This window comes from Nocardia sp. JMUB6875, assembly GCF_041154655.1.
In the GTDB taxonomy this organism is placed as follows: domain Bacteria; phylum Actinomycetota; class Actinomycetes; order Mycobacteriales; family Mycobacteriaceae; genus Nocardia.
Genome location: NZ_BAAFGR010000044.1, coordinates 1 through 48985 on the forward strand (window position 1 = coordinate 1; position 48985 = coordinate 48985).

Consider the following 48985-nt stretch of genomic DNA (forward strand, 5'->3'; position numbering starts at 1 on the left):
GGGGAAGGGCAGTGGGCGGGACGGCCCGAGCGGTCATTCTGGAAGTGCACCCGGTGCCGCATCGAGATGTGCCCTTCGCCGATAGCGGTTGCCTGGATCCGGCGCGGTCCGCCCTTGCCGCGCCGGGCTCGCGGTCCGGTGACCGCCGCGGGACCGGGTGCGCCCGCACCGCCTGGAGGTAGGTATGTACGTACCCCAACCTGATAACACCCGGTTGAGGCGGGCGAGTGGTCGTGCTGGAACGTCGAGAACCGAGATATCGAAAGCCGAATCTCCGAAAGACGCGAGTTTCGAAGTCAATCGCCCGCTGCTACCCGACTGGCACGAACTGCTGGCCGCCTTCTGCGGTCACATCGGCGATCAGTCCGACGACCATCCCGTCACCCGCTGGGCCCGGGCGCTGGCCGAACTGCACCTGCAGCGCCGGGAGCAGCCCGGCGACACCGGCGGCATCGATGAGCTACGGACCCAACTGGTCACCTTCATCGACGAGTGGGTGGCGAGCCGGGCGCTGCCGAGGGGTGCAGCGCGGGCCGAATCCCTCGGGGTCGTGGTGGATGCCATGGCCGCGGCGCATGTGCGCGCCGTACATCTGCTGAGAACGGCCGAGAAGGTCTCGGACGAACAAGTACACGCCGCCTGGTTCCTGTTGGCGCAGATGGCGGACGGCTGGACCGATCGGGCCGCAGGGGTTGTCGGCCCTAGGATCCGCCGATCCGCCTGAAGTCACTGCGCGACAGTCGAATCAGGAGGCAGCAGGCCCGTGGCGGGCGTGCGGGTTGCGCCGCGCACGCCCCGCGGGCGGCGTCGACGGGCCCGGGTGTGGATCGGTGCAGGGGGCCGACCACCACCCGGGCCGTCGTCGGTGTCGGGTGGCTGTCGGTTTCGGGCGGTCACGGTCACCAGGCCGGGTGGGCCTCGATCACACTGTCGGGAGCGGCGGTCGGCGTCACCTTGGTGAGGGTGAAACCGCTGCGGGAGAGCAGGTTTCCGAATTCGGTCTGGGTGCGTTCCCGGCCGCCGTCGGTATTGATCAGCATCTCCAGATCGAGCAGCTTGCCCATGTGCGGTCTCCGGTGCTCCGGCAGCACGATATCGATGATGAGCAGGCGCGCTTCGGTTTCCATGGACGCGCGGACCGTGCGCAGGATCCGTTCGGCGGCCTCGTCGGACCAGTCGTGGATGATGTGTTTGAGCAGGTAGGCGTCCCCGCCCTTGGGTACCGCTTCGAAGAAGTCGCCGGACTCGACGGTGAGCCGCCCGGTCAGCCCGGGCGCGGACAGTTCCTCGGCCAGACCCTCGGCGATGCGTGGCATCTCGAAGATGGTGCCCCGCATGGACGGATGCCGCCGCAGGATGTCGACGAGCAGGCTGCCGCGGCCGCCGCCGATATCCACGATCGACCCGTACCGCCCGAAATCGTAGGCCGCCTGCAGCGGTTCCACCGCGAGGGTGCTGACGCTGGTCATGGCGGCGTCGAAGACCTGTCCGACCTCCGGATGCGCCTCGGCGTATTCGAAGAACGGCATGCCCTCGACCTCGGGCCAGCGCCAGTGTCCGGTGCGCACGCAGTCGGCCAGGCCCGACCAGTGTTTGCGGTGCAGGTCGGAGCCCAAGAGCAGGAACAGGTCTCGCAGTGAGACCTCGGCGTCGCCGCGCAGGCTCTCCGACACCCGGGTCAGCCGGTAGCCGCCGTCGCCCCGCTGCCCGAAGACGTCGAAGCTGATCAGGAACCGCATGAGCCGCCGCAACGCGGCCTCGTCGACATTCAGCGCCCGCGCGAGTTCGGGCGGCTGTTTGGGTCCGTCGGCGAGGGCGTCGGCGATGCCGAGTTCCGCGGCGGCCGCGACCGCCTGGGTGAGGTAGCCGATGGTGGAGATATCGAGCAGTGCGATGTGCCCCGGCACCAGGCGGCGCTGGAAGGCGGACAGCCCGTCGCGAATCCGGGAGATGGTGCGCAGGATCGGGAGCGGCGGAGCCTTGGGTGATGCCGACGATTTGCGAGCTGCGGACGCCATGGTGACCTCCCCGGGACCTTCGGCGAGTGCGGAATCCGTTCGAGCCTACGCGCCGCGCCGCTGGTGGACAGTGGTTTCCGCGACGGCCGGGCAACCCGCCCCGGCGGGTCCGAAAATGCTGCGGGACGGGTCTCAGGCGGCGGTGAAGGCGGCGGCGTTCTCGCGGGCCCACTGCTCGAAGGTGCGGGCGGGAACGCCGAGCAACGTCTCGGTGGTGTCGGCGGGGGTCTCGGGGCGCTCGGAGGTGATGGCCCAGATGGTGAGCAGCGCGTCGACGATGTACGGCGGCATCGTGCGGGAGAGCTGCGCCTCGGCCTGGTCTCGGGAGATCTGGACGATGGGGATCTCCCGGCCGATGGCCTCGGACAGGTGGCCGATCTGCGCGCGGAAGCTGATGGCCTCCGGACCGGTGAGACTGACCGTGCGCCCGCGCAATTCGGTGCCGGTCAGGGCGGCGACCGCGATATCGGCGATGTCCAGCGGGTGGATCATGGCCAGGCTGGCCTCGGGGTAGGCGTGCTCGATGGGCTCTCCGGCGGCCACGGCCTTGATCCAGCCGAAGGCATTGCTGTCGAAACCGCCCGGCCGCAGCACAGTGGTGGTGAGAGATGAAGCGGCGAGGGACTTCTCGACCGCCAGATGCATTGCGCCGATGGGATTGGACGTTGCCGCGGGATCGTTGACCGCCGAAGACGACAGCAGCACAACGTGTTCCACCCCGGCCTGCTGGGCGGCCGTGACGAAGGCGTCGGCGAGGTCGGCCTTGGCGTAGAGGAAGACCTGTTTCACGTCTTCCAGTGCGGTGGAAAGGGTTTCGGGATCATCGCCGAGTTCGACGGCGCGCACTCCGGCGGGCAGGTCGAGGTCGGCGGGTTTGGCGCTGGCGGCGCGAACCGGCAGACCCTGGGCATGCAGGCTGGAGATGACCGCGCGGCCGATCTGGCCGCGGGCGCCGGTGACGAGGATGGTCATGGGGAACTCCGATCGAGTGCGAATCCATGCTCATGGACAAATGCATGCTGTCATGCACACATTTGACAGTCAACACATATGTTCGTAGAAGCATGAAGATACGATGACCCCATGACCGAGGACGCCCGCACCACCGACGAGCTACTCGATGCCATCGGACCGGCATTCGGCAAGCTGCGGCGCGGGGTCCTGCAGGAGGTCGAGAACCCCATCTCGGCCAAGGACTCCACCCGGGCGTTGGTGTTGGGCTTCGTCCTGGGCTGCGACCGCGACAAGGGTGAGGAGATGTCGGTCGGCGGCATCGCGGCGGCCATGTGCGTCGATCCGTCCGTGGCCAGTCGCATGGTCACCGACAACATCAAGGCGGGTTATCTGGTGCGTGTCCCGTCGCAGCTGGATGGTCGTCGCGCGGTGCTCGAACTCAGCTCGCAGGGCCGCGAATTCATGCGGGACTTCCGTCGTCGGCAGCGCGCGGCGTTCGAATACATCACCGCCGAGTGGCCGGAGCAGGATCGCCTCGACTTCGCCCGGCTCATGCTGCGCTATGTCGACGCGATCGACAATCTCAAGAACCGGGCCTCCGGCGACGGTGCGTGAGCCTGTTTCAGGGCATGCCGCCGGTTCCGTACAGGTAGATATCGCGGTCCGGATCGTGGCCGGAACCGAAATCGATCGACGAGGGCTCGCGGTCCTTCATCTCGATCCACTCCGTCGGCTCCGGCGGAAGCGTGCGCCAACGCGCCCTGGGGTCGGGCGATTCGGGCGCTTCGTTGCCGGTTTCGGGCGCTTCGCTGCCGATTTCAGGCTCAGTCATGGTGTTTCCCTCCCTGATTCGACGATACGCCGGTGATCAGGACGGCGTGGCGAGAGCGAAGGGGAGGACGGCATCGGCTCCGGCGGCACGCAGGGTGCGCGCGGCCATGGTGAAGGTCCAGCCGGTGTCCGTGAGGGCGTCGACCAGCAGGATCGGGCCCTCGACGCCGCTGAGATCCGGTGTCTCCCAGGCATTGTGGAGGGCGGCCACGCGGTGCGCCGAGTTGGCGGCGGATACGGGCGGGAGATCGGGGCGAAGGTGCAGGACGCCGAGATCTTCGAGGCGGCCGACCTGAGCCAGGCGCGCGGCGAGGGAGCGGGTCAGGGTCGGGCGATTGCCGGATTCCAGGGCCATGACGGCGGTGGGACGCCGGGCCCAATCCCATTCGCGCAGAACCGTTGTGCAGAAACGGAAGACCTCGTCCGGGATGGGAGCGTCGGGGCCGTCGAGGAGGGGGCGCAGGCGCTGCCCCCAGCCCAGATCGCTGAGGCGGCCCAGTACGCGGCCGGTCTCGGGACCGTCGGTGATCTTGCCGGACAGTGAGATTCCGAGCTTCGCCAGGCCGGTGGGCCATTGTTTGCGGGGCGCCAGGTCGATGCCTGGGCGATCCAGGCGGGTGCGGATCTCGGCGAGGGCGGTGGCCTCGACGGTGGTGTCCTGGCGGGTGCCGGTGCAGTTGTCGCAGCGGCCGCAGTGGGTGCCCAGCGCCAGGCCCGGATCGTCGAGCTGGCTGCGCAGGAACGTCATTCGGCAGCCGGTGGTCGACTCGTAGTCGATCATGGCCTGCTGCTCCGCCTCGCGGGCGATGCTCAAACGCTCGTAGCGTTCGGTGTCGTAAACCCAGGGCTGTCCGGTACCGAGCCAGCCGCCGCGCACCCGGCGCACCGCGCCGTCCACGTCGAGGACCTTGAGCACCATTTCGAGGCGGGAACGGTTGAGCTCCACCAGGGGTTCGAGGGCGGCGGTGGAGAGCGGGCGGTCGGTGTCGAGGGCGGCCAGCACCGAGCGGACGATGTGCTCGCGTGGGAAGGCCACCGAGGCGAAGTAGCTCCAGATCTGGCGATCCTCGCGGCCGGGCAGCAGGATCACCTCGGCGCGTTCGGTGCCGCGGCCCGCGCGGCCCACCTGCTGGTAGTAGGAGATGGGGGAGGAGGGCGCGCCCAGGTGCACGACGAACCCGAGATCGGGCTTGTCGAAACCCATTCCGAGTGCGGAGGTGGCGATGAGCGCCTTCACCTCGTTGTTCAGCAGTGCGGCCTCGAGGTGCTCACGCTCGGTGGGATCGGTCTGCCCCGTGTAGGCCGCAACCGTGTGCCCGTGCGAATTCAGCACATCGGCGAGATCATGCGCGGCGGCCACCGTCAGCGTGTAGACGATGCCCGACCCGGGCAGCTCGTGCAGCCGCTTGCTCAGCCAGGCTGTCCGCTCGACCGCGTCGGCGATCCGCACCACCGACAGATGCAGCGACTCCCGGTCCAGGCTGCCCCGCAAAACCAGTGTGTCCGTACCGATCTGGGTCGCCACATCGGTCACCACCCGGTCATTGGCTGTCGCCGTGGTGGCGAGGACCGGCACCTCCGACCCGAGATCAGCGATGAGCGTACGAATCCGCCGATAATCCGGCCGGAAGTCATGCCCCCAATCCGACACACAATGCGCCTCATCGATCACCACCAGCCCGGCATCCGCAGCCAGCTTCGGCAACACCGAATCCCGGAAGTCCGGATTGTTCAACCGCTCCGGACTCACCAGCAGCACATCGACCTCCCCCGACGCCACCCGCGCATGAATATCATCCCACTCGGTGACATTCCCCGAATTGATCGTCGCCGCAACAACTCCCGCCCGCTCGGCCGACGCCACCTGGTTCCGCATCAACGCCAACAACGGCGACACGATCACCGTCGGTCCCCGCCCCTGAGCCCGCAACAACTTCGCCGAAATGAAGTACACGGCCGACTTGCCCCACCCGGTCCGCTGCACCACGAGCGCCCGCCGCCGCTGCACCACCAACGCCTCGATCGCGACCCACTGATCCTCCCGCAACCGTGCCTGCGGCCCGGCCAACTCCCGCAGCAGCGCTTCGGCATCCTCGCGCAGGTCACCTGTGCTGGACGGGGGCGCGGCATTGACGAGGTCGGAGGCGTTCGAGTCGGCTGAGGTCACGCCGACCATGGTGCCTCACTCCACCGACACTGCACCGCCGCCGTCCGGATCTTCGTGCGACTTCGCACCCCTTGCGGTGGCGAGATGTGCGTGGATAAGGGTGTCGACCAGGTGATCGAGGGGGAGCCAGGGGAAGCTCGGGCGGTCCTGGCGGAGAGTTATCAGGCCGTGCATGCCTGCCCAGAGGCATTGGGCGGTCGCGGTGGGGTCGGGGGCGCCCGCGGCGGAGGCGGTGTCGACCATGAGTTGCATGGTGGGGAGGCCGGGGAGTTGGCCCTCGGTGGGCTCCCAGCCGGGGGTGCCCGCCGTGCCGAACAGGACACGGTAGTGGCCGGGGTTGGTGATGCCGTAGGTGACGAAGGCGTGGCAGAGGGCCGAAAGGCGTTCGGCGGGCGCGGTTTCGGGGATCGGGGTGAGAGCGGCCAGCAAGGCGTCGCGGAGTTCGGCGAAGCGGAGGCTGTAGACGGCGGTCAGGAGTTCGCGTTTGTCGGCGAATTGCAGGTAGACGCTTTGGGGGGCGACGCCGGCGGCGCGGGCTACGGCGCGGAGGGAGAGGGCTTCCTGGGCGTCGAGGTCTTCGAGGAGGCGGCTGGCGGCGGTGATGAGTTCGTCGCGTAGGAGGGCGCCTTGGCCGCGGCGGTTGCGGCTGCGGGCGGGAGTGGGCTGGTCGGGCACGTTGACAGGATAACAAGACAGGCGTCTACTTACTTTGGACTTTAAGTAGACGACTGTCTTGTTAGGAAAACGCCATGCTCACCGTGACCCGCGTCGTCCATGCCAGCGCCCTCATCGATTTCGGGGGTGCAAGGATCCTCACCGACCCGTGGCTGTCGGAGACCCGTTTCTATCGGCAGGGTGAGCCGCGCGCGTTCGCCACCGCGGCCGATCTGCCCGAGCTCTCCGGCATCGTGATCAGCCACGGCCACTACGACCATTGCGATCTCGACGCCCTGGTCCTGTATCCCGACAAGTCGGTACCGTTCGCGGTGGTTCCCGGCCTGGCCAAGAAGGTTCGCGCCGCAGGCTTCACCGATGTGGTCGAGTTGGCGCCGTGGCAGAGCACGCGTCTCGGCCCGGTCGAGGTGACGGCCGCGCCTGCCAGTCACGGCGTCCCCGAGGTGACCTTCGTGCTGCGCGCCGACGGCCACACCGTCTTCTTCGGCGCGGACACCCTGCGCATCGCCGAACTCGACGAAATCGCCCGGCGTTTCCCGGATCTGGACCTGGCCCTGCTCCCCGTCAACGGCCTGCGCATCCGCCCGGCGCTGAACAAGCAGGTGGTCATGGATGCCGTCGAGGCCGCCGACCTGACCCGCGCGCTACGCCCCCGGGTGGCCGTCCCCATCCACTACGCCTTCTCCAGCGGACCCCTCGGCGACCGGATCATGACCAAGGGCGATCGCGCCGGGGCCGACCATTTCCGTGCCGCCGCAGCCGATCTCGCCCCCGACACAACCGTGCAAATACTCCCAACCGGACACGCATTCGCGCTGTAAAACACCGCTGAACAGCGCCTTGATTGCGGACCGGTCAAGATCGCGCGGAATCCCGTGCCCGGGCGGACAATAGGTTTCCGGGCACGAAGGGCGTCCGGGGGTGCAGGGAGACGCAGATGCCGGAGAAGTTTCCGTCGCCCGCGGGGTGGACTCCGCCCGGGGCGCAGTTTCGCAGTAGCGGCGGAGTTTCGCGCACGGTGACCGGCACGCTGGTGGGGTTGATCATCACCCCCGTCGGCATCGCCTTCGCCGCCCGCGGGGCCGCCGGCACCAGGCAGTGGACGATCCTCGGGGACTTCGCCGACCGGGTGGGATCGACCTTCGAGATCATCATCGCCGCGGCCTTGTTCCTGATCGTGGCGGCGCTGGCCGCTTATGCCCCGGCGGGCACGATCATCGCCGGACTGGTCTGGGGTGTGCTGCCCGGGATCATCCATTTCATCTTCCCGGACGACACCTTCCGCCTGATCGGCGATCTACCCCTGTCCGACGATATGCACGTCGCGCTGTTCCAGTGGCTGCAAACGGGATTCCCGCTCATCGTGGGCATCCTGCTGGTGGGCGCGGGTGCAGCGGCGACCTTCCGCCGCCGCTGACCTCTAACCCTTCACGCACAGCACCTGTCGCAGCGTGGCGACAATGTCGACCAGGTCGCCCTGCGCCGCGATGACCTGATCGATGTCCTTGTAGGCCGCCGGAATCTCATCGATCACCCCGGCGTCCTTGCGGGACTCCACACCCTCGGTCTGCGCGACCAGATCCGCGACGGTGAACTGCCGCTTGGCCGCATTACGGCTCATCCGCCGCCCCGCACCGTGCGACGCGGACTGGAACGAGGCCGGATTCCCCTTGCCCCGAACCACATACGACCGCGTACCCATCGACCCGGGAATCAGCGCGAGATCCCCCGCCCCCGCCCGCACCGCACCCTTGCGGGTGACCAGCATCGGCATCCCGTCGATGATCTCCTCCGCCACATAGTTGTGGTGGCATGAGATCGGATCATCGAAATGCACTGCCAGCCCGGCGAATTCATCGCGCACCGCCTTGCAGACCAGGGCCAGCATGACGGCGCGATTACGCGCTGCGTACTCCTGCGCCCAGGTCAGGTCGCGACGGTAGGCATCCATTTCCGGTGTCCCGGAAAGGAATACCGCCAGATCGCGATCCGGCAGATCGGCATTGTGCGGCAGCTGCCGCGCGACGGCCATGTGCCGCTCGGCGAGTTCCTTGCCGATATTGCGGCTTCCGGAGTGCAGCAGGATCCAGACACGCTGTTCGTTATCCAAGGTAACTTCCACGAAATGGTTGCCGCCGCCAAGCGTTCCCATCTGCTTGTGTGCCTTGGACTCGCGCGCGTGCACCGCCGGATCCAGCGTGTCGAACGACTTCCAGAACCGCTCCCACCCCGCGCGCATCGTGGTGCCCGCCGCGCGCTGCCCGAAAACCTCTGCGTTCAAACGGTTTACGTTAACCGGATCATCATGCGCCGAGAACCCGACCGGCACCGCCGCCTCGATCCGGGACCGCAGCGAGTGCAGGTCGTCCGGCAGATCGGCCGCCGTCAGCGAGGTCAGCACCGCCTCCATCCCGCACCCGATATCGACCCCGACCGCCGCGGGCGCCACCGCGTCCTTCATGGCGATCACGGATCCCACCGTCGCCCCCTTGCCCAGGTGCACGTCCGGCATGACTCGCACGCCGTACACCCACTCCAGTTGCGCGATATTCCGCAACTGCTGCAGCGCGGCCGGTTCGACCTCGTGCTCGTGGGCCCACATGAGCGTCTGCGCTCGAGTACCGCGCAGCTCGACGGGAAACATTGGCCTGTCCTTCCTCTTGACTGCCGTCGAGGGTAGGTGCTCGGCCCATGCGGGCGCACCGCATTATTCGGGCGTTCGAGATCGGTTCAGGGTTCGACGAAGTCGGCGGCGAGGGAGCAGAGTTTCCAGGAGCCGTTGCGGCGGACCATGGTGGCGGTGTAGTCGATGTCTTTGAAGTAGCTGCGGTATTTGTCGGGGACGTTTGTGAATGTTTCGTGGAATGCGAAGGTCGCGGAGTTCGGGTCGGTTTGGGTGACTCCGGTGACGGTGTTGGTGTAGCCCGCGTTCTTTACTTCCGAGCCGAGCGTTTTGTCGTATTGCGGGGTGTATTGGAAAACGATTTCATCAATGGCGTCGGCGGTTTCGGGGCAGACCAGTGAGCGGAAGCCTTCCCAATCCCGGGCATTGGAGGTGGCGGCGACGGCCTTGGCGGCATTCACCAGTTCCGGATCGAGGGTGGTGGGGTCGCCGGGTTCGACCTCTTTGTCGGGCGCGTTGAAGACCACCGGTGCGGGCATCGGCTTGTAGCCGCCGGCCGCGAGATCCGCCTCCATGGCGCGCCGCCAGCTGCCGTCCTCGATCATCAGCCGGATGGCCGAGGTGATGCGGCTCTGCATGTCCAGGTCGCCCTTGCGGACGCCGACCCCGTAGCGCTCTCGGGTGAAGCGGTGCCCGACCAGCCGCAGCACGCCCGGGTGCTCGTGGGCGTAGCCGGCCAGGATGACATCGTCGGTGGTGACGGCGTCGATGGTCCCGGCGATCAGGTCGGATACGCACTGCGCGTAGGTATCCCGGGTCGTGAGCTTCACATTGTGGGCGAAGCTGCGCCGGATCTTCTCGGCGGAGGTGGAGCCCTCGGCGGTGCACACGGTGCGCCCGTCCAGGTCCTCGGGCTGCTCGATGGCACGCTCGCCCTGCCGCACCAGCAGGTCCTGCCCGGCCATCAGATACGGGCCCGCGAAGGAGACCAGCTGCTGGCGGGCGGCGGTGATGGAGTAGGAGGCGACGACGAAATCGACTGCGCCGGAGTTCAACAGATCCTCGCGCTGTTCGGAGCGCGCCTCGCGCCAGGTGATGTGCTCGGGCGTGACGCCCAGCTTCCCGGCGATGTAGACGGCGGTGTCCACATCGAATCCGCGGGGTTTGCCGTCGGGTCCCCGCACCGACAGTCCGGGCTGATCGAATTTGATCCCGATGGTCAGCGCGCGCGGCGGCGGCTCCTGCGGCGCCGCGTCCGGTTTCGGGGTGTTACCGCAAGCTGCCACGGTCAGACCAGCCGTAACGGCGACGGCGCGGAACGCACGCTTCATCGAATCTGATCTCCTGTCCTCACTCATGCGGATGAAACACGAAGAACAGCCCCGGGCCGAGGTGCCTGAGAGGGCAACCGATCAGCACATGGTGCATCAAATCATCCGAGTTGCAAAAACGTGCGGACATTGCGGAACTATGCGGGCGATTCGCCCATGTTTCAGTTATTTCCGCAATATTTCAGCGACTTATAGCTAATGGTTTGCGTGCGGCCTCGAGGGGGTACCGGTCAGCGCGTGCGGAGCCCGTCGGCGATCACCGCGAAGGTGCGTTCGCGCAGACCCGGCGCGGTCCCGGCCTCGTGCACGGCGAGGAAGACGCCCTTGATGATGGTCAGCAGATCGTCGACGCTGATGTCGGGCCGGACCGCCCCGGCCTGCTGGGCCCGCGAAAGCAGCACCGCCAGCGCCTCTTTGAGTTCGTGGGAGACCGTCCGCGGGTATTCCCCGCCCTGGGTCCGCAGCGCGTCGGCGAGGTCGCGCTTCACGCCGCCCTGCAGCACCAGCATCTCCAGGAATTCGAAGAACACCGCCGCCGGGTCCTCGTGCTCGGTCAGCTCCCGCGCGTGCGCGGTGATCCGCTCGACCTGATCCAGGATGGCCGCCTCGAAAAGCGCCTCCTTGGTGGGGAAGTGGCGGTAGACCGTGCCCGCCCCGACCCCGGCCCGGCGCGCGATCTCGTCGAGCGGCACCGAAATGCCCTCGGCGGCAAAGGCTTCCTGGGCCGCGGCCAGCACCCGCTCGCGATTGCGGCGGGCATCGGCGCGCAGGGGTCGATCCGTCACGCCCGAAAGCTTACCGATCCGTTGACAAGCGGGGCGCGCGCCCCGAATACTAAGCGGGTCCAGCGTTCCGCTTTTGGAGGTAGTTGTGTCCACGTCCGTAGAAACCCCTCGTGACCTTGTCGAACGGCTCTTCCAGGGACTGCCTTCGCGCGATGCCGATCGGTTCGCCGCGCTGCTCGATCCGGAGGTGGTGTTCGAGATGCCGTTCCCGATTCCGGGCGAGCCGACCCGCATCGAGGGCCGTGAGCAGGTTCGCGCGTATCTCGCGTCGCGGTGGTCGGCCATGCCCGGAGTCGAGGTGCACGGCATCCGCCCGCAGATCCACGAGACCACCGATCCGGAGTTGCTGGTGGTCGAGAACGATGTCGACGTCACCCGGCCGGGCGGGGAGCGGGGCTGGTTCCGCAGTTCCATCAACGTGGTTCGCGTGCGGAACGGCCTGGTCACGCTCTTCCGCGACTACATGGATACCGGCCGCATCCTGGCGATCCGACAGTCGAAGCAAGGCTGAGTGTGACCGCTATTACCCACGGAATCGTCGACTAACAGTTAGTGCGTTAACTATTGTTGCCCTAACCGAAGGCGAGCGTGGAGGGCAGAGCGGTGGAAGCAGTGTCCGATCAGGGCAAGGCAGTGTCCGAGGTAGACGACCCGCTGCGGCTTGACCGGCAGGTGTGTTTCGCGCTGGCGGTGGCGAATCGGGCGGTGCTGGCGGTGTACCGGCCGCTGCTCGAGCCCATGGGTCTGACGCATCCGCAGTATCTGGTGATGCTGGCGCTGTGGGGTGAGGCGCCGATGTCGGTCAAGGACATCGGCGAGGCCATTCAGCTCGACTCGCCGACGCTCTCGCCGCTGCTCAAGCGGCTGGAGGCGGCCGGGCTCATCACTCGGCGGCGGGACGCCGGCAACGAACGCAATCTGGTCGTGGACCTGACCGAGGCCGGGTGGGCACTGCGCAAGGAGGCCGAGAAGATTCCGCCCGCGGTGGTGGCGCGGCTGGGGGTCAGCCTGGCCGACCTCGAGGAATTGCGCGATGTGCTGAACCGGGTCAACGAGGCGGCGCGGAAATGAAGCGCCCCAATCCGATTCAGTGGCTCGGTTACTCGTGCGGCCGCGTACTGCCCGACGATCTGCGCGAGTGGGTGCGCAACGATCTCACCGGCACGTGGGCGGTGCCGCGGCACCTCGTGCGCCAATTGGTGCCGCTGGTACCGATTTTCGCGCTGGCGTTCCTGCTGCCGGGGGAGCTGTGGCTGCAGCTGGCGGTGATCCTGCTGGGCCTGCTGCTCGCGATGTTCTACATCGTGGCCTATATGCCGATGAACCGGGCGCATCGACTCATGAAGCACGGTTTCCCACAGGATTTGGAGAATCCGACCCGCGCCGCCCGGCGCGCTGCCGAACGCGCGGCCTACGAGGCCCAGTACCCGCACTGAGCCTCGTCCCGAAAGCCGCTGTTACTGCACGTTTTTGGTGCAGGCGCTGGCGACGACGCGCGCCGCGCGGGGCTGGGCGCTGCCCAGGTCCGGGAACGGGGGAGCGCTCTGGCCCAGGCCGGTGACCGCGTTCTGTTCGGCTTCCTCGAGGCTGCCGCCCGCGGCCCAGCCCCAGGTGCCGTCCGCGCCCTGGGCGACCGCGCCGCAGCCGTCGGCGAAGCGCAGCACGATCTCGCAGTCGTAGCTGGCGCAGTCGCGGATCGCGGCGGCGTCGGCGGTGACCTTGTTGGAGTCGGTATTGGCGACGGCGGTGTTCTTCAGGCGCGACACCGCCAGGGTGCCGTAGTACTGGGGCGCGGCATCGGCCGTTCCGGCCAGCGCGGCGGCGAGGGTCAGGGCCGCGAGGGCGGACCCGGACACGGACGTGAGGTGGCGTGCGACCGACAAGAGACTTCCTGACGTTTCAAACGGATGAACGCAGGTGATGCTAACCCGTCGGCTCGTGAACCCACTGAGAATTTCGGATGACGGGGAATTTCAGATGACCGGTGTCCGGGCCAGGGCCCGGCGCAGTGCGGTGAAGGCGGCGGTATTGGCGCGCTGGGTTTCTCGCAGATGGAAGGCCATCGACATGAAGCCGTGGACGGTGCCGTTCCAGCGGTGGATCTCGGTCTCGACCCCCGCCTCGCGCAGCCGCTGCCCGTAGGCCTCGCCCTCGTCGCGCAGCGGATCGAATTCGGCGGTGGCGATGTGGGCGGGCGGGAGGCCGGTGAGGTCGGCGATGGTCGGATTCGCGTAGGGGTCGGTCCGGGCGGCGTCGGAGGACAGGTACTGCTGCCAGTACCAGCGCAGATGGGCCGCCGTCGTGAAGTAGCCCTCGGCATTGGCGGTGTAGGACCCGGTGTCGCAGGCCGGGTCCAGCATCGGGTACATGAGCAGCTGGAACGCGATATCGGGGCCGCCGTTGTCGCGCGCGGCGATGGCGGCGACGGTGGCGAGATTCCCGCCCGCGCTGTCCCCGGCGACGGCGATCCGGTTCGGGTCGCCGCCAAGGGATTCCGCGTGGTCGGCGACCCAGCGCAGCACGGCGTAGGCGTCCTCGGCCGCGGCGGGGAAGCGAGCGTCGGGGGCGAGTCGGTAGTCGACCGAGATCACGATGACCCCGGCCTCATTGGCCATGGTGCGGCAGAAGCGATCGTGAGAGTCCAAGCTGCACAGGACGAATCCGCCGCCGTGATAGAAGACGACCACGCCGGGAACGGGTTCGGCATTCAGCGGCCGATACAGCCGCACCGGCACCTCGGGTGCGTCGTCCGGTCCCGGAACCAGCCATTCCTCCACTCCCGCAACGGGAATCGGCGCTACGACCGGCGCCTTGCGGGCGGCCAGGAAGGCCCGCGCTTCGGCGGCGTCGAGCACCTCGGTGCCCAGCGCCGGGAACGCCGCGGTGGCGGCGTCGACGAAGGTCTGCCATTCGGGGGACAGGGTCATTGCGGGCCTTCCTGGATAGCGCTGTCTTACTGCATGTTTCGCGGAATGAACTTGCCCGCGGCCAGACCGCCGTCGACGGTCACCTCCGCACCGGTGATGTAGGCCGAGGCGTCCGACGCGAGGAAGGCGACCAGTTCGGCGACCTCCTCGGGCAGGCCGGTGCGCTCCAGCGGCAGGGTCGGGAAGCTGCCCGGGCCGGTGGTCAGGTACGGCACCATCGGGGTGGCGATGGGGCCGGGATGCACCGAGTTGACGCGGATCTGGGCCGGGCCCAGCTCCAGCGCGGAGATCTTGGACAGGCCGCGCAGGCCCCACTTGGAGGAGCCGTAGGCGCTGTGGTTCATCAGGCCCTCGAGCCCGGCCTGCGAGGAGATGTTGACAATGGAACCGCCGCCGGCCGCGGTCATGGCGGGCAGCACGGCCTTGATGCCGCGGAACGCGCCGACCAGGTTCACCTGCAAGATCCGTTCCAGCTCTTCGGGAGTGGTCTCGGTGATCGGCTTCATGATGTAGATGGCCGCGTTGTTGACCAGCACGTCGAGCTTGCCGAAGGTGTCGACGGCGACCTTGACGGCGGCGTCCCAGCTGTCGGCGTCGGTGACGTCGTGGCGCACGAAACGCGCTGCCTCGCCGAGGGAGTCGGCGAGCTCCTTGCCCTCGGCCTCGAGCACGTCGGTGATGACCACCTTGGCGCCGCGCTCGACGAACAGGCGCGCCTCCGCGGCGCCCTGGCCGCGGGCGGCACCGGTGATCAGGGCGACTTTGCCTGTCAGATCAGCCATTTCGACTTCTTTCTCTTCTACCTATTTCGGAAGTGGGGAATGACCTTCTCCCCCCACTGACGGATGGTTTGGAGGCACGCTTCCTGCGGCACGGTGCCCATCTGGATCAGGCACAGGATCTCGTCGGCGCCGGCCTCGGCCAGCCGCTCGACATATGCGATGGCGTCGTCGGCATTGCCGTAGGCGTGCTCGGTATTGAAGATCGCGGTGGACCCGGACTTCACCGGAATCCTGGCCTCGTGCAGGTAGGCGACGTGTTCGTCGGCGACCTCGCGCATCTTCGCGACCTCGTCCACGGCCGGGTCCACGGCCTCGTCGGGCACCGGGCCCGCGCCGTAGTAGTACTTGATGGACTGGGCGAAGAACCGCTGCCCGCGCGCGCCGATCTGCTGGGCCCGCTCGCGGTCGTCGAGGACGATGGTCGGGCACAGCGCCGCGAAATGATCGTTGACGACGGTGGAGACGAAGCGTTCCCCGGTGCGTTCGGCGATGGCCGCGTCGTAGATGCCGCGCAGTTCCGCGATCTCCTCGATACCCGCGAAACCCAGTACCAGCGCGCCGATTCCGTACTCGGCGGCCAGCTTCAGGGTGTCCTTCTTGGTGCACGCCATGAACAGCGGCGGATGCGGGCGCTGTACCGGGCGCGGCAGCAGGTGATGCGGTTCGATATCCAAAAGCTCGCCGTGATACTCGAATTCGCCCTCGGGGTCCTGCCAGGCGGTGGCGATCATCCGCAGCGATTCCTCGACCTCCTGATAGGTGCGGTCGGGATCGACTCCGCACATGGAGGTTTCGACGGCGGTCGCGCCGCGGCCCGCGCCCAGGTTCAGGCGGCCGCCGGAGAGCACGTCCAGCATGGCTGCGCGTTCGGCCGTGCGCACCGGATGGTTGAAGCCGAACGGCATGCACACCACGCCGTGTCCGATGCGGACGCGGGAGGTCTTGGCGGCGACATAGGTCAGGAAGATCTCCGGCGCGCTCATGTGGGCATACCACTTGAGCCCGTGATGCTCGACGGCCCAGACCGCGTCGAATCCCATCTCGTCGGCGAGCACCGCCTGCTCCACGCAATCGCGTAATACCTGGGCCTCGTGGGCGGCGGTCGGATCGGTCATCTGCGCCTCGAAGATCATCGAGAACTTCATCCGGACTCCCTTGCCGCATCACACCGGGCCTTTATGCCTAAACGGAATACTTCTGCACCCATAGCCTCAGGTCATCGCCTTGTCTCAGTGGCCGGGACCACACCGTGCCGGGCTCGAGCATCCGGACTTAGCGTCGGGAGACGAGCAGAGGAAGGCAGGATTCGGTGGGACAGCTGGACGGAAAAGTGGCGCTGGTGACCGGCGGCGCCCGCGGTATGGGAGCGGAGCATGTGCGCCGTTTCGTGGCCGAGGGCGCCCGGGTCGTGTTCGGCGATGTGCTGGACGACGAGGGCAAGGCCCTGGCGGTCGAGCTGGGCGACGCCGTCCACTACGTGCACCACGACGTCACCAGCGAATCCGACTGGCAGGCAGCGGTTTCCGAGGCCACCACCAAGTTCGGCAAGCTGGACGTGCTGGTCAACAACGCGGGCATCCTGCGGTTCAAGCGCATTGTCGAGATGAGCCTGGACGAGTTCAACACCATCATGAACATCAACGTCACCGGCGCCTTCCTCGGCATCAAGACGGCCGCGCCCGCGCTCACCACCGCCGGTGGCGGGTCCATCGTGAATGTCTCCTCGGTCGAGGGCTTCGTCGGTGCGGCCGGGCTCTCCGCCTACAGCGCGAGCAAATTCGCGCTGCGCGGGCTCACCAAGTCCGCCGCCCGGGAGCTGGGGCACTCGGGTATCCGGGTGAACTCGATCCATCCCGGCGGCATCGCCACCCCCATGACCGCGTCCGTCGCGGGCGCGTCCGGGGTGGACGGCAACAGTTTCTTCTCCGAACTGCCCATTCCGCGCTGGGGCCGGCCGGTCGAGGTCTCCGAGGTGGCGCTGTTCCTGGCCTCGGACGCCTCGAGCTATTGCACCGGTGGCGAATTCGTCGTCGACGGCGGCATGTTGACCAGCTGCGGCTACTAAGGACACATTTCATGGAATTCGAATTCGACGTCGTTGTCGTGGGTTCCGGTGCGGCGGGCATGACCGCCGCGCTGACCGCCGCCTACCGCGGGCTGTCGGTGACCCTGATCGAGAAGAGCCGCCTGTTCGGCGGTTCCACCGCGCGCTCGGGCGGCGGCATCTGGGTGCCCAACAACCCGGTGCTGCAGGCCGCGGGTGTGCCGGACTCGCCGGAGATGGCCCGCACCTATCTGAAAGCCGTTGTCGGCGACCGGGTTCCGGAAGCCAAGCAGCGGGCGTTCCTGGACCACGGTCCGGAGATGTTCCGCTATATCGGGGCTCGCTCCAAGTACTGGGAATTCGCCTACGACCATGGCTATTCCGACTACCACCCCGAATTCCCGGGTGGCCTGGCGCAGGGCCGCAGCATCGAGCCCAAGCCGATCGACGGGCGACTGCTCGGCGGTGATCTGCACAAGATCAACCAGCCGACCATGTCCGCGCCCAAGGGCATCGCCATCACGGTCAAGGACTTCCACGACCTGAACATGATCGCGCGCACCTGGACCGGCAAGAAGACCGCCATGAAGGTCGGCGCGCAGACCGCGCTCAACCTGATCAAGGGTGCGAAGCCGCTGAGCCTGGGCAAGGCCCTCGCCGCGCGGCTGTGGCTGTCGCTGCGTGACGCGGGCGTGCCGGTGTGGCTGAACACGCCGCTCACCGATCTCGTCATGGAAGGCGATGCCGTGGTCGGCGTGCGCGTCGAGCACGAAGGGCGTCCGGTCACCATCAAGGCCCGGCGCGGTGTGGTGCTGGCCGCGGGCGGCTTCGAGCACAACCTCGAGATGCGCAAGCAGTACATCGACGGCCCGCAGAACACGGGCTGGACCGTGGGCGCGACCGAGAATGTCGGCGAGGGCATCGTGGCGGGCCAGAAGGCCGGTGCGGCGGTCGATCTCATGGACGACGCCTGGTGGGGTCCGTCCGTGCGCAACCCCGACGGGCCGCCGTTCTTCATGCTGGCCGAGCGCTCGCAGCCGGGCGCGATCGTGGTCAATGCCAAGGGCGAGCGGTTCGTCAACGAGTCCGCGCCGTACGTGAACGTCGTGCACACCATGTACGAGGAGGAGAAGAAGGTGCCGGGCAGCATTCCCGCGCACTTCATCTTCGATCAGAACTTCCGCGACCGGTACCTGTTCCTGGGCAACTTCCCCAAGCGGCCGCTGCCCCAGAAGTACTTCGATGCGGGAATCATCAAGCAGGCCAACACCCTTGCCGAACTCGCCGACAAGCTCGGCGTGCCCGCCAAGACCCTGGCGGCCACCGTGGAGCGGTTCAACGGCTTCGCCCGCAAGGGCCGCGACGAGGACTTCCTGCGCGGCGATTCGGCCTACGACCGCTACTACGGCGACCCGACCGTCAAGCCCAACCCGACCCTGGCCCCGCTCGAGCGCGGCCCGTTCTACGCGGTCGAGATGGTGCCCGGCGACCTGGGCACCAAGGGCGGACTGGTCACCGACGAGCACGCCCGCGTGCTCAACGATCAGGGCGAGGTCATTCCCGGCCTGTACGCGGCGGGCAACAACTCCGCCGCCGTCATGGGCAACGACTACGCCGGCGCGGGCGCGACCATCGGGCCCGCCATGGTGTTCGGCTACATCGCGGCCAATCACCTCGCGGATATGGAATCCGAAGCGGTACAGGAGAACTGATATGGGACGGGTTGATTCCAAGGTCGTCATCATCACCGGCGGTGCGCGCGGCATGGGGGCGGCCTTCGCCCGCAAGCTCGCCGCCGAGGGCGCGAAGGCCGTGATCACCGATGTGCTGACCGAAGCCGGGCAGGCCGTGGCGGCCGAAATCGGCGACGCGGCACGGTTCTTCCCGCTCGACGTCACCGACGAGGCGGCGTGGAACGAGGTCGTGGCGCAGACCGAGGCGACGTTCGGGCCGGTCTCGGGCCTGGTCAACAATGCGGGCATCGTGCACGTCGATCCGATCGAGAAGCTCTCGGAAGCCGACTACCGCAAGGTGATCGACGTCAACCAGGTCGGCGTGTTCCTGGGCATGAAGGCCGTCATCGGGTCCATGCGCCGGGCCGGGGTCGGTTCCATCGTGAACATCTCCTCGACCGGCGGGTTGATCGGCTACTCGAACATCCTCGGCTACGTCGCCTCCAAATGGGCAGTGCGCGGCATGAGCAAAACGGCCGCACAGGAATTCGCGCCCGACAATGTCCGCGTCAACTCCGTGCACCCGGGCATCGTGGCCACCGAAATGGTCGCGACCTCGGACCGGTCGGCGAATATCGCGGCCAATCAGCCCATCGCCCGCCCAGCCACTCCCGAGGAACTCGCCAACCTGGTGCTGTTCCTCATCTCCGACGACTCCTCCTACAGCACCGGCTCCGAATTCGTGGCCGACGGCGGCTTCACCTCTCAGTAGTAACTCCATTGCGAGACAAGGAAACACCCATGAAGGACTTCCACGGCAAGGTCGCCGTCATCACCGGTGCGGGAGCGGGCATCGGCCGGGCGCTGGCCCTGGAACTTGCTCGCAATGGCGCGCAGCTCGCGCTGTCGGGGCGCAATCTCGAGAATGTCGCCGAGACCGCGGCACTGTGCGAGAAGGAGGGCGCGAAGGCCCGCGCCTACAAGCTGGACGTGGCCGACCGTGCCGCCGTCTACGCGCACGCCGACGAGGTGGTGGCCGACTTCGGCAAGGTCAATATCGTCATCAACAATGCCGGCGTCTCGCTGACCGCCAATATCGAGGAAGTCTCCTGGGAAGACCTGGAGTGGATCTTCGGCATCAACTACTGGGGCACCCTGCACGGTGTGAAGGCGTTCCTGCCGCACGTGATCGCTTCCGGCGAAGGGCATTTCGCCAATGTCTCCAGCATGTTCGGCCTGGTGGCCTGCCCGAGCCAGGGCGGCTACAGCTCCTCGAAGTACGCCATGCACGCCATCAGCGACGCGCTGCGCCAGGAGATGATCATCGCCGGGTACAACGTGGGCGTCTCCAGCGTCCACCCGGGCATGATCAAGACCGAAATCGCTTGGAAGGCAAGGGCTGCCGCCAACCGCTCCCGCGACGACCTGGCCGCCAACTTCGACCGCCTGGCCCAGACCAGCCCCGAGGACTGCGCCAAGGTCATCGTCAAGGGCATCCGGAAGAACAAGCCGCTCATTCTGATCGGCAAGGACGCCAAGGCCATGAACGTCATGCGGCGTCTCCTGGGCTCGGGCTACATGAAGCCCCTGACCGCGCAGATGCGCAAAGAGATCTGACACCGGTCGCGGCCGCGATTACGCGCCTGTTTCCAAAAGCGTTGACAAGTAAATAGTTTCGGAAGGACGGAGGGCGGTCGATGCGCATCGGCATGCTCATGCCATATCTCGACGGTCTGGTGACCGACGGAGGGTTCCTGCGCGAGTTCGCCGCGGCGGCGGAGGAGTGCGGTCTGGATTCGATCTGGACCGTGGAACACGTTGTGGTCGCGGAGAATTACGAGCCGTTGTACCCGTACTCGCCGGACGGGAAGATGCCGGGCGGGGACCTCGGGGTTCCGATGACCGATCCGCTGGAGACGCTGGCGTTCGTGGCGGCGGCGTCGAGCACCCTGAAGCTGGGCACCGCCATGGTGGTCGCCCCGCTGCACAGCCCGGTGGTGCTGGCCAAGCGGGCCGCCACCATCGACCGGCAGTCCGGCGGACGCCTGCTGCTGGGACTCGGAATCGGCTGGCAGAAAGAGGAATACGCGGCGATCGGGGTGCCGTTCGAGGATCGCGGCGGCCGTCTCGACGACTGCATTGGAGCTATGCGGGCGCTGTGGACCGAATCCCCGGCGACGTTTCTCGGCAAGCACGTGTCTTTCGACAAGCAGTTCTGCCTGCCGCAGCCGGAGCGTTCGATCCCGATCGTATTGGGCGGCAACAGCGCTCCGGCCGTCCGGCGCGCGGCCAAGGTGGGCGACGGGTGGTTCCCGTACACCATCTCGGCGGAGGATTTCGCGCGTGGCGCGGACAAGATTCGTGAGATCGGCGCGGCCGCCGGGCGTTCCGAGGATGCGGTCGAGATGACCATCTGGCCGGGATCGTTCGACTTCATGCGTGAGTTCGAAGCCGATTATGTGCGGCCGTACGTCACCGCGGGTGCGAGCCGGATCGTGCTCACCCCGCCCATGTTCGGCCCGGAGTCCCTGCTCAACGGCGTGGAAAACCTTGCGACGTACGTGGATCGGTACCGCAACGAGGTAGAGGCGAAGCTGTGAACCCCGCAACGCCGGTGCGCGTCCTGGACCGCATCGTCCTGCCCGCTGATCGTGCCGAGGACTGGCTGAGTCGCTGGCGCGGTGAATACCTGCCCGGCGCCGCCGCGCGCGGGCTGCGGTCACCGCAGGTGCTCCGTGAGCACACCGGGGCGGATTCGGTTGCCGTGCAGATCATCTGGGAACTTCCCGGCATCTACGACTTCTACGGTATGCGCGGGGCGGCGGCGGCCGATCCGGCGGTCGCGGCCTTCTGGTTGGACACCGACGCCGTCGCGCTCACGCGGGAGCGGCACGTGCTGGCGGTGCAGGAGGAAACCGTATGAGCCGCTGGGTGATTCTCACCGCGTCGCCGACCGGCGAGGACGCGGATGAACGGTTGAAGGAGCTGGCCATGACGGCCGCCGCGACACCCGGGGTCGCGCACTGCTCGGCCGGTGTCGAGCTGCCGGGCAGCCAGGGCGGTCAGGGCGCGGTGTGGGATCTGGCGGGGGAGGCCGCGCCCGCCACCGTGCTGCCGAACCTGCCCGGAGCCGATATCGTGCCGCTGGCGCCGGTGAACGCCCGTGTGGTGCGGCTGGATTCGCTGCGACGGGTCAAGCGCACCCTGCTGCTCACCGTGCGTCACGGCACACCGTCGGAGACCGTGGCCCGCTTCGAGGCCGATCTGATGGCCATGCCCGCCCACATCTCCGCCATCAGATCCTGGTCGCTGAGCCGGGTTCCGGGTCATGGTCGCTGGACGCACGTGTGGGAGCAGGAATTCGCCGATCCGGACGGGCTCAATGGCGATTACCTGCTGCATCCCTATCACTGGACGCATGTGGACCGCTGGTTCGACGCGGAGGTGCCGGGATCGATCGTGGAACCCGCCATCGCGCACCTGTACCGGTGGGCGGACGGTCCGGTGCTGGGGAACTGATCAAGCCGGGTCGCGCAGTTGCTGTTTGAGCACCTTGCCGCCCGCGTTGCGCGGGAGGTCGTCGATGAAGACGACCTCCCGTGGCACCTTGTAAGTGGCCAGCTGCGTCCGCGACCACGCGATGATGGCGGCCGAGTCCGTTTTCGCGCCCTCGGCGGGCACCACCACCGCGCGTCCGACCTCGCCGAGTCGCGCGTCGGGGACGCCGACGACCGCGACATCGCGAATGTCGGGGTGTTTCAGCAGAACTCGCTCGATCTCGGCCGGATAGGCATTGAACCCGCCGACGATGAACATGTCCTTGAGGCGGTCGGTGATGCGCAGGTAGTCGTCGTGGTCGAGGCTGCCGATATCTCCGGTGTGCAGGAAGCCGTCCGCGTCGATGGCGGCGGCGGTGGCCTCCGGATCGTCGAGGTAGCCGAGCATGACATTCGGGCCCTTGACGGTGATCTCGCCGGGTTCGCCCTGCTCCACCGGCTTGCCGTCGCGGTCCACGATGTGGATCTCGCTGCCGTGCAGGGGCTTTCCGACCGTCCCGGCGATCAGTTCGGCGGGCGCGTCGGGTGGGCAGACGGAGACGACGCCGACGGATTCGGTGAGGCCGTAGGCGGTGAAGACGTAGGGGACACGCAGTTCGTCGCGAATGCGGCGGACGAGTTCGGTGGGGACGGGTGCGCCGCCGGTGCCCGCCAGGCGTAGGGATCCGAGCATGTAGTTGTCGTGATCGGCCGCCAGCAGATCGGTGAAAAGCGTTGGGGGACCGGCCAGGACCGTGATGCGCTCGCTCTCGATGAGCCGTAGCGCCTCGGTGGTGTCGAAGCGCTCCATCGGCACCATGGTGGCGGTGCGCAGCAGACACGCCAGGATGCCGGCCTTGTAACCGAAGGTGTGGGAGAACGGATTCACCAGCAGGTACCGGTCGCGCGGGCGCAAGGTGACCGCATCGGCCCACTGCGAGAACACTTCCAGGGTCTGGCGGTGGGTGGCGAGCACGCCCTTGGGTGCGCCGGTGGTGCCGGAGGTGAACAGGATGTCGGAGACCGCATCCGGCTCGACCTCGGCGGTGCGGTCCCGCGCCGACTGCGCGTCGATCACGCTGCCCGGGGCCAGGAATCCCTCCCACGAGCTGATGTCCCAGTCCGCGTCGCCCTCGCCGCGGGCGTCGTCGAGCAGGATCAGGTGTTCCAGATCCGGTAGCGCACGGCCGGATTCGGCCAGCATGCGCGGATAGTCCTGTCCGAGAAACTCTTGCACCGTGCACACCGTCTTGGCGTGGCTGCGGGCCAGCACATCCGCGGCTTCCGGGCCGCGTAGGCGGGTGCTGATCGGCACCAAAGTCGCACCCGCGCCGAGCATCCCGAGCGCGATCACGATCCAGCGCACACTATTGGGAGCCCAGATCCCGACCCGATCCCCGACCTCGACTCCCGAGGCCATGGCCGCCCGGGTCACCGCGGCGACCTCCGCGGCCAGTTCGGCAAACGTGAGCCGCCCGGCCGGTCCGGCAATCGCCACCGCCTCCGGATACCGCTTCGCCCGATCCGCCACCAGCTCCGGAATGGTTGTCACGGGTCCAGCCGCGGAGCTCCCGCCCGAGTGCCGCCGATCCATCCGCCCATCCTGCCCCACCACTGCCCACGTGTTGACCCTTTTCGCCGTGCCATCCCGCTGACCGGGCGTGCCAGGGGAGCGGCATGCGAACGCACGAAGGCCATCACAATCCCGCCTCTCCGCGCCTTCAGCGGGTGGCTTGGGAGCCGTTGCCGGTTTCGCACCCGTGCCGGCGGTCAGGCACGGCACCGATTTTTGGGGGTACCCGGGGAGTTACCCCGGTCAGCACCAGATCAGTTGGCGCGTTGGGAGACGTTCCGGAGTGTGGGGAGCGAGTCCCATTCCGGTCATCGGGATGGGAGTTGGGTGTGTGGGCGGTCACGCGGCAATCTCGATGTAGTGATCCCGTGGGGGACGGGATATTGCCCGGCAGGCCGCTCTAACAGCGGCGGAGCGCTGGAGTGCGAATGACATCAGGATCTCGGAGGAGTGACATGACGGCGGGAACGGAGCTTGCGCGGCGTGTGGAAACCGCGGTGACCGTGGTCGAACTCGACGGCGCCTGCGGGCTGTCGCGGGAGCGGATCGGCGGGAAGGCGTGGAGCATCGATCACATGCGGGCGCTGGGCCTGCCGGTGCCGCCCGCCTTCGTGATCACCACCGACGGCTGGGCGGACTACACGCGGCGCGGCGTCATCGCCGAGGAGATCTGGGCGCAGGTGCGCGAGGGCATCGCCATGATCGAGCGGGGGACCGGGCGGCGCTTCGGGTCCGCGGATCGGCCGCTGCTGGTGTCGGTGCGTTCGGGTGCGGCGATCTCCATGCCCGGCATGATGGACACCGTCCTGAATCTCGGCATGACCGATGCCGTGCAGCAGGCGCTGGCCGCCGAGACCCGTAATCCTGGCTATGCCGAGGACACGCGGCAGCGGTTCGTGCACCAGTATCGCGAGACGGTGCTCGGTGACGCGGCCGGTGCGGTTCCGGCCGATCCGTGGGAGCAGCTGCGGGGCGCGGTCGAGGCGGTGTTCCGGTCCTGGGATTCCCCGCGCGCCAAGACCTATCGCGCCCATCGCGGGGTGGCCGACGATCTCGGCACCGCGGTCACCGTGCAGGCCATGGTGTTCGGCAATCTCGACGAATTGTCCGGCACCGGAGTGCTTTTCAGCCGCAACCCGAATACCGGAGACGGACCCGTCTACGGCGAGTGGCTGGTCGGCGGGCAGGGCGAGGACGTGGTGTCCGGGCGGCTGACTCCGCGGCCCCTCGAGGATCTGGCCGCGACCCAGCCCGCGGTGCACGAGCGGCTCATCGCGGCCGCCGAGCTGCTGGAGCGTGATGGGCGCGACCTGCAGGATGTGGAGTTCACGGTCGAATCGGGCACCCTGTGGCTGTTGCAGTCGCGTCCGGCCAAGCGTTCGGCGCGGGCCGCCGTGCGCGCCGCGGTCGCCATGGTCGAGGAGGGACTGATCAGCGCCGACGAGGCCCTGGATCGCGTCACCGCGGATCAGGTGCGTGAGGTGCTGCGCCCGGCCTCCGGTGACACCGGAGGTCAGGAACCCCTCGCCCGTGGTGAATCCGCCTGTCCCGGACTGGCTTCCGGTGTGGTCGTCACCGATCCCGACGAGGCCGAGGCTCGGGCGGAGGCGGGAGAGGACGTCATCCTGGTGCGCCCGACCACCAGCCCCGACGATCTGCACGGCATGATCGCCGCGCGCGCCATCGTCACCGAATTGGGCGGCACCACTTCGCATGCCGCGCTGGTGAGCCGTGAACTGGGCCGCCCGTGTGTGGTCGGCTGCGGCCCCGGTGTGGTTGCCGCGCTCACCGGGAAGACCGTGACCGTCGACGGCGGTGCCGGTCTGGTGCTGCCCGGCGAGGTGGTCGCCAAGCCGGTCGAGCAGTCCGTGCTGGACGATATCCGGCAGCTGGCCCAGTGGGCGGGTGTGGACGGCGAGGCGCTGGCCGCTCGCCTCGAACGCCGGGTGCCCGAAAACGCTGAGCAGGAAGAGGTTTCCGTGGACGCTCCCGTCACCGAGCTGGCCGTGCTGCGCCTGGTCGGCATCAAGGGCCGGGTGAATGCCGACAACCTGGCCGCCAGCCTGTTCGCCGACGCGGGTGAAATCGCCTCCTGCTGTGAGCGTTTGGTGACGGCGGGCTACTGCGCCACCACCCCCGCCGGTTTCCGCATCACTCCCGAGGGCCGCCCCCGCCTGGAGCAGCTGCTCGCCGAGGAGCGCGAAACCGTCGACGCGGCCGCCATGACCGCCGCCTACGACGAGTTCTGCGTCTACAACGCCGACCTCAAGGTCATCATCACCGATTGGCAGATGAAGGACGCGGCCACCGTCAACGACCACGCCGACGCCGACTACGACGCCTCGGTTCTGGCCCGGCTCAACGACACTCACCAGCGGCTGCGCCCGCTCATCGCGCGTCTGGGCGGCCTGGCGCCGCGCCTGTCGCGCTATCTCGACCGCTTGGATCGCGCGGTGGAGCGCATCGCCGAGGGCGACCACACCTATGTGGCGCGGCCGATCATGGACAGCTATCACACCGTCTGGTTCGAGCTGCACGAGGATTTGATCGGTCTGTGCGGCCTGACCCGTGCGGAAGAGGCGGCGGCCGGCCGTGCCCACTGATCGGATGCCGAACCGCTGGATCGACTTCGCCCAGATCGACAATGTTCGCGACCTGGGCGGGCTGCCCGTAACCGATGGCGGCACAACCCGTTTCGGCGTGGTGCTGCGCTCCTCCACCTTGCAGCAGGCGACCTGCGACGACCTGTCGGTGTTGGTCGAGAAGCTGGGGCTGCGCACGGTCATCGACCTGCGCCTGCCCGACGAGGTGGAACGCGAGGGCTACGGTCTGATCGGTGACGCCGACCTGACCATCGCCAACCTGCCGATCCGGAAGTCGCCGCAATCCTCCTTGGCGGCAAGGGATCTGGTGCCGGACAAGACCCGCGTCGACCTGACCGAGCTGTACGGGCAGCTGTTGAACGGCAGCGGCGAGCACATTGTCGAGGCGGTCCGCCTGATCATCGACCCGGACCGTCACTCGGTCCTGTTCCACTGTGCCGCGGGCAAGGACCGCACCGGCGTGCTGGCCGCTATCCTGCTGGACGCGGTCGGCGTGCCCGCCGAGGCGATCGCGCACGACTACGCCCTCACCAACGAGCGCATCCAGAGGGTCCGCGACCGGCTCGACGCCCTGCCCTCCTACGAGGGTCTGCCGCAGACCAACACCGGTATCCTCGCGGTCTCCCCGGAGGTCATGACCCGCTTCCTCGAGAACCTGTACGCCGACCACGGCGGGGCAGCCAAATGGCTCCTGACCCAGGGCCTCTCGGAAGCAGAGCTCCACCTCCTCCGGGCGGCGCTCGTCGCCTGAAAGGGGCGGATGCGGCCGATGAATTCCGGGCGGGCGGGCCGTCTACCTGTCATGAGGAAACTTATCTATGGGTTCGGCGTGTCCGTGGACGGCTACATCAACGACCGGGACGGAAGTATCAACTGGACCGATCCCGACGAGGAGTTGCACCGGTTCCACAACGACAGGTTCCGCTCGCTCGAGGTTTCGCTGCATGGGCGTCGCCTCTACGAGCTGATGGCCGAGTACTGGCCGCACGTGCCCGCGGACGCCTCACCCGTCGAGCGCGAGTTCGCGGAACTCTGGACGACCAAGCCCAAGGTGGTGTTCTCCCGGACGCTCACCGAGGTGCACTGGAACAGCACCCTGGTCCGGGAGAACGCCGTCGAGGAGGTCCGCCGACTCAAGGCCGCGGGTGACGGCGTCATGGAGGTCGGCGGCGCGAACCTCGCCGCCCACTTGATCCCGCACAACCTCATCGACGAATACCAGGTGTTCGTCTCACCCGTGGTCCTCGGCGGCGGCACCCCGATGTTCCCGCCACTGGACAAGCGCCTCCAACTCCGCCTGGTCGAGACGAGGAACTTCGCCACCGCGGTCATGCTGCGCTACCTCGCCGACTAGCGATGAGTTTCGCGCCGCGCTCGCCTCTGTATTTGCAGGACCGATCAGAGGAGTGAAGTGATGAACGATCTACTGGCGAGCGCGGTCGCCGCACACGGCGGCTTGGAGCGGTGGAATCGGATTCGGGCGATCCGGGTCGAGGCGTCCATCTCCGGAGCCTTCTGGGAGATGAAGGGCAAGAGCGACCTGCTGAAGGATGTCCGTTTCGAGGTGGACACCACCCGGCAGCGAATGGTCATGGACTACATCGGTCACGACCGCCGCTCACTGTTCGAGCCCGACCGTGTCGTCCTGCAACAAGCCGACGGCACCGTCCTCACCTCCCGCGACAACCCCGAGCGCTCCTTCGATGGTCACACCTTCGAAACCCCCTGGGACGACCTACATCTCGCCTACTTCACCGGCGAAGCCCTCTGGACCTACCTCACCACCCCCTTCCTCCTGACCTGGCCCGGCTTCCTCTGCGAGGAGATCACCCCCCTCGAAGCCGAAGGCGAGACCTGGCGCCGCCTACACGTAACCTTCCCCAACCACATCAAATCCCATACTCGCCAACAGGTCTTCTGCTTCGGCCCCGACAACCTCCTCCGCCGCCACGACTTCACCATCGACATAGTCGACCCCACCACCGAATCCCACCTCCACGCCACCGACTACCGCACCATCAACGGCCTCCTCATCCCCACCACCCGCCGCGCCTACACCACCCTCGGCGACACACGAATCCCCCTGGTAGCCATCGACATAACCCACCTCGAGATGTTGGCGTGAGAACCCCGACATCCCTCTGGCCGACATGATCCGGGGGCATGCCGATGACCGACGCGATGGCCTGCTCTGCGGCGGCGGTATGTCGCTGCCTACAGTGCAGGCATGACGCTTGATTTGGACCCCTCCACCGTCGTCGTGCACGCCGGTCGGCCCGCTCGGGTCCCGGACGCGCCGTTGGGTGGGTCACCCGTTTTCAGCTCGACCTATATCGCGGGTGGCGACACGGGCTACGGCCGCTTCGGCAATGACGCCTGGACGGCACTCGAGGAGACCCTCGGTGCCTTGGAGGGCGGACGCTGCCTGAGCTTCGCGTCGGGGATGGCGGCCGCCGCGGCGATCTGCGATCTCGTACCGGTCGGTGGTCGGGTTGTCGCGCCGCAGCATGCCTACAGCGGAGTGCTGGCCCTGCTGGATCAGCAAGCGGCGACGGGGCGGCTCACCGTCGATCGAGTGAGTGTTGTTGATACTGCGGCAGTGTCAGCCGCGGTAGTCGGTGCGGACCTGCTGTGGCTCGAGTCGCCGACCAACCCGGCCATGGAGGTCGCGGACCTCCCGGCACTCGCGGCGGCGGGACATGCCGCGGGCGCCATTGTGGTCGTGGACAACACGTTTGCGACGCCGCTGTTGCAGCGGCCGCTGTCCATGGGCGCCGACATCGTGCTGCACTCGGCGACCAAGTTCATCGCGGGCCACTCGGATGTAGTACTCGGTGCCGTCAGCACCAAGTCCGATGAACAGTGGTCGGCCCTGGAGTTGCGCCGGAGGAGCCTGGGCGCGATCCCCGGCCCGATGGAGGCGTGGCTGGCGTTGCGCGGCCTGCGCACGCTCGCACTGCGACTCGAGCGAGCCCAATCGAACGCCGCGTTCCTGGCGGCGCGACTACTCGAGCACCCACGCGTGAGCCGAGTCCGCTACCCCGGCCTGCCCGAAGACCCCGGCCACGCCCGAGCAGCCACCCAGATGTCGGGCTTCGGCGCGATCCTCGCCTTCGAACTCGGCGGCGACGCGGCCGCTGCCCAACACGTCTGCGAAAGCACCACCCTCTGGGTGCACGCCACCAGCCTCGGCGGCGTCGAATCCATGCTCGAACGCCGCCGGCGCTGGCCCATCGAAGTCCCGACCATCCCCATCGACCTCATCCGCCTCTCGGTCGGCATCGAACACCCGGATGACCTCTGGGCCGACTTGGCACAAGCCCTGAAGGCCTGACGTTTCATCGCCACCGCCGAAATGGCTGTGCCGGTGAAACTTATCGGCGCGTTTCGATGATGATCTTGCCGGGCTCGTCGGGGGCGAGCACTGGCAGGAGGTGTTCGGCTTCGGCTCGGACTGCTGCCTCATTGGACTTCGAGAGGGGGTGCCAGGGGGTTACGCGGATGGTGGAGCCTTCCAGGTCCCAGCGGCCGTGGACGAAACCGTCTACCAGGTAGAAGGGGACCCCGCCGGAGGCGATTTTGGCGATGCGGGTGCGGTCCTCATTGCTGATGATTCGGGTGCGGTCGCGGTGGCCGAGGCAGGAGTTGTCGAAGGCGGGGAGGAAGCGGACCGGGGCCGGGAGGTCGGGGTCGGCCAGTGGGGCGTCGGGGAGGTCGAAGAGTTCTCGGCCGGAATCGTCGTGGAGGACACGGAGTTCGGGGCGGAGGCGAGACATCACCGGGGCCAGGCGGGTCACGCCGGCGAATTCTTGGATGTCGGCGGTGGTGGCGGGGCCGTAGGCGGCCAGGTAGCGGCGGATCAAGGTTTCTGGTTGGGGAGCTGGGGTCAGAGGTGCGCCGAGCCATTCTTCGGCCAGGGAGACCGAGACCGAGCGGCCGCGCCAGGCACCCCAGGCGCCCGCGTCGGCGTCGTGGAGGAGGGGGTGGATGACGCCGAGGGCGTGGACGAGGACGCGCGGTTCGCGGTTGGGGAAGCGGGCGGCCAGCTGCTTGCCGAGCTCGCGGCGGGAGACGGTCTTGCCGGTGAGCAATTCCCTTCCGGCCATGGCGAATTCGTCGATATCGAGGCCCTCGACCGCATCGCGGAGGTAGATCGACCGCAGGGTGGGCTCGATTCCCGGGCGCACCGTCGGGTAGAGCCAGCGGTAGTCGGCGGCGTCGGCGAGGTGGACGGTGCGGCGAATCATGGTGGCGCGCACGATGGTTCGGTCGCGCAGCAGTGCGGCCAGGTCGTCGTGGCGGAAGTCGGTCAGTCGCGTCCACAGGCCGATGTAGGGCCAGTTCGGTTCCTGGGCCTGGACCGCGACGAGGTGGCGGATGAGGTCGGCGGGGGGCATGGTCACGCGTTCGTTCAACCGCTGACGCAGCAGCAGGGTGCGGTTTAGGGTTCGCAGCGAGATCGCGGGCATGAATCCATTGTCGAAGGGAAGTAGGACCGATCAGGTCCTAGATGGAAGGCGTGGAGATGAGCGGCGTGCGGGCGGGGGAGTTCAGGCATATCTATGACCCGGGCGAAGCGGGGCAGCGGTGGTACATCAATGACCACACCGTGATCCGCGACGCCGACGGTCGCTGGCATCTGTTCGGCATCACCCACCCGGAACCCGCCGATCCATGGGACGAGACCGAGTTCGCGCACGCGACCGCCGCAGATCTGCACGGCCCGTGGACCAAGCATCCGCCCGTCCTGACCGTGGACCCGGCGCGCGGCGAGACCCATCTGTGGGCTCCGTTCGTCGTCCGCGACGGCGACCGCTACCTCATGTTCTACGACGGCGGCGGAACCGACCGCACCGCAACGGGTATGGGCCTGGCCACCTCCACCGACCTGTTCCACTGGACCCGGCATCCGGCGAGCCCGGTGTTCCGAGACGGCTACGACGCCCGTGACCCGATGGTCCTGCGACTGCATGACCGGTGGGTCATCTACTACTGCGCCACCAGCGCTCCGGAGGGCGGCAACCACATCGTCGCCTATCGCACCAGCCGCGACCTGCTGCGCTGGAGTGAGCGCCGCATCGCCTACAAAGACCCGACCGTCGGCACCGGCGCGGGCAATACCGAATCGCCGTTCGTCTTCGAGCACGCCGACGCCTGGTATCTCCTGATCGGCCCTCGCCCTGATTACGTCGGCACCGAGATCTTCCGCAGTGACAACCCTTTTCACTTCGACACGTCCGACCGCGTGGGGCACATTCCCGCGCACGCCGCCGAGGTGATCGCCCACGACGGCGCCCTCTGGATCACCCACGCGGGCTGGGCGCAAGGCGGAGTCGCGCTGGCCCCCTTGGTGTTCCCAACCTGACGGAGTTCCCCGCCGACCCGACCGATAATCCGATTTCGGGCGTGGCGTGTGGTTTGAACTGGGATTCTGGACGGGAGTCGAGAGTCCACCCACCGTGGGGAGGCAGGCAATGGCCCGCATCGGCGTGATCAGTCTTTCCGATGGCCGCGACTACGTGCACGGCGGAATTGTCGGATTCATTCGGACCGCGGAGGATCGGCTCGTCACCGAGCTGACCGCGGCCGGGCACACCGTGATTCGCGGCAGGGAACCCATCGGCGGCAATGACGCGGCGGTGGCGGTGGCCCGGAAGGTGGCCGCGGCCGGGGTGGATCTGACCGTCCTGCACTACGCGGTGTGGGCGTTCCCGCACTTCACCATGCTGGCCGCGGGCGCGTTGCCGGGCCCTCTGCTGCTGCTGTCCAATATCGATCCGGTGCAGCCGGGCATGGTCGGCATGCTGGCCGCGGGCGGCGCGCTCGATCAGATCGGTCGCGAACACGCCCGGCTGTGGGGCGATCCCGCCGATCCGGAGCTCATCGCCGCCATCGGGGAGCGCGCCGTGGCCGCCGCGGCGGTGGCGAGCCTGCGCGGCAGCACCTTCGGCCGCATCGGCGGCAGGCCCATGGGCATGAACACTGCCGTCGCCAATACCGATCAATGGCAGCGCGTGTTCGGCATCGACGTCGAGGAGATCGACCAGTGGGAGATCGTCCGCCGTGCCGAACTCGCCGACGCCGGTGAGGCCAAGGCCGCGCGAGAGTGGCTGGAGCGCAATGCCGCCGGCGTCCACTACGACGGCCGCAAGCTCACCCCCGAGCTGCTGGAACGCCAGATCCGCTCCTACCTGGCCATGCGCGACCTGATCGCGGAATGGCATCTGGACTTCTCCGGCATCAAGGGCCAGCCGGAGCTGACCCAGTATTTCGCGACCATGGACATCACCGAGGCCTTCCTCAACGATCCGTACGACTGGAACGGCCCCAAGCAGCCGCATATCTGCGCCACCGAGGCCGATATGGACGGCGCGCTCACCATGCGCCTGCTGCATGGAATCACCGGCACCCCGGTGCTTTTCGCCGATGTCCGCCACTATCACGCCGACCGCGACATCTGGGACCTGTGCAATTCCGGCCAGCACGCCACCTGGTTCGCGGCCCGCAGCGACGACCCGGCCGAGAACCTGTCCCGCGTCCACCTGTACCCCGAGGTGTTCTTCTTCCCCGCCGGCGGCGCGTCCGTGCACCATCTGGCCGCCCCCGGTCAGATGACCTTCGCCCGCCTGACCCGCCGAAACGGCTCCTACCGAATGCAATTGATGCTCGGCGAGTTCGAGACCTACGACGACGCCACCAACGAGTCGCTCATGAAGCAGTCGACCTGGGAGTGGCCGCACGCCTTCACCAGACTCGACGCCGACGCCGGGGACTTCCTGTCCCGCTTCGGCGCCAACCACATTCACGCCGTACCGGGTGATCACCGCGCCACCGTCCGCGCGGCCTGCGGACTGCTCGGCGTCACCCTCGACGAATTCACCAGGGCGAGTTGACATGCTATTGGGCATCGATATCGGCACTTCGGGATCCAAGGGCGTCCTGGTCGACCACGACGGCATGATCGCCATGAGAGCCGAACGCCCGCACCGGGTTTCGACTCCGCGGCCCGGGTGGGTGGAGCATGACGCGGAAAAGGTGTGGTGGACCGACTTCCTGGCCATCGCCCGCGAACTCGTTGCCGCCGCGGACGGCGATCCCATCGACGCCCTCGCGGTCAGCGGCATCGGCCCGTGCCTGCTCCCGGCCGACGCCGACGGCACGCCGCTGCGCCCGGCCATCCTCTACGGCGTCGACACTCGCGCGGGCGTCGAAATCGAGGAGCTGGACGCGGAATTGGGCCCGCTCACCGTCCTGGAGCGCTGCGGCTCACCACTCACCAGCCAAGCCGTCGGGCCGAAATTACGCTGGCTCATGCGCCACGAGCCGCAGGTCTGGCAGTCCACCCGAATGCTGTTGATGGCCAGCTCTTTCCTGGTCCACCGCCTCACAGGCCGCTACGTCCTCGACCACCAATCCGCCAGCCAGTGCGTCCCCATGTACGACCTGATGGCCCGCGACTGGGCCCTCGACTGGGCCGAATCCGTCGCACCCGGCCTGCGGCTCCCCGAATTGTCGTGGCCCACAGAGATAGTCGGCCACGTCACCCCCGCGGCGGCGGCAGCCACCGGCCTGCCCGCCGGTCTGCCCGTCACCACCGGCACCATCGACGCCTGGGCCGAGGCCGCCGGAGTCGGCGTCCGCGCCCCCGGCGACTGCATGATCATGTACGGCACCACCATGTTCCTCACCCAGGTGCTCACCGCCCCCAACCCCCAGCCCGGCTTGTGGACCACCTGCGGAACCTGGCCCGGCACATACACTTCCGCCGCCGGCATGGCCACCTCCGGCGCGGTCACCGACTGGCTGCGCGGCCTCACCGGCAGCGATTTCATCGACCTGCTCGACGAGGCGTCCCACGTCCCACCCGGCAGCCGCGGCCTGCTCGTCCTGCCCTACTTCGCCGGTGAACGCACCCCGCTGTTCGACCCCAACGCCCGCGGCATCATCGCGGGCCTCACCCTCACCCACGAGCGCGCCGACCTCTACCGCGCCATCCTCGAGGGCATCGGCTACGGCGTCCGCCACAACCTCGAGGCCATGTCCACCGCCGGCGCCCCCGCCACCCGCCTGGTAGCCGTAGGCGGCGGCACCAAGGGCGGCCTCTGGACCCGCATAGTCTCCGACATCACCGGCCTCCCCCAACAACTCCCGGCCGACACGGTCGGCGCAGCCCTCGGCGACGCCCTCCTCGCCGCCGAAGCCCTGGGCATCGACACCTCGGCCTGGAACCCGATCATCACCACCATCGACCCAGACCCGCTGCGCAGCACCCACTACGACTCCTACTACCGCCACTACCGAGCCCTCTACGACTCCACCAAGGCCACTGCCCACTTCCTGGCCCGCGAACAACACCGCGCCGCCACGCAGTGAAAACATTGCCCCGGAGGCGATTTGTAGTCGGCCCGCCAGCTATCCGAAGTCGCCGTTCCTCACCCGGCCGGCGAACGCATCCCATGCTGAAGGCGCGAACATCAGCGCGGGCCCGCCAGCATCCTTCGAATCCCGAACCCCGACAACCCCGCCGTCGAGGAATGCCACCTCGACGCATTCCCCGCCTGCTTGGCTGTAGCTGCTCTTGAACCATTGCATATCGGCTGGCTGCACGTTCACGGTGCGTACTCCCTTGCTATCCGTCTCAATAGAATTCGCGAAGCTGTCTCGTCCAGGGCTTCCCGACGGAGGGCGTGGTGCGCGGAGTGGAAGAACCGCACATCATCGGGATCCTCGAGGTACATACTGCCCACTATGCCCTCGAGGTAGACGACGGGCGGCTCGGTGGGCTCGCCGCGAGGCGGCGTGCCGAAGTCCAGAATTACGTAGGGCGGCAGCGATATTCCGTCCGGGAAGCCGGCGTGGGACGGCAGGATGCGGAGGGCGATGTTGTCCCGCGTCGAGAAATCCGCGAGATGCCGTAGTTGTGCTGCCATCACCTTGGGTCCGCCCACCAGACGGTGCAGCGCGGCCTGCCCGATGACGACATCGAGGTCCAGTGGCTGATGCTTGCGCGTGACCGTCAGCTGTCGATGCTGTTTGATCTGTACGCGCCGATCGCGTTCGTCCACAGGATCATCGGGCCACCGCTTGCTGAGTAGCGCGCGATCGTAGGCTTCGGTTTGAAGCAGACCGGGAATCAGCTCCGGCTGGTAGGTGACGCAACCGTTGGCTGCGGCTTCCAGCCCGACGTAGACATCGAGGCTCCGGGGCATGAGATCCGCGTACGAGTGCCACCAGTTCTTGACCTTGGCCTGCTGTGCGAGCCGCACCATGCCCTCGGCGATATCGGCAGGCACACCGTAGATCCCACACGCCTCCTTGATCACACCGGTCCTGACCCGCGTGATCTCGGCTTTCTCGATGCGCGCCAGGCTCGTTGCGCCCATTTCGAGTAACTCGGCCGCATGCGCCTGGCTCAGGCCGGACCGGTTTCGCCACTCCAGCATCAGCCGTCCGAGCTGCCGCAACGGCACAGTCGAACCGACCCCGCCCTCAGTCATGACCGAGTCCTCCGTTTCGAGTGGTCACCCGCACCCACTTCGGACAGTTCTCATCACCGCTTCGGTGTATGCGTCCCACCGAATCCGGTGGTCGTGCAGGTGATTCGGCGAATCCGGATCGGAGTCACCGCTTCGGGGTCTCGCCCCGGCGTCGATGCGTCCAATTGAGGTGCGCCCGGCCGGAGGCCCCACTCCGTCACCCGCGCCGGGCGCACCCCATCCGTCACGATCGAGAAGGTTGTCATGAATCTGCTTGATTGCCAGGCCGATCCAGGCCCACTGACCAACGACGACGCCAACCTCGCCTGGCACCGACACCACTACTGCGACCGCACCACCTGCCGGGTGCGTGAGCGCGCCCGCGCCACCCTCCGCGCCCTCGTCACCCACAAACCGGAAACCGAGGCGAACCCGTGATGCCCGCCCCCGCCTGGATCGACGACCACTGCCGCAACCCCCGCATAGTCCCGCTCACCCGCCAGCGGGCCGAAGGCATCCAATCCCTCCACGCCACCTGCACCCCACCCTGCCCCCGCCGCACAGCTGCACGCGACTACCTCGCCACTCACCCCGAAGGCCAACCATGCACCTCGAAATCTGCCTGACCGCTGCCATTCTGGCCGCGCTCACCGCCACCACCCTCGCTGCCCTGCGCCCCGCACAGACCGCAATCCGTCCCCCGGCTCGGCACCGTCGCGACCGCTATTCCGTCGAGGCCATCCGTGCCCGTATCGACCGTGAGGCCCATCCCGGCCCGCCCGGCGGAAAGACGATGAATCGGTACCAGAGGTCGTCTCGAGTCAGCATCAGGGCGCTGTCGACCATCGCCGCGAACGGCCCTCTGGCCGCTTCGGTTAGCGCGGAATGCGGCAGATGAGTGCTTCGTTCGGTGATCGGCTCGGCGGGCACGGATGGGCCTATTCCTACATTTTGGCACCCGCATTTCGCAGGAACCTGCTCGCTGGCGCCGGTTTGTGTAGGAATAGGCCCATCGACCTGATCTCGGCATGACGGTGTGATCCGCGGGCACCGGATCACCTGCACCGGTTGATCTTCCGCTGCGACTCGCTGGCCGGTTCGGTCAGCACGACTCGCGGCTAGTAGCGTACGTTTCGCGACCCTGTGCGCAGGTGGGCTGTCGCTCTAGTCCGTAGACAGCGCCGTAATGACGTGCCGCAGAAGCGCACTTAGCCGTACGACACCTCGGGCCATTCGTCCGGTAGGCCGAGATGCTCGCGCTCGATCTCGAGGAGGCGCTCTTCCGGCAGCTCCGGAGCAACCCAACCGTGGCTCTTGGCATGGTCTATGAACTCGGTCGGCGGAGCGGCTCTGCGATATTCAACGTAGTCCTCCCATGCCAATTGCCAGACCCATGCACCGTCGGTCACGATCCCGATACGGACACGTGCATTCGGGTTACCAGGTGCGAAAGGGTCCTCTGTGGTCCCCGGCGCTGCGAGAACGCATGTGGCCGATCGCAGGTAGCCGAGCAGGAGCTCGGCATCATCCTCTGTCAGCGTGTTCGCTTCGGCGTCGAAACCCTCATCGTCATTGCTACTGGTCTTGTCGAGTCGGTATGGAGCAGAAACGATTGGCATTCGTCCTCGATGATGACAAGCCCAGCTGACTGTCAACTGGGCGGGTGTGGCGTTGGGTGGGGCGGTTGGCGTGCCGCTGTGCACCGGGTCAGGGGTGGCTGGCGTCGGACCGAGCGGCGGCGGCTTCGTAGGCGGCGGTGAGGTCGGCGAGGACGCCGTCGGTGGGGGAGGGTTTGCGGTGTAGGTGGGTGTTGCGGAGTTCGGCCATGAAACGGTCCCATATTGGGGGGCCGCCTGCGGCTAGGAGTTCGGCGCGGATGGTTAGTTCGGGGGTGGTGTCGAGCCAGCGTGCGCCCCAGGCGCCGAGTTGGGCCAGGACCGGAACGAGTTGGATCGCTGCCTCGGTTAGGTGGTATTCGACCTTTTGGCGGTGGCTGGGGTCGTCGTCGCGGGTGAGCAGGCCGGCCTCGACGAGTTTGGACAGGCGGGCTGAGAGGATGTTGGAGGCGATGCCCTCCATGGAGCCGGCGAGTAGTTCGCGGAAGTGGGTCCAGCCGCCGAACATGATGTCGCGCAACACGATCAGGCTCCATCGGTCGCCGAGTAGTTCGACCGTCATGTTGATCGGGCAGCCCGACTTGCCGCGTGGTACCGGCAGTTTGTCGGTGACAACTGGTTGCAGCACGAGATCAGTCTAGGTAGCTTCGAAACTGATTGCATGTTGCAACCAGAAGGAGTGTCGATGACGCAGATGGTGCGAGTTCACAACTTCAATATCTCTAGCGACGGATACGGGGCCGGGAAGAATCAGAGCCTCGAACGCCCCTTCGGCGACGGGGATCCGACCGCTTTGTTCGCCTGGTCGGGCGCCACCGCCCACGCCCCCACTCGCACCGAGCCCGGCGGCAGCTGGGGCTTCGACGACTACTGCACCCGCGAATGGCATCGCAATATCGGCGCGGAGATCATGGGTCGCAACAAATTCGGCCCACAGCGCGGCCCGTGGGAGAACTATGACTGGGAGGGCTGGTGGGGTGACGAACCCCCGTTCGGCACACCGGTATTCGTTTTGACCCATCACGTGCGCCCCTCGATCACTCGCGGCCGCACCACATTCCACTTCCTGGATGCCTCCCCGAAGGAAGCCCTGGCTCACGCCCTCGAAGCCGCCGACGGCAAAGATGTCCGCATCGGCGGTGGCGTGGCCACCATCCGCGCCTTCCTCGAAGCCGACCTCATCGACACCCTTCACGTCGCGGTAGCCCCGGTCGCCTTCGGCCAGGGCGAGCGCTTGTGGGCCACCCCCGACGAACTCACCGACCGCTTCTACCTCGAACAAATCCCCAGCCCCAGCGGCGTGACCCACCACTTCCTCTGGCGTAAGTAACCACCCGCGTCCACCGACGACACACTGTGAAAGTGTCATATTTCAGAGTTGTGTCGCTCGTGGACACCTCGAGGTGGTATGACTTCCCGGTGGCATGGACTTTGCGGCTCAGCGAGGACGAAGAAGCTGCGCTGAGTGCGCAGGCGGCGATGGAGGGGCGGTCGAAGCAGGAGATCGCTCGGGACGCCATTCGGAACTACATCACTCGGCACAAGACGTGGGATGACTATCTGTCGGATGGGCCGGTTGTCTATGGGAAGGCCGGTTAGGGGTAGTAGGTGTCCCTGACCTCCGCGTAGCGCTGGCGGATGGCCGCGCCGATTCCCCCGGCGAGCGAATGGAATTCGGTCCCGGCGGGCATGGGCCAGCGCGGTGGGCGGGGACCGCCGCGCAGCGCCCAGGCGGCCTGGCGAGCTGCACCGAGCGCCACGTATTCGCTCGGATTCGGAACGGTGACCGTGCGGCCGAAGATGGTGGCGGCCGCGTGCGCGATCAACCGCGAGCGGGAAGCCCCGCCGATCAACAGGATTCGATGCGGAATCGTCGGCAGCCGATCCAGGCCGTCGGCGATATTGCACAGCATGCCCTCGATGGCCGCGCGAGCCAGATGATGCGGGCGCATGGTGTGCGGCCGCAGCCCGTGCAGGCTGCCGGTGGCGTGCGGGAGATTAGGGGTGCGCTCGCCGGTGAGATACGGCAACAGGATGAGACCGTCGGCGCCGGCGGGGGATTGGGCGGCGAGGACCTCCAGGCCCGAGACGTCGGTGCCGAGCAGGACGGCGGTGGCGTCCAGGACCCGGGCGGCGTTGAGCGTGCACACCAGCGGCAGGAAGGCCCCGGTGGCGTCGGCGAATCCGTTGACCGCGCCGGAGGGGTCGGCGCTGGGACTGGTGGCGCGGGTGAAGACGGTGCCGCTGGTGCCCAGGGAGACCACCACATCGCCGTCCTCGATGCCCAGACCCAGTGCGGCGGCGGCATTGTCACCGGTGCCCGCCGCCACTAATCGGCCGCCGGGAGTGTGTCCCGCGATCTCGGCGGGCGCGAGCACCCGGGGCAGCGCCGGACTGCGGCCACGGAAGGCCATCGATAAGAGATCGGGCCGATAGGTTCCGTCGGCGGGCGACCAGTATCCGGTCCCGGAGGCGTCGCCGCGATCCGTGGTGGGTTCGGTGTCCGGATCCCCGCCGCGCAGTTGCCAAGTCAGGTAGTCGTGCGGCAGCAGCACACGGACTGTTCGGTCGGCCAACTCGGGTTCGTGATCCGCGAACCATCGCAGCTTCGCCACCGTATGCGCCGCCAGCGGCACACTCCCCACCGCGTCCGCCCACGCCTGTGGCCCGCCCAGCTCGTTCACCAGCTGCGAGGCCGCCTCCGCCGAGCGAGTGTCGTTCCACAGCAGCGCGTCCCGCACCGGATGCCCGGAGGCGTCCAGCACCACCAGCCCGTGCTGCTGCCCGGCCACCGCGATGGCCTCCACATCGCGCATCATGCGGTCGCACGCCGCGCGCAGGGCCTCCCACCACATGTCCGGCGGCACTTCCGTCCCGTCGTGGTGTGGAATCTGGCGGTGCCGCAATACCGTTCCGGTATCGGCGTCGCACACCACGATCTTGCAGGACTGTGTGGACGAATCCACTCCGGCAACGACCGTCATTGGCCCCTACCTGTCTATCGTGCCGCCCGTCTTCCGGGATGCAGCTGGATCTTGCGTCCGGTGCCCGCGCGGAAGGTCCGCAGGGCATCGCCGAATTCGTCGAGGGCGAAATCGTGGGTGATCACGGTGTCGGCGTCGATCACGCCCTCGCCCACCAGGTCCACGGCCCGGCCGAAGCTGTGCAGCACGGCCATCGACCCCACGATCTTGATCTCGTCGTTGTAGATGCGGAACGGTGAGATGCTCGCGCGCGCCGCCGCCGGGGCGACGCCGAACTGCTGATAGGTGCCCCCGCGCCGGACCCGGGACAGCCCGTCCTCGATCGCGGCCACCGTTCCGCTGCAATCGATCACGATCTCCCAGCCCTCCGGCCGGTCCATATGGTCGGCGGAGATGGTGGCCGCGTCCGCGCCCAGCGTGCGCGCGATGGCCAGCCGATCGGCATTGGTGTCCACCATGGACACCGACGCCGCACCGGCCGCGATCGCGAGCTGCAGCATGAGCAACCCCATGGTGCCCGCCCCGTAGATCAGATAGTGCGACCCGAGTTGCCGTGGCAGCACATCGAATCCGTGCACCGCGCACGAGAGCGGTTCCACCAGTGCGCCGTGCGCGGGCGGCACGTGCCCCGGTAGTCGATAGCAGTTGGCGGCGGGCACTTTCACGTACTCGGCCATGGCGCCGTCCACGGTGTCGCCGATGGCGCCCCAGTTCTCACAGAGGTTGCCGCGCCCGATGGCGCAGTAGTGGCAGCGCCCGCAGAACAGCGAGGGATCCACCGCCACCCGATCACCCACTCGCACCCCGGCCGAGTCCGCGGCTTCTCGACCACGTGTGCCCAACGCCACGACTTCCCCGGCGAATTCGTGCCCCGGCACGATCGGATAGGGCGTGGGCGGGAATTCACCCTCGACGATATGGATATCCGTACCGCATATGCCGACCGCGTCCACTCGGATCACCACTTCACCCGCGCCGGGTGTGGGATCCGGAACAGATTCGACCGAGAACTGTCCGGGCTTCTCGACGACCAAGGCGCGCATAGCAATAACCATGCACCCGTGCGCCGCGCGTTCGACGCGTTTTACGCAATAGCAATCGCATTCTTCCCGTTTACCCGCAATCGTTACGCGGACCGCACCGGATGCGACCGGCCGGAATGAGCGCGCGCATCACGGGAGTGCCTGGTACCAGAAGGCGGTCGAGGCCACGTGCGCCTGGTCGAGCGGGAGGTAGTGCCCGTCCTCGCGCCAGCCCAGGGCCTGTACGGTGGCGCGCAGCCCGTGGTCGAAACAGATGGGGTCGGGAATGTGCCAGCGGTACATGCCGAATCGCTGGTGCGGTTCGTAGATTCGATGCGGCGGCAACACCTGCGGCATGCCCAGATAGGGGGATGAGTAGGGGTGATAAGAGCCTTCGAGATCGAAATTCCAGGCCCCGCCGAAATAATCCTCGGTACCGGTGCCGCACACGGTAGGGAATTCGGCGTCATCGTCGAGATAGAACTTCAGCTCGCCCTCACCCCACCAGCCCGCCGCGCGCGGCTGCACGGCCAGATATGTGCCGGCGTACCGGCCCGGCCCGCCCTCGATTTCGACGATGGGATGTTCGGCCGGACTGCCCAGCGGATCGCTGCAGCGCCACCGGGCGTGGAGATACCCGGCGGCGCCCGGTAACTCCTCCTCCAGATAGGTGATCTGGTAGTAGACGGGCGCGGTGCGCTGCGAGCCGTTGTGCAGGGTGATCAGCGCCCGGTGGTGGAAGGGCATGGGCCAGTAGCTGTTCAGGCCCCCGGCGGGCGCGACCACCACCATGGCGGAGTTGATCAGCGCCAGCTCCTCCCAGCCGTTGCAGAAGAAGTCGCCCAGCGGCACCGCGACCGCGGGTTCCACGGCGTCGTCCCAATACATCTGGAGCGTGAAGTCGCGCAGCAGCCCGCGATCGGTGGTCAGCCACAGATGCCGGATCACCCCGGGCCCGGAAACATCGGCGAGCGTGGCGGTTTCCCCCGGTGGCAGATCGATCGACGGTGAGACCTTCCACCCGCGCCCCAGCCCCGCCGCCGCGAATGCGCCTGTCCCGGAAATGGCCCGGCCGCCCCCGCCGGGCTCACCGGTGGGATTCTCCGCACTCACCGAGCGGGTGCGCCGACCGTCCAGTTCCCAAATCTCGTGCACCATGCGAATTTTCGCACGCACGCATCCGGGCGGAAGCGGACATGACGCGGACAAACGAATGCCGACGTCGTCCCGTTCGCGACGTCGGCATTCGTGGTACAAGGCCCCCGGCCGGCTCTGCGGCCGGGCCCGTGGCTATCCGCCGAACGAACCGGTGGACAGGCCACCCTTCTCGATCAGCTTGGTGCGCAGCGCACCCGTGGTCGCGTCGTCGATGCCCAGACCCTCGGAGACGAAGCGGTCCAGCGAACCGAACGATGACACGGCCTGGATGATGGCCGAGGCCAGGTAGTCACGCTGCACGCCGAGCACCGGCTCGAACAGCGAACGGTCGGTGACCAGGCCCTGGGCGACCAGCGCGTCCAGCGTGGCCTTGTTGCTCGCGGCCAGGCGGTCGTTGGAGGCCAGGAAGTTGTCGTAGATGTTGTTCTCGGGGGTGCCGAGGATGTGCATCAGGATCGCGGTCATCAAGCCGGTGCGATCCTTGCCCGCGGTGCAGTGGTACATCACCGCGCCGTTGGCGCTCGCGATGTCCTTCAGCGCCGTGGCGAACTGGTTGCGGGCGGTCGGATCGGTGACCATCCACTTGTAGTAGTCGCGCATGTACTGCGCGGCCTTGCCGTCGCCCAGCATCTCCTGCTGCACGGTCGGCCCGCCCTGCACGGCCTTGGCGAAGAACAGGTAGAAGTCGTTGTTCGGGTCGTAGACCGGCAGCGATTCGGCGGGAATCGAGGCGGGCAGCGCGTCCGGATTGGCGGCGCGCTCGGTCGGGCTGCGGAAGTCGATGATCTTGGTGATCCCGGCCGAGACCAGCGTCTGCCGGTCGCCGTCGGTGAGGCGGTTCAGCGCGTCGGCGCGGAACACCTGGCCCGACTTGATCTTCCCGTTCAATGCGAGGGTGCCGCCGATGTCGCGGGCGTTGGGCGCGGCGGCGAGCTTGAAGTCCGCGCCGACGGGGGCCTGGTGCAGGATCGAGGCCGTCGGCGCGGCCAGCGCCGCCGGGGTCACGGTGATCGGTACGGCGGCGATGAGCGCGGCGGCCACGCCGGTCAGTGTTCCGCGCATGGCACGTGAAACAGTCACGCGAATTTCCTTTCGAGACAACGCGGTCCGGGGCAGGCTGCCCCGGACCGTTCCGCCGAACCCGGCTCCCACACGCGAGCTCGGCTGCGCTGCGGAGGTTCTACTTGCCGACCAGCTTCGACTTCAGCGCCGAGACGGTCGCGTCGTCGATGCCCAGGCCCTGCGACAGGAAGTTGTCGAAGGAGCCGTAGGTCGCCGCGACGGCGTCGAAGGAGGAGTCCAGGAAGGCGGCGTCCACACCCAGGATCGGGGTGAACAGCGACGGATCGGTGACCAGGCCCTTGGCGACCAGACCGTCCAGCGTCGCCTTGTTCGAGGCGGCCAGGGTGTCGTTGGACTCCAGGTAGTTGTTGTAGATCTGGCCCTTCGGCGCGCCCAGGGCGCTGAGCAGAATGGCCGACATCCAGCCGGTGCGGTCCTTACCGGCGGTGCAGTGGAACAGCACCGGGCCGTTGGCGTTCGCGATCTCCTTCAGCGCCGCGCTGAACTGCGAGCGCGAGGTGGCATCGGTGACCAGCCACTTGTAGTAGTCGACCATGAACTGCTGGGCCTTGCCGTCGCCCAGCAGCTGCTGCTGCACGGCCGGGCCGCCCTGAATGGCCTTGGCGACGAACAGGTAGAAGTCATTGCTCGGGTCGTAGACCGGCAGCGACTTCACCGGGATGGAGGCCGGGACCTTGTCCGGGTTCGCGCCGCGCTCGGTCGGGGAGCGGAAGTCGATGATCTCGGCGATGCCCGCCGACACCAGCTGCTGCTGCTCGGCGTCGCTCAGCTTGTTGAGGGCGTCGGTGCGGTACACCGAACCCTCCTTGACCTTCCCGGCGCCACCCTTGGTCGGAATCCCGCTCAGGTCACGGGCATTCGGCGCGGAGGCCAGGTTCAGCGACACACCCTTGGGGGACTGCAGCACCGGCACCGGCGCGGCCAGCGCCGGGGTGACGGCGATCGGGGTGAGGGCGATGAGCGTGGCGGCTACACCGGTGAGGGTGCCGCGTACGGCGCGCGAGATCGTCACTGGGGGTATTCCTTTCGATACGGACCGACCTGGAGGGGGACGTCGATCCGGGCTTGCGGTGCGGCCCCGGTCGTCGGTGACGAGGGCGCACTGATCCGGACCCTTGCGCCGCAGCGCGGCGGAAGGGCCTGGATCGGGTTGGGGGCGTGGGCTATTCGATATCGGCGAGCAGGGTGATGGTTCCGGCCGCGCCATCCACGCGGACCCGCTGCCCGTCCTTCAGAGCATCGGAGGCGGTCTTGGTGTCGACGACGCAGGGGACGCCGAATTCGCGGGCCACGATGGCCGCGTGCGAGGCCGCGCCGCCGATATCGGTGACCACCGCGCCCGCGTAGGCGAACATGGCGGTGTGGCCGGTGTCGGTCACGGCGGCGACCAGGATGTCGCCGGGCTCGATATCGTCGTCGAGGGTCATGACGCGCTTGACGGTGCCCTCCACCACGCCGGGGCTCACGCCGAGCCCGGAAATGGTGTCGCCCACCGCGATCGCGCCGGAGATCTCCTCCGGCTCCCACGGTCCGTTGACCACATCGGGCATGCGCACGGCCTGGAACTTGGTGCGCTCGGCGCGGCGGCGGGCCACCCGCTCCTTCAGATCGGCCGGGGCCCAGAGGATCTCGTCCAGGTTGAGGAAGGCCGAATCCTCGATCTCGGTGAGCTTGCCCGCCCGCACCAGGCGCGCGGCGCGCTCCTGGGTGGCCAGGCGCAGGCAGTTGGTGACGCGCACGACGGCGTCGCGGGCGCGCTCGCGGTAGACGGTCGCGCCGACGGCCATCTTGGCGGTGCGGCTGGTCGGCTCGGGCACCGGTTCGCGGTGCGGCGCGGGCATTTCCGCGGCCCGACCGGCGGCGGTGACCAGCAGTTCGGGGCGGTCGCCGAAGGTGGCGTTGATGAGCTCGCATTCGCCCGGACCGCGGTGGCCGATCTTGGCCAGCTCCTGGTCGAGGGCCTGCGCGAATTCCGGCGACTTCTCCCGCGCCGCGCCCACATCACCGGTCTTGGCGACCTCCTGCAGCCCGGCGTCCTTGCGGCACAGGGCTGCCAGCCGCTCCACGGCCAGCATGGTCTTGGCCGATTCCAGCCGGTTGAGGTCGATCTTGACCTCGCCCTTGTGGGCGGCGGTGGCCGCACCGGTCATCATGACGCCGATGGAGGCCGCCTGCCAGGCCTGGTTGAGGCGGTCGCGCCAGAGCAGGGCGCGGGCGTGCAGCTGCTCGTCGGTCAGCTCCGAGATCTGGTCGCGGGTCAGCGCTTCCGCGTGCGAGGCGGCATTGATGTGCTCGGCGGTCTTGCTGTACTTCAGGGCGGTGGCGGCGACCCGGCCCATGGCCTTGAAAGTGCCTGCGCGCGCGGCCATTCCGGTCGGCATGGCGGGACGGCCCTTGGGGTGCAGTTCGACATCGCCGATGGTGCCGTAGACGTCGCGGCGCACGCTCTCCTCGTCCCAGCCGGGCATGTTCTGCGCGGAGAAGACGCCGATGGAGGCGTTGATGTACATATTGTGGCCGAGCACGCTGGTGACCCGGGAAACCCAGTGCTCCAACGCGATTCCCCCGATCGCGATCATATTGCCCATGGCCTCGTTGCCCAGGCGGATGGCGCCGGCCTGCAGGTCGATGGTCAGCGGCGTGAGCGGGCCGGGCAGCGCCTCGGAGGTATTGGTGGCGGTGTAGACCGGGATGCGGTCGTCGATCAGATCGTCGAATTCGCCCTGAAGTCCTTCGGGCGCAGCGGATGTCAACTTGTAGCCGTCGGAGGTCGGCGCGTTCTGCGGGACCACGTGGGTGGGCAGCGGAATCGCGCCGCGGCGATCGCGGATGCCGGAGCCGCCGCTCTTGCGCCCGTGCAGGCCGCGCGCCACATCGGTGATCACCTCGGTGGCGGTCCAGCCGCAGCGGAAGCCCCACTCCTGGCGGGCGGCGGCCGTATCCACCCGGGTCTGCGTGGACGACGACTTCGGCAGCCACGCACTGTATTTCACGCCCGCGTCGGCGAAGACCCGCTTGACCTCGGCCGCGGACACGTCGCCCGGCGCGGCCAGCTCGACCACGCCGCCGCGCTGCGAGAGCGCGGCCAGCACCAGGAAGCGTTCGAAGTCGTCGTAGTGCAGCACCTGGATGCTGCCCTTGCCGCCGGTGAGGCTCTCCAGGGCGCGCCAGCTGCCCTTGTCCATGCGGCGTCCGGCCACCAGGGCGGTGCGCACGACGAGGGCGTCCGCGCCGGAACCGGTGACGATCTTCTCCACACGCGAATCAGCCCCGGCCACAACGGTAACCACGAGGCGCGCGCCGGAATCCTTGGCGGCCGCCGCGATCGCGGCGACCCCGGTGCCCGCCAGATGCAGGACGGCATCGGCGCCCGCGACGGCCCGCGCGCAGGTCGCGGCATCGGCCAGATCGCCGACGATCACCTCGACCCGCGGGTCCACATAGCGGTGGCGCTGCCGGTCCAGCCCGACCACCTCGTGGCCCGCCGCCAGCAGCATGCGCGCCACGGCCCGGCCGCTCGGCTCGGTGACCCCGGTGACCAGAATCCGCATTGACTCTCCTCCTCGTGCAGGCGTCCCCAACCACAGTGACGCCGTTCACACACCATCCACACTGCGCAGTCACGCGACGGGTCACAGTCCCGGTCAACGGGATCTGCGAATCGGTCAGCAAGATGTACCGCTAAGTAAGTGCCCTACCAGCGGGCACGGTCGAACCATGACAGTGCGGAATTCGGTCACCCCGCGGGCGGCCGCGGCGGTGGGTCACTACGACATCGAGACCGATGTGCTGGTTGTCGGCTATGGCGCGGCGGGCGCGGCGGCGGCCTTCGAGGCGGCATACGCCGGGGCACAGGTGCTGGTGGTGGACCGGTCCGGCGGGCCCGGCGGCGCGTCGGCCATGTCGGGCGGCGAGATCTACCTCGGCGGCGGCACCCCGATCCAGCTGGCCTGCGGCTACGACGACACTCCCGAGGCCATGGCGGCCTTCCTGAAGGCGGCCCTCGGCGCGGGCGCGGACCACGCCAAGATCGACGAGTACTGCGCGGGCAGCGTCGAGCACTTCCATTGGCTCGTCGACCGCGGCGTGCCGTTCAAGCCGACCATGTGGGACGCCCCGACCTGGGTGCCGCCCACCGACGACGGGCTGATGTGGCTGGGCGAGAACAGCTGGCCCTTCACCGAATCCGCGGCCCCGGCCCCGCGCGGGCATCGGCCCACCGCCAATGACTTCGGCGGCAAGCTGCTGATGGAATGCCTGTCCGCCGCCGCCGAATCCGCCGGTGCCACCGCCCAGTTCGACACCTACGTGAGCGCGCTGATCGTCGACGCGGACGGCAGCGTCGTGGGAGCCGTGGCCCGCCGCTACGGGCAGGAGCTCACCATTCGCGCTCGCCGCGGCATCGTGCTCACCACCGGCGGCTTCGTCGACAACGACGACATGCTGACCGCGCACGCGCCGGAACTGCTGGGCCACACCAAGGTCAGCGCGGGCACCGACGACGGCTCCGGCATCCGCATGGCCCAGGCGCTGGGCGCGGCCGTGCGGCACATGTCCGCGGGCCAGGTCGGCATGTCGCTCATCCCCGGGCTGGCCGCGCGCGGCATGGTCGTCAACGGCCTGGGCCGCCGCTTCATCAACGAGGACACCTATCCCGGCCGCATCGGCCAGCACGCGCTCTACCGCCAGAACATGGGTGGCAGTTGGGCGGGCGACGACACGGCGGTCTGGGTCATCGTCGATGAGGAGGGTTTCGAGGACGTCCCCGAACCCCAGCGTTGGGGCGTGCAGCCCACCCACGTCGCCGAAACCCCCGAGGAACTCGAGACTCTCACCGGACTGCCCGCCGGTTCGCTGGTCGCCACCCTGGCCCGCTACAACGAATCCGCCACGCACGGTGTGGATCTCGACCACCACAAGTCACCCCGCTGGCTGCGCCCCCTCACCCCGCCCCTGGCCGCCATCGACGTGAAGGCCGGAATCCGCCCACCCTCCGAATCCGGCGACCGCCGCGGCACCGGCGCCTCGGTCTTCACCCTCGGCGGCCTCCACACCGACCTCGACGGCCACGTCCTCAACCTCGACGGCCGCCCCATCCCCGGCCTCTTCGCCGCGGGCCGCGCC

The 48985-nt window shown here is 67.9% G+C and carries 50 protein-coding genes; 26 read left to right on the top strand and 24 right to left on the bottom strand.

All coding sequences use genetic code 11. The features are described 5' to 3' along the window. The first annotated feature begins 214 nt into the window (after positions 1-214). Positions 215-724, top strand: a complete 510-nt coding sequence (locus ACAM49_RS13745) for a DUF4254 domain-containing protein (protein WP_369635869.1) — start codon at positions 215-217, stop codon at positions 722-724. Positions 725-899: 175 nt separating this feature from the next. On the opposite strand, the gene ACAM49_RS13750 is transcribed toward ACAM49_RS13745, so the two are convergent. Beyond that, a complete protein-coding gene (locus ACAM49_RS13750; protein WP_369635870.1) occupies positions 900-2018 on the bottom strand; it encodes a methyltransferase in 1119 nt (372 codons plus the stop codon). Between the two features lie 132 nt (positions 2019-2150). Then, complete coding sequence (locus ACAM49_RS13755) at positions 2151-2990, bottom strand: NAD(P)H-binding protein (protein ID WP_369635871.1); 840 nt, start codon at positions 2988-2990, stop codon at positions 2151-2153. A gap of 111 nt (positions 2991-3101) precedes the next feature. On the opposite strand from ACAM49_RS13755, the gene ACAM49_RS13760 reads away from it, so the two are divergent. After that, the gene (locus ACAM49_RS13760; protein ID WP_369635872.1) at positions 3102-3587 is read left to right on the top strand and encodes a MarR family winged helix-turn-helix transcriptional regulator; all 486 of its coding nucleotides are present in this window, start codon (positions 3102-3104) and stop codon (positions 3585-3587) included. Between the two features lie 7 nt (positions 3588-3594). On the opposite strand, the gene ACAM49_RS13765 is transcribed toward ACAM49_RS13760, so the two are convergent. Genes ACAM49_RS13765 through ACAM49_RS13775 form a run of 3 tightly spaced genes read right to left on the bottom strand, consistent with a single transcriptional unit; the run spans position 3595 to position 6645 of the window. Then, the gene (locus ACAM49_RS13765) at positions 3595-3804 is read right to left on the bottom strand and encodes a hypothetical protein (protein ID WP_369635873.1); all 210 of its coding nucleotides are present in this window, start codon (positions 3802-3804) and stop codon (positions 3595-3597) included. 36 nt (positions 3805-3840) lie between these two features. Next, positions 3841-5979 (bottom strand): ATP-dependent DNA helicase RecQ, encoded by a 2139-nt coding sequence (locus ACAM49_RS13770; RefSeq protein WP_369635874.1) that lies wholly within the window; start codon positions 5977-5979, stop codon positions 3841-3843. A gap of 6 nt (positions 5980-5985) precedes the next feature. After that, positions 5986-6645: a TetR/AcrR family transcriptional regulator gene (locus tag ACAM49_RS13775; protein ID WP_369635875.1), complete on the bottom strand. Its 660-nt coding sequence runs from the start codon at positions 6643-6645 to the stop codon at positions 5986-5988. Positions 6646-6719: 74 nt separating this feature from the next. On the opposite strand from ACAM49_RS13775, the gene ACAM49_RS13780 reads away from it, so the two are divergent. Together ACAM49_RS13780 and ACAM49_RS13785 are read left to right on the top strand one after the other, a co-directional pair. Next, complete coding sequence (locus ACAM49_RS13780) at positions 6720-7466, top strand: MBL fold metallo-hydrolase (protein ID WP_369635876.1); 747 nt, start codon at positions 6720-6722, stop codon at positions 7464-7466. Positions 7467-7582: 116 nt separating this feature from the next. After that, positions 7583-8062: a hypothetical protein gene (locus ACAM49_RS13785; protein WP_369635877.1), complete on the top strand. Its 480-nt coding sequence runs from the start codon at positions 7583-7585 to the stop codon at positions 8060-8062. A gap of 3 nt (positions 8063-8065) precedes the next feature. Here ACAM49_RS13785 and ACAM49_RS13790 read toward each other — a convergent pair whose 3' ends face one another. The 3 genes from ACAM49_RS13790 to ACAM49_RS13800 all read right to left on the bottom strand — a co-directional run bounded on the left by ACAM49_RS13790 (position 8066) and on the right by ACAM49_RS13800 (position 11384). Then, positions 8066-9289 carry an RtcB family protein gene (locus tag ACAM49_RS13790; protein ID WP_369635878.1) on the bottom strand — a complete coding sequence of 408 codons (1224 nt, stop codon included), beginning with the start codon at positions 9287-9289 and terminating at the stop codon, positions 8066-8068. An 86-nt stretch (positions 9290-9375) separates the two neighbouring features. Continuing rightward, positions 9376-10599, bottom strand: coding sequence for a glutamate ABC transporter substrate-binding protein (locus tag ACAM49_RS13795; protein WP_369635879.1), 1224 nt, complete (start codon positions 10597-10599; stop codon positions 9376-9378). A 230-nt stretch (positions 10600-10829) separates the two neighbouring features. Further along, positions 10830-11384 carry a TetR/AcrR family transcriptional regulator gene (locus tag ACAM49_RS13800; RefSeq protein ID WP_369635880.1) on the bottom strand — a complete coding sequence of 185 codons (555 nt, stop codon included), beginning with the start codon at positions 11382-11384 and terminating at the stop codon, positions 10830-10832. A gap of 85 nt (positions 11385-11469) precedes the next feature. On the opposite strand from ACAM49_RS13800, the gene ACAM49_RS13805 reads away from it, so the two are divergent. The 3 genes from ACAM49_RS13805 to ACAM49_RS13815 all read left to right on the top strand — a co-directional run bounded on the left by ACAM49_RS13805 (position 11470) and on the right by ACAM49_RS13815 (position 12820). Further along, a complete protein-coding gene (locus ACAM49_RS13805) occupies positions 11470-11895 on the top strand; it encodes a nuclear transport factor 2 family protein (RefSeq protein ID WP_369635881.1) in 426 nt (141 codons plus the stop codon). Between the two features lie 101 nt (positions 11896-11996). Next, positions 11997-12455 (top strand): MarR family winged helix-turn-helix transcriptional regulator, encoded by a 459-nt coding sequence (locus ACAM49_RS13810; RefSeq protein ID WP_369635916.1) that lies wholly within the window; start codon positions 11997-11999, stop codon positions 12453-12455. Further along, a complete protein-coding gene (locus ACAM49_RS13815) occupies positions 12452-12820 on the top strand; it encodes a DUF5313 family protein (protein WP_369635882.1) in 369 nt (122 codons plus the stop codon). Before ACAM49_RS13810 ends, ACAM49_RS13815 begins: the two co-directional genes overlap by 4 nt. 21 nt (positions 12821-12841) lie before the next feature. Here the strand turns inward: ACAM49_RS13815 and ACAM49_RS13820 are convergent, their stop codons facing one another. The 4 genes from ACAM49_RS13820 to ACAM49_RS13835 all read right to left on the bottom strand — a co-directional run bounded on the left by ACAM49_RS13820 (position 12842) and on the right by ACAM49_RS13835 (position 16238). After that, positions 12842-13240, bottom strand: coding sequence for a DUF4189 domain-containing protein (locus ACAM49_RS13820; protein ID WP_369635883.1), 399 nt, complete (start codon positions 13238-13240; stop codon positions 12842-12844). A 117-nt stretch (positions 13241-13357) separates the two neighbouring features. After that, on the bottom strand, positions 13358-14311 hold the full coding sequence (locus ACAM49_RS13825; protein ID WP_369635884.1) for an alpha/beta hydrolase: 954 nt from the start codon (positions 14309-14311) through the stop codon (positions 13358-13360). Between the two features lie 26 nt (positions 14312-14337). Then, positions 14338-15093, bottom strand: coding sequence for an SDR family NAD(P)-dependent oxidoreductase (locus ACAM49_RS13830; protein ID WP_040806221.1), 756 nt, complete (start codon positions 15091-15093; stop codon positions 14338-14340). Positions 15094-15110: 17 nt separating this feature from the next. Further along, positions 15111-16238, bottom strand: a complete 1128-nt coding sequence (locus tag ACAM49_RS13835) for an LLM class flavin-dependent oxidoreductase (protein ID WP_369635885.1) — start codon at positions 16236-16238, stop codon at positions 15111-15113. Between the two features lie 164 nt (positions 16239-16402). Here ACAM49_RS13835 and ACAM49_RS13840 point away from each other — a divergent pair, with 164 nt between their 5' ends. From ACAM49_RS13840 to ACAM49_RS13870, 7 genes are all read left to right on the top strand, one after another. Then, on the top strand, positions 16403-17158 hold the full coding sequence (locus ACAM49_RS13840; protein WP_369635886.1) for a glucose 1-dehydrogenase: 756 nt from the start codon (positions 16403-16405) through the stop codon (positions 17156-17158). An 11-nt stretch (positions 17159-17169) separates the two neighbouring features. Beyond that, positions 17170-18849, top strand: coding sequence for a 3-oxosteroid 1-dehydrogenase (gene kstD / locus ACAM49_RS13845; protein ID WP_369635887.1), 1680 nt, complete (start codon positions 17170-17172; stop codon positions 18847-18849). 1 nt (position 18850) lies between these two features. Beyond that, entirely contained in the window at positions 18851-19582 is a 732-nt protein-coding gene (locus ACAM49_RS13850) for a glucose 1-dehydrogenase (RefSeq protein ID WP_369635888.1), read from the top strand. Positions 19583-19611: 29 nt separating this feature from the next. Further along, positions 19612-20427, top strand: a complete 816-nt coding sequence (locus tag ACAM49_RS13855; protein WP_369635889.1) for an SDR family NAD(P)-dependent oxidoreductase — start codon at positions 19612-19614, stop codon at positions 20425-20427. A gap of 80 nt (positions 20428-20507) precedes the next feature. Next, positions 20508-21410, top strand: a complete 903-nt coding sequence (locus ACAM49_RS13860; RefSeq protein WP_369635890.1) for an LLM class F420-dependent oxidoreductase — start codon at positions 20508-20510, stop codon at positions 21408-21410. Then, positions 21407-21733, top strand: coding sequence for a hypothetical protein (locus ACAM49_RS13865; RefSeq protein ID WP_369635891.1), 327 nt, complete (start codon positions 21407-21409; stop codon positions 21731-21733). The genes ACAM49_RS13860 and ACAM49_RS13865 overlap by 4 nt, the downstream gene beginning before the upstream one ends. Further along, a complete protein-coding gene (locus ACAM49_RS13870; RefSeq protein WP_369635892.1) occupies positions 21730-22329 on the top strand; it encodes a Dabb family protein in 600 nt (199 codons plus the stop codon). The genes ACAM49_RS13865 and ACAM49_RS13870 overlap by 4 nt, the downstream gene beginning before the upstream one ends. Here ACAM49_RS13870 and ACAM49_RS13875 read toward each other — a convergent pair whose 3' ends face one another. Further along, positions 22330-23898: a FadD3 family acyl-CoA ligase gene (locus tag ACAM49_RS13875; RefSeq protein ID WP_369635893.1), complete on the bottom strand. Its 1569-nt coding sequence runs from the start codon at positions 23896-23898 to the stop codon at positions 22330-22332. A 476-nt stretch (positions 23899-24374) separates the two neighbouring features. Here ACAM49_RS13875 and ACAM49_RS13880 point away from each other — a divergent pair, with 476 nt between their 5' ends. The 5 genes from ACAM49_RS13880 to ACAM49_RS13900 all read left to right on the top strand — a co-directional run bounded on the left by ACAM49_RS13880 (position 24375) and on the right by ACAM49_RS13900 (position 29856). After that, a complete protein-coding gene (locus ACAM49_RS13880; RefSeq protein ID WP_369635894.1) occupies positions 24375-26522 on the top strand; it encodes a pyruvate, phosphate dikinase in 2148 nt (715 codons plus the stop codon). Between the two features lie 4 nt (positions 26523-26526). Further along, positions 26527-27273 (top strand): tyrosine-protein phosphatase, encoded by a 747-nt coding sequence (locus ACAM49_RS13885; protein WP_369635895.1) that lies wholly within the window; start codon positions 26527-26529, stop codon positions 27271-27273. Between the two features lie 51 nt (positions 27274-27324). Further along, positions 27325-27876 (top strand): dihydrofolate reductase family protein, encoded by a 552-nt coding sequence (locus tag ACAM49_RS13890; protein WP_369635896.1) that lies wholly within the window; start codon positions 27325-27327, stop codon positions 27874-27876. Positions 27877-27936: 60 nt separating this feature from the next. Next, positions 27937-28647 (top strand): hypothetical protein, encoded by a 711-nt coding sequence (locus ACAM49_RS13895; protein ID WP_369635897.1) that lies wholly within the window; start codon positions 27937-27939, stop codon positions 28645-28647. A 102-nt stretch (positions 28648-28749) separates the two neighbouring features. Next, positions 28750-29856, top strand: a complete 1107-nt coding sequence (locus ACAM49_RS13900) for a PLP-dependent aspartate aminotransferase family protein (protein ID WP_369635898.1) — start codon at positions 28750-28752, stop codon at positions 29854-29856. A 40-nt stretch (positions 29857-29896) separates the two neighbouring features. Here the strand turns inward: ACAM49_RS13900 and ACAM49_RS13905 are convergent, their stop codons facing one another. Next, positions 29897-30991 (bottom strand): winged helix DNA-binding domain-containing protein, encoded by a 1095-nt coding sequence (locus tag ACAM49_RS13905; protein WP_369635899.1) that lies wholly within the window; start codon positions 30989-30991, stop codon positions 29897-29899. Positions 30992-31047: 56 nt separating this feature from the next. On the opposite strand from ACAM49_RS13905, the gene ACAM49_RS13910 reads away from it, so the two are divergent. The 3 genes from ACAM49_RS13910 (at position 31048) to ACAM49_RS13920 (ending at position 34895) form a co-directional block, all read left to right on the top strand. Continuing rightward, positions 31048-31887 (top strand): glycosyl hydrolase family 32, encoded by an 840-nt coding sequence (locus ACAM49_RS13910; RefSeq protein WP_369635900.1) that lies wholly within the window; start codon positions 31048-31050, stop codon positions 31885-31887. A 109-nt stretch (positions 31888-31996) separates the two neighbouring features. Then, complete coding sequence (locus ACAM49_RS13915; protein WP_369635901.1) at positions 31997-33415, top strand: L-fucose/L-arabinose isomerase family protein; 1419 nt, start codon at positions 31997-31999, stop codon at positions 33413-33415. A gap of 1 nt (position 33416) precedes the next feature. Then, positions 33417-34895, top strand: a complete 1479-nt coding sequence (locus tag ACAM49_RS13920; RefSeq protein WP_369635902.1) for an FGGY-family carbohydrate kinase — start codon at positions 33417-33419, stop codon at positions 34893-34895. Positions 34896-34934: 39 nt separating this feature from the next. Here the strand turns inward: ACAM49_RS13920 and ACAM49_RS13925 are convergent, their stop codons facing one another. Then, positions 34935-35135: a DUF397 domain-containing protein gene (locus tag ACAM49_RS13925; protein ID WP_369635903.1), complete on the bottom strand. Its 201-nt coding sequence runs from the start codon at positions 35133-35135 to the stop codon at positions 34935-34937. Further along, positions 35132-35992, bottom strand: coding sequence for a helix-turn-helix domain-containing protein (locus ACAM49_RS13930; RefSeq protein WP_369635904.1), 861 nt, complete (start codon positions 35990-35992; stop codon positions 35132-35134). Before ACAM49_RS13930 ends, ACAM49_RS13925 begins: the two co-directional genes overlap by 4 nt. Positions 35993-36262: 270 nt before the next feature. Here ACAM49_RS13930 and ACAM49_RS13935 point away from each other — a divergent pair, with 270 nt between their 5' ends. Continuing rightward, the gene (locus ACAM49_RS13935; protein ID WP_369635905.1) at positions 36263-36436 is read left to right on the top strand and encodes a hypothetical protein; all 174 of its coding nucleotides are present in this window, start codon (positions 36263-36265) and stop codon (positions 36434-36436) included. A gap of 770 nt (positions 36437-37206) precedes the next feature. Here the strand turns inward: ACAM49_RS13935 and ACAM49_RS13940 are convergent. Next, positions 37207-37617: a hypothetical protein gene (locus ACAM49_RS13940; protein WP_369635906.1), complete on the bottom strand. Its 411-nt coding sequence runs from the start codon at positions 37615-37617 to the stop codon at positions 37207-37209. A gap of 88 nt (positions 37618-37705) precedes the next feature. Further along, positions 37706-38242 (bottom strand): winged helix-turn-helix transcriptional regulator, encoded by a 537-nt coding sequence (locus ACAM49_RS13945; RefSeq protein WP_369635907.1) that lies wholly within the window; start codon positions 38240-38242, stop codon positions 37706-37708. Between the two features lie 57 nt (positions 38243-38299). Here ACAM49_RS13945 and ACAM49_RS13950 point away from each other — a divergent pair, with 57 nt between their 5' ends. Both ACAM49_RS13950 and ACAM49_RS13955 read left to right on the top strand, forming a co-directional pair. Further along, entirely contained in the window at positions 38300-38944 is a 645-nt protein-coding gene (locus ACAM49_RS13950; RefSeq protein WP_369635908.1) for a dihydrofolate reductase family protein, read from the top strand. A gap of 89 nt (positions 38945-39033) precedes the next feature. After that, positions 39034-39213 (top strand): ribbon-helix-helix domain-containing protein, encoded by a 180-nt coding sequence (locus tag ACAM49_RS13955; RefSeq protein WP_157513988.1) that lies wholly within the window; start codon positions 39034-39036, stop codon positions 39211-39213. Here ACAM49_RS13955 and xylB read toward each other — a convergent pair. The 6 genes from xylB to ACAM49_RS13985 form a co-directional block, all read right to left on the bottom strand. Continuing rightward, positions 39210-40598 carry a xylulokinase gene (gene xylB, locus ACAM49_RS13960; protein ID WP_369635909.1) on the bottom strand — a complete coding sequence of 463 codons (1389 nt, stop codon included), beginning with the start codon at positions 40596-40598 and terminating at the stop codon, positions 39210-39212. The two genes, ACAM49_RS13955 and xylB, sit on opposite strands and share 4 nt — an antisense overlap. 14 nt (positions 40599-40612) lie before the next feature. Further along, a complete protein-coding gene (locus ACAM49_RS13965; protein ID WP_369635910.1) occupies positions 40613-41641 on the bottom strand; it encodes a zinc-dependent alcohol dehydrogenase family protein in 1029 nt (342 codons plus the stop codon). A 129-nt stretch (positions 41642-41770) separates the two neighbouring features. Next, on the bottom strand, positions 41771-42775 hold the full coding sequence (locus tag ACAM49_RS13970; RefSeq protein ID WP_369635911.1) for a glycoside hydrolase family 172 protein: 1005 nt from the start codon (positions 42773-42775) through the stop codon (positions 41771-41773). Positions 42776-42910: 135 nt separating this feature from the next. After that, positions 42911-43858: a tyrosine-protein phosphatase gene (locus tag ACAM49_RS13975; protein ID WP_369635912.1), complete on the bottom strand. Its 948-nt coding sequence runs from the start codon at positions 43856-43858 to the stop codon at positions 42911-42913. A gap of 100 nt (positions 43859-43958) precedes the next feature. Beyond that, positions 43959-44873, bottom strand: coding sequence for a tyrosine-protein phosphatase (locus tag ACAM49_RS13980; RefSeq protein WP_369635913.1), 915 nt, complete (start codon positions 44871-44873; stop codon positions 43959-43961). A gap of 151 nt (positions 44874-45024) precedes the next feature. After that, positions 45025-47412 (bottom strand): PEP-utilizing enzyme, encoded by a 2388-nt coding sequence (locus ACAM49_RS13985; RefSeq protein ID WP_369635914.1) that lies wholly within the window; start codon positions 47410-47412, stop codon positions 45025-45027. A gap of 166 nt (positions 47413-47578) precedes the next feature. Here ACAM49_RS13985 and ACAM49_RS13990 point away from each other — a divergent pair. Further along, a partial coding sequence (locus tag ACAM49_RS13990) for an FAD-dependent oxidoreductase (protein ID WP_369635915.1) occupies positions 47579-48985 on the top strand: 1407 nt, incomplete at its 3' end.

What these genes read in the sequence shown, in the direction of transcription:
- ACAM49_RS13785 (WP_369635877.1), top strand. Translation starts at nt 7,583, where the DNA reads ATGCCGGAGAAGTTTCCGTCGCCCGCGGGGTGGACTCCGCCCGGGGCG.
- ACAM49_RS13825 (WP_369635884.1), bottom strand. Translation starts at nt 14,311, where the DNA reads ATGACCCTGTCCCCCGAATGGCAGACCTTCGTCGACGCCGCCACCGCG.
- ACAM49_RS13935 (WP_369635905.1), top strand. Translation starts at nt 36,263, where the DNA reads ATGAATCTGCTTGATTGCCAGGCCGATCCAGGCCCACTGACCAACGAC.
- ACAM49_RS13835 (WP_369635885.1), bottom strand. Translation starts at nt 16,238, where the DNA reads ATGAAGTTCTCGATGATCTTCGAGGCGCAGATGACCGATCCGACCGCC.
- ACAM49_RS13790 (WP_369635878.1), bottom strand. Translation starts at nt 9,289, where the DNA reads ATGTTTCCCGTCGAGCTGCGCGGTACTCGAGCGCAGACGCTCATGTGG.
- ACAM49_RS13755 (WP_369635871.1), bottom strand. Translation starts at nt 2,990, where the DNA reads ATGACCATCCTCGTCACCGGCGCCCGCGGCCAGATCGGCCGCGCGGTC.
- ACAM49_RS13870 (WP_369635892.1), top strand. Translation starts at nt 21,730, where the DNA reads ATGAGCCGCTGGGTGATTCTCACCGCGTCGCCGACCGGCGAGGACGCG.
- ACAM49_RS13815 (WP_369635882.1), top strand. Translation starts at nt 12,452, where the DNA reads ATGAAGCGCCCCAATCCGATTCAGTGGCTCGGTTACTCGTGCGGCCGC.
- ACAM49_RS13850 (WP_369635888.1), top strand. Translation starts at nt 18,851, where the DNA reads ATGGGACGGGTTGATTCCAAGGTCGTCATCATCACCGGCGGTGCGCGC.
- ACAM49_RS13770 (WP_369635874.1), bottom strand. Translation starts at nt 5,979, where the DNA reads ATGGTCGGCGTGACCTCAGCCGACTCGAACGCCTCCGACCTCGTCAAT.
- ACAM49_RS13880 (WP_369635894.1), top strand. Translation starts at nt 24,375, where the DNA reads ATGACGGCGGGAACGGAGCTTGCGCGGCGTGTGGAAACCGCGGTGACC.
- ACAM49_RS13760 (WP_369635872.1), top strand. Translation starts at nt 3,102, where the DNA reads ATGACCGAGGACGCCCGCACCACCGACGAGCTACTCGATGCCATCGGA.
- ACAM49_RS13920 (WP_369635902.1), top strand. Translation starts at nt 33,417, where the DNA reads ATGCTATTGGGCATCGATATCGGCACTTCGGGATCCAAGGGCGTCCTG.
- ACAM49_RS13780 (WP_369635876.1), top strand. Translation starts at nt 6,720, where the DNA reads ATGCTCACCGTGACCCGCGTCGTCCATGCCAGCGCCCTCATCGATTTC.
- ACAM49_RS13895 (WP_369635897.1), top strand. Translation starts at nt 27,937, where the DNA reads ATGAACGATCTACTGGCGAGCGCGGTCGCCGCACACGGCGGCTTGGAG.
- ACAM49_RS13855 (WP_369635889.1), top strand. Translation starts at nt 19,612, where the DNA reads ATGAAGGACTTCCACGGCAAGGTCGCCGTCATCACCGGTGCGGGAGCG.
- ACAM49_RS13940 (WP_369635906.1), bottom strand. Translation starts at nt 37,617, where the DNA reads ATGCCAATCGTTTCTGCTCCATACCGACTCGACAAGACCAGTAGCAAT.
- ACAM49_RS13860 (WP_369635890.1), top strand. Translation starts at nt 20,508, where the DNA reads ATGCGCATCGGCATGCTCATGCCATATCTCGACGGTCTGGTGACCGAC.
- ACAM49_RS13830 (WP_040806221.1), bottom strand. Translation starts at nt 15,093, where the DNA reads ATGGCTGATCTGACAGGCAAAGTCGCCCTGATCACCGGTGCCGCCCGC.
- ACAM49_RS13900 (WP_369635898.1), top strand. Translation starts at nt 28,750, where the DNA reads ATGACGCTTGATTTGGACCCCTCCACCGTCGTCGTGCACGCCGGTCGG.
- kstD (WP_369635887.1), top strand. Translation starts at nt 17,170, where the DNA reads ATGGAATTCGAATTCGACGTCGTTGTCGTGGGTTCCGGTGCGGCGGGC.
- ACAM49_RS13965 (WP_369635910.1), bottom strand. Translation starts at nt 41,641, where the DNA reads ATGCGCGCCTTGGTCGTCGAGAAGCCCGGACAGTTCTCGGTCGAATCT.
- ACAM49_RS13885 (WP_369635895.1), top strand. Translation starts at nt 26,527, where the DNA reads ATGCCGAACCGCTGGATCGACTTCGCCCAGATCGACAATGTTCGCGAC.
- xylB (WP_369635909.1), bottom strand. Translation starts at nt 40,598, where the DNA reads ATGACGGTCGTTGCCGGAGTGGATTCGTCCACACAGTCCTGCAAGATC.
- ACAM49_RS13915 (WP_369635901.1), top strand. Translation starts at nt 31,997, where the DNA reads ATGGCCCGCATCGGCGTGATCAGTCTTTCCGATGGCCGCGACTACGTG.
- ACAM49_RS13905 (WP_369635899.1), bottom strand. Translation starts at nt 30,991, where the DNA reads ATGCCCGCGATCTCGCTGCGAACCCTAAACCGCACCCTGCTGCTGCGT.
- ACAM49_RS13910 (WP_369635900.1), top strand. Translation starts at nt 31,048, where the DNA reads ATGAGCGGCGTGCGGGCGGGGGAGTTCAGGCATATCTATGACCCGGGC.
- ACAM49_RS13795 (WP_369635879.1), bottom strand. Translation starts at nt 10,599, where the DNA reads ATGAAGCGTGCGTTCCGCGCCGTCGCCGTTACGGCTGGTCTGACCGTG.
- ACAM49_RS13950 (WP_369635908.1), top strand. Translation starts at nt 38,300, where the DNA reads ATGACGCAGATGGTGCGAGTTCACAACTTCAATATCTCTAGCGACGGA.
- ACAM49_RS13765 (WP_369635873.1), bottom strand. Translation starts at nt 3,804, where the DNA reads ATGACTGAGCCTGAAATCGGCAGCGAAGCGCCCGAAACCGGCAACGAA.
- ACAM49_RS13750 (WP_369635870.1), bottom strand. Translation starts at nt 2,018, where the DNA reads ATGGCGTCCGCAGCTCGCAAATCGTCGGCATCACCCAAGGCTCCGCCG.
- ACAM49_RS13890 (WP_369635896.1), top strand. Translation starts at nt 27,325, where the DNA reads ATGAGGAAACTTATCTATGGGTTCGGCGTGTCCGTGGACGGCTACATC.
- ACAM49_RS13985 (WP_369635914.1), bottom strand. Translation starts at nt 47,412, where the DNA reads ATGCGGATTCTGGTCACCGGGGTCACCGAGCCGAGCGGCCGGGCCGTG.